Genomic DNA, 57,671 nt, shown 5'->3' on the forward strand with positions numbered 1-57,671 from the left:
TCGACATCTCCGACCGCCTGGAACAGCACTACCGCGATATGCAGGACCTCGAATTCACCATCGAGCGCGGCAAATTGTGGATGCTGCAGACGCGTTCCGGCAAACGCACCGCCAAGGCGGCGCTGAAGATCGCCGTCGAAATGGCGCGCGACAAGCTGATCACGACGGAGGAGGCGGTCGCCCGCATCGATCCGGCCTCGCTCGATCAGCTGTTGCATCCGACCATCGACCCCAAGGCCGCGCGCGATGTCATCGGCGTCGGCCTGCCGGCTTCTCCGGGCGCGGCGACCGGCGAGATTGTTTTCTCCTCGGGCGATGCCGAGGATCTGAAGACGCAAGGTCGCAAGGCAATCCTGGTGCGCATCGAAACCAGCCCCGAAGACATTCACGGCATGCATGCTTCGGAAGGCATCCTGACCACGCGCGGCGGCATGACCAGCCACGCCGCCGTGGTCGCGCGCGGCATGGGCAAGCCTTGCGTTTCGGGCGCCGGCTCGCTGCGTGTCGACTACAAGGCCGGCACGCTGATGTCTATGGGCCAGACCTTCCGCAAGGGCGACATCATCACCATCGATGGTAGCAACGGCCAGGTGCTGAAGGGCGCCGTGTCGATGCTGCAGCCGGAACTGTCGGGCGATTTCGCCGCCATCATGGAATGGGCCGATGCGGTGCGCCGCATGAAGGTGCGCACCAATGCCGAGACGCCGCTCGATGCGCGCATGGCGCGCTCCTTCGGCGCCGAAGGCATCGGCCTCTGCCGCACCGAGCACATGTTCTTCGACGGCGAGCGTATCGTCGCCATGCGCGAGATGATCCTGGCCGATACCGAGAAGGACCGCCGCACCGCGCTTGCCAAGCTGTTGCCGATGCAGCGCTCGGATTTCCTCGAACTGTTCGAGATCATGGCCGGCCTGCCGGTGACGATCCGGCTGCTCGATCCGCCGCTGCACGAATTCCTGCCCAAGACGGAAGCGGAGGTGGCGGAGGTCGCCGCCGCCATGAACGTCTCGCCCGACAAGCTCAGGCAGCGCACAGAAGCCCTGCACGAGTTCAACCCGATGCTCGGCCATCGCGGCTGCCGTCTCGCCGTCTCCTATCCCGAGATTGCCGAGATGCAGGCGCGCGCCATTTTCGAGGCAGCCGTCGAGGCCGGCAAGAAAGCCGGCGCGCTGGTCGTTCCCGAGATCATGGTGCCGCTGGTCGGCCTGGTGAAGGAGCTCGACTACGTCAAGGCGCGCATCGATGCGGTCGCCAAGGCTGTCATGGACGAGACCGGCGTCAAGATCGACTATCTCACCGGCACGATGATCGAGCTTCCGCGCGCGGCGATCCGCGCCCACGTCATCGCTGCTACAGCCGAGTTCTTCTCCTTCGGCACCAACGATCTCACCCAGACCACTTTCGGCATCTCGCGCGACGATGCGGCGTCCTTCCTCGAGACCTATCGGCAGAAAGGCATCATCGAGCAGGACCCGTTCGTCTCGCTCGACATCGAGGGCGTCGGCGAACTGGTGCGCATGGCTGCGCAAAAGGGCAGGGCGACACGGCCCGACATCAAGCTCGGCATATGCGGTGAACATGGCGGCGATCCGGCCTCGATCCGCTTCTGCGAAGAGGTCGGCCTCGACTATGTCTCGTGCTCTCCCTACCGCGTGCCGATCGCAAGATTGGCCGCAGCCCAAGCCGCGGTGCAGATTGCCAAAACAGCAGTGCCGCGCCCCAAAAAGAGCGCCGCGGCATCCTGATTTCGACACAGTCCTTTCGGTATCGATGAAACGGCCACCCCTGGGTGGCCGTTTGGCGCTAAGCTTACGATTTTGTAAGCAAATTCACGCTGATGTGCGCGCCCCAACACGCAATCCCGACATCGTTTCTTCCTAATTTCACGGCCCCCCAACCCGCCCGGTGCCGAGAAAAAGATGTTACAGATTTCGCCCAGACCCTTCCGCTCGATCCTGATTATCCAGACCAAGTTCATCGGCGATATTGTTCTGTCCTCCACGCTCGCCAAGAACCTGCAGCTCGAATATCCCGGTGTCAGGATCGTCTTTCTCTGCGAGGCGCGCCTCGCCAGTTTCGTCACCGCGCACGGCATCGCCGCCGAGGTCGTCAGCTTCCGCCGCGCCGCCATGCGCGGCACCCCGCTGGAGCGTGGGCGCGAGCTCTATTCTATGATCAGCAAGCTGCGCCAATTCCGTTTCGACCTGACCATCGACCTCACCGATTCAAAGACATCGCGGCTCATCGTCAGGTTCCTCAACGCCAGCACCCGCATCGGCTACAATCCTCCTGAAAGGCCGCTGCGCTGGCATGAGCGCCAGCCCGCCAATGTCTTTGCTGAGCCGTTCGGTTTTGGCGAACGTCACTATCTCTACCGCTACCTTTCGCCGCTCGAGCCGCTCGGCGTCGGCCTGCGCGTGCGGGTGCCGTCGATTCGGCCATTGCCGATGGAGACGGCGAGGGCCCAGGCATTGCTGGACAAACACCATTTGCGGCCAAACGGCTTTGTCGCGGTGCATGCCGGCGCCAGTTTTCACGGCCGGCGCTGGCAGCATGAACGCTTTGCCGCCGTGATCGACACGATTTCGCGCGAAACCGGACTGGATTTCGTACTCGTCGGCGGCCCTGACGAGCGCAAGCCGGCCGAGCAGATCCTCGCCAGTGCCGCGTCGATCATCAACCTCGTCGGCGCGCTGTCGCTGGAAACGCTGCTGGCGGTGTTGCAGCAGGCGCGGCTGTTTGTCGGCAATGAGAGCGGCCCCATGCACATGGCAGCAGCGGCCGGAACGCCGGTTGTCGGCCTTTTCGGCCTGACCAGCCCGGCCGTCTGGGGACCGGTCGGCGTGCCCAGCCTCGCCTTGCAGCCATCCATGCCGTGCAATTGCGTGGCGGGCAGCCTGTGCAATCCGCTCGATCCCAGCAAGGCCTGCTGCGTCTGGCGCCTCGAGGTCGAACCGGTCGTCGCGGCCGTGCGCGAAGTCCTCTCACGGACGCATGTGGAACTGGAACACGCCGTCTGACGGTGCGCGGCGGTCACATTGTCGGGATATCAGCTTTCTCACGGCCACGATCCCAATTTCCGCCTTGTTGCGGGTCCTGGGATGCGGCTATGACAGCGCCGATTCTCAGACAAGACAGGCATCCCTTGCAAAAGCTGTTTTGCGCCTTGGCGCTATCTATCCTGGCCGTGTCCTCGGCCCAGGCCGCGCCGCTTGTCGAGCCGACGCTGCATCTGAAGGCTGAGGATGGTGGCAGTGGCAATGTCGGCCGCGTCGCGCTTACGCTCGACGCCTGCGGCGGCCAGACCGATACGAGGATCCTGTCGGCGCTGGTGGAGAACCGGATTCCGGCGACGATCTTCGTCACCGGCATCTGGCTGAAGCGCAACGCCGCCGTCGTCGAGATCATGCGCGCGCATCCGGACCTGTTCGAACTGGAAAACCATGGCGGCCATCACATCCCGGCCGTCGACACGCCGCGCAAGATCTATGGCATCCGCAGCGCCGGCAGCCCGGAAGCGGTGCGGGCCGAAGTCGAATCGGGCGCCGCCGCTCTCGCTGGCACCGGCGAGCCGGCGCCGAAATGGTTTCGCGGCGCGACCGCCGAATACAGTCCGTCGGCCATCGCCATGATCCGCAGGCTCGGCTTCAAGATCGCCGGCTTTTCGATCAACGGCGATGGCGGCTCGTTGCTTGGTGCAAAAGAAACCGCCCGGCGCATCGCCGCCGCCAAGGATGGCGATGTCATCATCGCCCACATCAACCAGCCGACCCACGCCGCCGGCGAGGGCGTCGTGCAAGGTCTGCTCGCGCTGAAGGCCAAGGGGCTGATGTTCGTGCGGCTGGATGACGCCGACGGTGTCGGCAACGACGGGACGACTGATTAGGATTGGGCGGCGGCAGGCAGTTTCATCGCCTTTGGACTAACGTCGCCGACGTTTGAGATTAGCCGAGGCCTCTAAACGTCGTCATCCCAGGATGAAACAGGAGCGAAGCTCCGTCGCGAAGACCCTGGGATGACGAAGCGAGCAACGGCGGCTTGAGTCGCTTGCTCAGGCCGGTGCTGCTTCGATAATGACCCTGTTGGGATAAAACGCGCCGTGGTCGCGAATCTCAGCCATTTCGTCGAAGGGCTGCTCATAGCCCCACATCGCGTCCTTGCCGGTCTCACCGGCCGGCAGCACGCTCCAGTAGCTGGCGTCGCCCTTGTAGGGGCAGTGGGTCGACAGGGTGGTTTTGCCGAGCTGGGTGAAGTCGATGTCTTCGAAGGGGATGTAGAATGCCTGGGGGTAGGGCGGTTCGGACAGAAGCTTCGCCCGCGTCGATGAGGCGATCACCGTATCGCCGGCACGCACGACCACGGTACCGCGATAGGGTTCGACGGTGATGACCTTGCCGGGATTGCTCTGAAAGCCGGGGGCGGGGTTGGCGATCTGGTCCATGCGGGGTTCTCCTTCTTCGATTGGGAGCACAGTCCGATTGAGAGCGTGCGGGATTGCTTCCCATGTCTCTAAAATGTGTCTGGAGAACCCGTTGCGCAAGCCTTTGCCAGTAGGCCAGAGCTGGCCTTCCGATCACTAAAAACGATCCCGCGTGGAATGCTCAGGCTGCGGTCTTGAACACGTCCATGAGGCCGGCATAGGCCGCGGCAATACCGGCTACCGGGTTGGTGCTTCTTGACGTCGTCTCGACCTTCAGTGGGCCGCCGCCTGTCGGCAAGGTGAGCAGCAGGAACTGGCGATTGCCGCCGTCGCCGATCGATGCGGCGGCGACATGCTGGCCTTCGCCTTCGTTCTGGACGCACATTTTGAATAGCAGCGTGCCGCCGACCGCCTCAAGGGCGCCGCCGACCACCTCGACAAATTCGTCTTCGGAAACCTTTTTGGCCTCCGGCACGAGATCGGCCAGACTTGCGGCAAGCGTGTCTTCAAGCTCTTTGTCGTCGAGTTGAATATCGTCCAACTGCACGTCTTCGGCCCCGCTGTCAGCCAGCTGCCTGTCGTCGATCTGCCTGTCGTCGATCTGCCTGTCGTCGATCTGCCTGTCGTCGATCTGCTTGTCGTCGAGCTGCGTGTCCATGCGAACCTCTTTCAGTCGCCAATCCGCACCCCTACCCCGTTAACGAACCTTAACGTCGACGATGGCCGGATTGTGGCGGTTTTCCCCGCCTTTCGATCACTGCTTGCTTCAGCCGTTAACGGTTGGAGACGTCATGGCTGGACAATCCGTCCGTTCGTCCCACAATGGAACAAAAGACGGGAAAAACGAGGAAGCAATGGGAGGAACCAGATGCTCGGACTGATGCAGCAATGGCCGCTGCTCTGCCACAAGCTGATCGACAATGCCGAGCGGCAGCACGGGACGCGCGAGATCGTCTCGCGCTCGATCGAAGGTCCTGTCGTTCGCACCACCTATGCTGAAGTTCATCGCCGCGCGCTCAAGGTCGCTCAACGGTTGGAGCGCGATGGCTTTGTGCTCGGCGACCGCATCGCGACCCTGGCCTGGAACACGGCGCGCCACATAGAGGCCTGGTACGGCATCATGGGCATCGGCGCCATCTACCATACGCTTAACCCGCGTTTGTTCCCCGAGCAGATCGTCTGGATCATGAACAATGCGCAGGATAGAGGGATCTTCGTCGACCTGACCTTCATGCCGCTGCTGGAAAAGATCGCCGGCGCGGTCAAATCGCTGAAAAAGGTGATCGTCCTGACCGACAAGGCGCATCTGCCTGAAACGACGCTGCCGAATGTGGTTGCCTATGAGGACTGGTTGAACGAGGCCGATGGCGACTTCGCCTGGAAGGTTTTCGGCGAAAACACCGCAGCCGGCATGTGCTACACCTCCGGCACGACGGGCGATCCCAAAGGCGTGCTCTACAGCCACCGCTCGAATGTGCTGCATGCCATGATCGCCGCCATGCCCGACGCCATGGGCCTCTCCGCGCGGGACACGATCCTCCCCGTCGTGCCGATGTTTCATGCCAATGCCTGGGGCCTTGGCCAGAGCGCGCCGATGATCGGCGCCAAGCTGGTCATGCCCGGTTGCAAGATGGACGGCGCCTCGATCTACGAGCTGCTCGACACCGAGAAAGTGACCTTCAGCGCCGCCGTGCCGACCGTCTGGATGATGCTGCTGCAGCATCTCGAAGAGACCGGCAAGAAGCTTCCCCATCTCAGCAAAGTCGTCATCGGCGGCTCGTCCTGTCCGCGCGCCATCACCAGGAAATTCCAGGACAATTACGGCGTCGAAGTCATCCATGCCTGGGGCATGACCGAAATGTCGCCGCTCGGCACGCTGTGCACCATGAAGCCGCAATATCAAGCGCTCGAGGGCGAGGCCCGGCTCGATATCCAGGGCAAGCAGGGCTACCCGCCCTTCGGCGTCGAGATGAAGGTGACGAACGATGACGACAAGGAACTGCCCTGGGACGGCAAGACCTTCGGCCGGCTGAAGGTGCGCGGTCCAGCCGTCGCCAGCGCCTATTATGGCGGCGTCGGCGCCGAGCAGTTCGACAAGGACGGCTGGTTCGACACTGGCGATGTCGCCCATATCGATTCCGGCGGCTACATGCAGATCACCGATCGCGCCAAGGACGTCATCAAGTCGGGCGGCGAGTGGATATCGACCATCGACCTGGAGAACCTCGCCGTCGGCCATCCCGATGTCGCCGAGGCCGCGGCGATCGGCGTCCATCATTCGAAATGGGGCGAACGGCCCTTGCTGGTCGTGGTCGCCAAACCCGGCAAGGAGCCGAGCAAGGCGGACATACTGGCGTTCATGGACGGCAAGGTGGCGAAATGGTGGATGCCCGACGACGTCGCTTTCATCAGCGAAATCCCGCACACCGCCACCGGCAAGATCCAGAAGATCACCTTGCGCAAGCAGTTCAGCGACTACCGCCTGCCGACGGATTGACCGGGACCGTGCGTTTCCTTGACCTTCAAGCTACCGGCGGCAAAAACGTTAGGGCAGGGGATGTTCAATTTGAGCATCCTTTGCTCTAAGCGTCTGTGCGGGTTGGGGCGGTGCTGAAGACAATGGAAATTGACGAGCGGCAGACATCGAAGGCGGCCGGCTGGTCGCGGCGCACGGGCGCTTTTGCCCTGGTCCTGCTGCTGACCGTGCTGGCCGGCCATCATTTCGAACTGGTCGAAACGCCGGCCTTCCTGTGGGTGCTGGCGATCGTCGCCTTGCTTGCCGCGTTCGCTTTGCTGTTTGCCGGCCTCGCTTTGTCCCGGCTGTGGCATTTCGGTGACCGTGGCGGCCGCGACCTCTCGATCGGCGCCCTGCTGGCGCTGCTGGTGCTGACGCCCTACGGCTTTGCCACCTATTTGGCGGCGACCACGCCGCCCCTGAGGGACATCACGACGGACCTCGACAATCCGCCAGTGCTCGACACCAGCGACCGCACCAAGGACATGAACGTGCTCGCGCTGCCAACGCCGGGCGAAGCGCGCCTGCAGGCCGACGCCTATCCGCTGGTCACCGGGCATAGCTACAATCTGCCTTTCGAAACCGTCGTCGACGCCGTTGAAACCGTGCTCGACCGCCGCGATTGGCAACTTACTGCGCCATATCCGGTGACGGACGGTCAGGACGAGGTGACGATATCGGCCGTTGCCCGGAGCTTCGTGGTCGGCCTGCCCGCCGACGTCGCCATCCGGGTCAGCAATGACGGCGACACGATCGTCGTCGACATGCGCTCGGCCTCCCGCTACGGCCGCTACGACCTCGGCGACAATGCGGCGCGCATCGTCGGGTTCCTCGCCGAACTCGACCAGGAGGTTGCAGGGCAGGTGGGTGCCGCGCCGGCTGAATAGTTCTCTACCCCACCGGCACAAAAACGCCGTCGATGGCCGGGTCACCCTGGGTAGCAACCAGGCCGCGCGCCACCAGGTCCTCGAGATGGGCAAGCACCGACAGGCCGGCGGCGCCATGCAGGCGCGGGTCGGTGTCCCGGTAGATAGCCTTGACCATGTCCGGGATCGTCCGGTCGCTGTCGCGGATCCGCTCGAGGATCGCCCGTTCGCGCATCTTGCGATGGGTCTTGAGGCCGCGCATGAAGCTGCGCGGCGCGGTCACCGGGCCGCCATGGCCGGGCAGCAGCAGGCGATCGCCGCGCGCGATCAGCCTGTCGAGCGAGGCCATGTAGTCGGCCATCGCTCCGTCCGGCGGCGCCACGATCGATGTCGCCCACGCCATCACATGGTCGGCTGAAAACAGGATGCCAGTGCCTTCGAGCGCAAATGCCGCGTGATTGGCGGTGTGGCCCGGCGTCAGCACCGTCCGGATCGTCCAGTCATCGCCCTCGACCAGCGCATTGTCGGGCAACGCGATCTCCGGGACGAAAACCGTGTCGGCGCTGGCGTCGAGCGGGTTGATCTCGCCGATCCGCAGCGGCCTTGCCGGGCGGTGCGGGCCTTCGGCCAGTACAATAGCGCCGGTGTGCGCTTTCAGCCGGGCGGCCAGCGGAGAATGGTCGCGATGCGTGTGGCTGACGAAGACATGGCTGACCGGCCGGTTTGCGATCACCTTGAGCAGCGTCTGGAAATGCGCCTCGTCATCGGGGCCGGGATCGATCACCGCCAGCGTATCGCGCCCGACGATGTAGCTGTTGGTGCCGTGAAAGGTGAACGGGCTGGGGTTTTTGGCGGTGACGCGCAAGACGTCCGGCGCAACGGTGACGCCCTCGCCATAGGCCGGATCGAAGCTGGTGTCGAATTTGAGCGCCATGGCGGTGTCGTTGAATCTCTGTTCAGGAAGACGGCAAAACTGATTGCCGCATAACACGGAAGCCAATATAGAAAAACGCAAGGCCGCGATCTGCGGCAATCCGGATTGGGGAAGACCATGGCACTTGCAACGACGATGCGCCCGCTTGTTTCTCTCGCTTTGCCCCAGGAGGGCGCGCAGCGCCTGGCAACCCAGCTTTTGCTGGCGATCGCCGGAACGCTGCTTTTGACCCTGTCGGCCAAGACGAAAGTCGTGCTCGGGCCGGTCGACATCTCGATGCAGACGCTGGCCGTCCTGCTGATCGCCACCGCATTTGGCCTGCGGCTTGGCGTCGCTACCCTGCTTCTCTACATGGCCGAAGGCGCCATGGGCTTCCCGGTCTTCCAGAGCACGCCTGAAAAGGGCATCGGCATCGCCTACATGATCGGCGGCACCGGCGGTTATCTCGCCGGCTTCGTCGTCATGGCAGCCATTGTCGGCTGGGCCGCCGACCGCGGCTGGGACCGCCACCCGATCAAGCTGTTCAACGCCATGCTGGTCGCCGAAATCGTCATGATGGCCATGGGCTTTGCCTGGCTGGCCACCCTCATCGGCGTGGAAAAGGCGTGGCAGTTCGGCGTTTTGCCGTTCGTCCTCGGGGATTTGATCAAGGTTGCGCTCGCCGCCAGCCTGGTGCCGGCGGTATGGTCGCTGCTGCCCAAGCAGCCCTGAAACGGAGGCTTTTTCCACCGAATTTTACGTGAATAAAAGAGTGTAAAACCGGGGGTACGACTTTTTGCGGCAACAGCGTCCGGTCGCCTATGCAAGATCAAGATTTCACTGAAATCAGACTTTATGGCGAGGTCATCATCAGCCGCGAGAGAGATATCGCGCCAGAGTTTTCCGACTACGACATCGACGCCCCCTTGCGACTGGATACTGCTGCCAACCTCGCTTTTCCGGATGGAACGATGGGCGTCAAAGGGTTCCGAAAGGAGCGCGATCGGGGTCGCCTTACCACAGAAATGATCGCCAACAAGGAATATACGCCTTGGCCGCGATCGAGCGCATGAGAGAGGTATGTCGCGTCCAAGCAAGGGAACCCGTCTCGCATGGCCGGAATTGCGGCGCAGATGGTCAGCGACTTCACCGGCGCAGAGACGATCGATCCAGATTTGCTGGATTGGATCGTGCGGAACTAGGCGCACTCAGCGCCACGGGAACAGCGTTTCGGTTCGGTTCCTGAGCGAAAGGGGGATACGCAGACCATCGCCATCGGCAATTTGAAGATGATTGAGCTGAAGACGCGATGGCGACCATTGCAGCAGCCAGCGCCTAAACCAGGCGTTGGCCCAGACTTCGAAGCCATAGTGGATAGCCAGCCCCCAGGCGGTCGCAAACGAGAGCATCAACAAAAGCCCAAGGTGGGGCTCTATCACCTCGTACCAACGCCAGTACCAAATCGGCCATTTGAAAAAGCTCCCCTGCACGACAAGATGCGCAAGGTAGATCGCGTAGCTAGCTGCACCCAGCATCTGAAATGGTCGCCCTCGCATGAAGACCCGACCTTCGACCTCTGCGGCGGCAAGCCCAAACACGAGGAAGAAGGCCCCGGCTCCCCACATGGAAAAAATGACGTTTCGCGACTCACCGACGAAGGCTGTCGTCGAAAGGATTAGTATCGCCAGGGCAAAAACGAGATACGCCAGCCATAGCCGCGTCACGGCGCAGTTCTGGATGGTCGATGCGATGATTAAGCCGCCACAGAACTCCAAGATAACCGGAGATCCGGAAAAGCCAAGGACCGCCGCATCGGTCGATAAGTTCACGTAAACCATCAGCACGAAGACAGAGATCAGAATGGCCGCGCCCCTTACCCTGGTGCCAACTATGCCGGAAACCACCACGACCGCGAATGCTATGTAAAAGAACATTTCGTATTCAAGAGTCCAGCCGACCCCCAGCGCAGGTAGCTGGCCTGTGATAGGCCTCTCGAGGAACAGTAGTGAGCGGCCCAATTGCGGCCATGTCCACACTTGGGAGGCCCAACAAACATAGGCGAGGGTCATCACCCAATAGAGCGGGAGGATTCGGGATACCCGTTTGGCCATGAAATCATAGACACCGGCAGCGCCAATCTCGAACCGCTGTAAGCCTATGACAAAGCCGGAAACCACAAAGAATATGGGCACGCCAACGGCGCCAAAGACTCCCACATTTCCGTAGGAGAAAAGCCAGGGGAGATCGCCGCCGACCAGTTTGTGGATTGAACCATAGACGCCGTAGTAGTGATGCACGACGACGAGCAGTGCCGCGATCCCGCGCAGCCCTTGAATAGATAGAAATACTTTCGGCACAACTCCTCCCGAGAGCTTCCGTCTTTTCAGAAGTTTTTCGCATCCTTTGTGGGCAACAGCAATCGAGAGACAACTCCTATGCACTGTTTCGTGCAAGCGCGTCCGCCAGCACGCGCGGCGCGCTTCACTCGCAACTCGCGCTGTTTAGAGGTCCGGTCATCTTTAAACCCCACGTCGGACATTCACGCACGAACATCGTCAGCAGAAACGAGACAGACCAATCCCTTCGACCATTCATGGCAAGGCAAGCGCCCTCGTCAGTTCGACAACACTTGAGCAGAACAGTGCTGTGCTCGCCGCGACCTTCTCTACCGCGCGCTGTGACAGTCGCCAACAAGATGACTACGAGTTCTGGTTCCGGGTTTTCGAGGGTCACGTACTGCGACCGGAATGTGATTGAACGGAAGGCACCTAGCCCGCTATCTTTTGATGAGGGCGTAGCAAATCTGTTTCGCGATTGACCGATTCGGACGAACGGGGATGATCCTAGACGCTGCCCGAGCCGGAAGATTGACAAGCCATTGCTTGAAACCTAAGCACGGGCAACTTGTTGTCAGGGCGGGGGCCTCGGTTTTCAAGGAGAGCTTGTTGAAAGGAATTATCCTTGCAGGAGGCAGCGGCACCCGTCTCTATCCGCTAACATTAGCGGTCTCTAAGCAAATCCTGCCGATATACGACAAGCCTATGATCTATTATCCGCTGAGTGTGCTGATGCTCGCGGGTATCAGACAGATTTTGATCATCTCAACTCCACGTGACTTACCCACTTTCCGGGAATTGCTTGGCGACGGCTCGGAGTTCGGCCTTGAGCTCTCATATGCCGAACAGCCGCGGCCCAACGGGCTTGCCGAGGCCTTCATCATCGGCCGCGACTTCATCGGCAAGGACAATGTGTCGATGATCCTCGGCGACAACATCTATTTCGGCGAGGGCCTGTTGCAGCTCTGCCGCGCTGCCGCGCAGCGCGAAAGCGGCGCGTCGGTGTTCGCCTACCATGTCGAGGATCCGCAGCGCTATGGCGTGGTGTCGTTCGACAAGCTCACCGGCACCGCTTTGACGATCGAGGAAAAGCCGGAGAAGCCGAAGTCCAACTGGGCGGTCACCGGGCTCTATTTCTACGACAACGATGTCGTCGACATCGCTTCGACGATCAAGCCCTCGGCGCGCGGCGAGCTCGAGATCACGGCGGTCAACAACGTCTATCTCGAGCGCGGGAAATTGCACGTGCATCAGCTTGGCCGCGGCTATGCCTGGCTCGACACCGGCACGCATGACAGCCTGCATGAGGCCTCGTCCTTCGTGCGCACCATCGAGCACCGCCAGGGCATCAAGGTTGCCTGTCCTGAAGAAATCGCTTTCGAGCAGGGCTGGCTGACCGCCGACAAGGTGCTTGAGCGCGCCACGCGCCTGGGCAAGAACGAATACGCCGCCTATCTGCGCCGGCGTGTCACCGAGCTGACGGAGAACTAGAGTGGACTTCAGGCAGCTTGGTCTTGATGGCGTGCTCGAGATCGTGCCGAAGCGGCACGGCGATGCGCGCGGCTATTTCATCGAGACCTGGAATGCCGAGCGCTTTTTTGAAGCCGGCATCGACCTGCGTTTCGTCCAGGACAATCACTCCTATTCGGCGGCGGCAGGTGTCGTGCGGGGGCTTCACTATCAACTGCCTCCACGCGCGCAGGACAAGTTGCTGCGTGTGATCCGAGGCAAGATTCTCGACGTGGCGGTCGACATCCGCCGCAGCTCGAAAACCTTCGGAAAATGGGTCGCGCTCGAAATATCGGCCGAGAGAGGCAACCAGATCCTGGTGCCGAAGGGTTTCGCGCACGGTTTCGTCACGCTCGTGCCGGACACCGAGGTTCTGTATAAGGTCACCGACACCTATTCGCCGGCGCATGATCGATCGATCCGTTTCGACGATCCTGATATCGGCATCGATTGGCCGTCGCCGGCCGGCGCCTTCGAGCTCTCGGCCAAGGACCTCAAGGCGTCGGCGCTTGCTGAGGCCGAGGTGTTCGCATGACGCGCGACGATGTGAGGAGAGCGCCATGAATTTTCTGGTGACAGGCGGTGCCGGCTTCATCGGCTCGGCCGTGTGCCGGCATTTGTGCGCCAATCCGGCCTACCATGTGACCAATCTCGACAAGCTCACCTATGCCGGCAATCTGGCCTCGCTGCGCACCATCGAGAATGCGCACAACTACAAATTTGCGCAGGCCGACATCTGTGACGAGCGGGCGGTTCTCGACATCCTCCACCGCGACGAGATCGACGTCGTCATGAACCTCGCCGCCGAAAGCCATGTCGACCGCTCGATCGACGGACCGGGCGCCTTCATCGAGACCAACATCGTCGGCGCCTACCGGGTGCTGAATTCGGCGCTCGAATATTGGCGTGGCCTTGGCGACGACAGGAAAGCCCGCTTCCGCTTCCACCATGTGTCGACCGACGAGGTGTTCGGCGATCTGCCTTTCGACGGCGGCATGTTCGTCGAGGAAACGCCTTACGCGCCGTCCTCGCCCTATTCTGCCTCCAAGGCGGCGTCGGACCATCTGGTGCGGGCCTGGCACGAGACCTACGGCCTGCCAGTCGTGCTCTCCAATTGCTCGAACAATTACGGGCCCTATCACTTCCCCGAAAAGCTGATCCCGCTGGTCATCCTCAACGCGCTCGACGAAAAGCCGCTGCCGGTCTACGGCGCCGGCGCCAATGTGCGCGACTGGCTGTTCGTCGAGGACCATGCGCGCGCGCTGGAGCTTGTCGCGACCAAGGGAATGCCGGGCGAAAGCTACAATGTCGGCGGCAATTCGGAGCGGACGAATTTGAGCGTCGTCGAGACGATCTGCGACCTGCTTGACATCAGGCGGCCTCGAAAAGGCGGCAAAAGCCATCGTGATCTGATCAATTTCGTCACCGACCGCCCCGGCCACGACCGCCGCTACGCGATCGACGCATCCAAAATCAGCCGTGACCTCGGCTGGACGCCTGCCGAGAGTTTCGACAGCGGCCTGGCAAGGACGGTCGACTGGTTCCTCGACAACAAATGGTGGTGGGGCCCGATCCGCGAACAGCGCTATGCCGGCGAGCGGCTGGGCCAGGTCCAAGACAGGAAGGGCGCGGCGTGAGGCTTGTCGTCACCGGACGCGAGGGCCAGGTCGCCACCAGTTTGCTGGAGGCGGGGCAAGGGCTGGCGGGCGTGGAGGTGGTCGCCGTGGGACGGCCGCAGCTCGATCTGGCGCGGCCCGACACGGTGTTCGAGGCGCTTGCGGCGGCGAGGCCCGATGTCATAGTCTCGGCCGCCGCTTACACCGTGGTGGACCAGGCCGAGGACGAGCCCGAACTGGCTTTTGCGGTGAACGCCGCGGGCGCCGGCAAGGTGGCCGAAGCGGCAGCGCGGCTTGGTGTCCCGGTCATTCATCTTTCGACCGACTATGTCTTCGACGGCACCAAGACCGGTGCTTATGATGAGGCGGACGCGACCGCGCCGCTCGGCGTCTACGGCGCGTCCAAGCTTGCGGGCGAACAGGCGGTGGCTGCAGCCAGCCCGCGCCACGTGATACTGCGCACCGGTTGGGTTTACAGCCCGTTCGGCAAGAATTTCGTCAAGACCATGCTCAGGCTGGCTAGCGACCGTGACGAGATCGCGGTGGTGGGCGACCAGTGGGGAAACCCGACTTCCGCGCTCGATATCGCCGACGCTATCCTCCGTGCAGCAGCGATCCTGCGTGGCCACACAGGCTTTGCGTCCTTCGGCATCTACCATCTGGCGGGAACCGGCGAGACTAACTGGAGTGGCTTTGCCCGCCACATCCTGGACACAAGCCGGGCGTTGGGTGGCCCGCGTGCGCAGGTGCGCGACATCGCGACCAGCGACTATCCTACCAAGGCGGGGCGCCCCGCCAATTCGCGGCTTTCGAGCGCGAAATTCGCAGCCACGTTCGGATGGACGGCGCCGGAGTGGCAATTATCCACAAATGCCTTGGTCGGCCGCCTTTTGGCGGGGGAGACAACGAGCGCGATCGAGGGGCATCGCCATGGACCTGTTGCCGGACCGCCTCGAAGCGATTTGGCGCCAATCAAGGACAGCCTCCAACGATGAATGAGCCAGCAACTTCGCGGAAAGGCAGCGATCCGAAAGCGGATACGGAGCCGACGAATATCCGCGGCCGGTCACTTCGCCGACTCTACGACAAACATGACGGCAAGGTGTCTGACAAGTGGTCGATTTACTTGAGTGAGTATGATCGATTTTTTTCGAGATATCGAAACAAACCGGTTCGGATCCTCGAAATTGGAATCCAGAACGGCGGCTCGCTTGAGATATGGGGAAAGTATTTTACAAAAGCGGAAATTATTCTGGGCTGTGATATCAACCAGAACTGCGGTCTCCTGCGTTTCGACGACGGGAAAATCGACGTTGTCATAGGTGATGCTAACGCCGAAGACGTTAAGCGCAGTATTGTCGATCGATCCGAGGCTTTCGACATCATCATAGACGACGGTTCGCACAGATCTTCCGACGTCATACGGACATTCACAGGCTATTTTCCTCATCTTTCAGATGGTGGGATATTCGTTGTCGAAGATCTGCATACCAGCTACTGGCAGGACTTCGAAGGTGGCCTCTATGATCCGCTTTCCTCGATGTCGTTCTTCAAGCGATTGCTTGATTTGATCAATCACGAGCACTGGGGACTGGACCATAGTCGAACGGATGCACTCGCGGCATTCGCGAATCGGTACGGGGTCGTATTCGATGATCCTTCGCTTGCGTCGATTCATTCCGTAGAGTTCCTGAACTCTCTTTGTATCGTAACCAAACGGCCGTCCCAGGAGAACGTCCTCGGGCGCCGCTACGTAGCAGGAGAGGTCGCGGCGGTTGAACAGAGCATCCTTCGTCTTGATGGCACGGCGCTGAACGCTGCCAGCCAGGCTGGAAATCCCTGGTCGTTGCGGTCGATGACGATGGAAGAGGAGATCACGAGCAAACGGGAACTGGGCGACCATCGCGAAGCGCAAATGCAGGCGCTCCTCGAGGAGGTCGCCAAGGCGCGCAGAGAGATCGAGAGCCGCTCCGACGAGATCGCAGGCGCAAGAGCCCAGCTCGCTGAAAGGTTAGAAGAGATCAACGCCTTGCAAGCGGAACTGTCGACGGCGCATGCGGCCGCCAGCACGCTCCTTGCCGATCGCGACAATGCTCGCTTCGAGGAAGTCCGGTTGCACGGTGTTCTCGATGCAGTCTACGCCAGCACCTCATGGCGACTGACCAGGCCATTGCGCGGAATTGCGAGCCGCGTCCGCGCGATCGGCAAGGCACCTATGACCGCTCGCCGCGTCTTGGCTCGCGGCGCGTACATTTGCTGGCACAAACTGCCGCTGTCTGTCGACGTTAAACGGAAGTTGAAAAGCGCGGTGTTTTCGACCTTTCCTTCGCTGTTTGGCGTTACGAATGCCTATCGCGCCTGGCGAAGCCTGGAGGCGCCCGACGCACCGATGGGCTACGTCGGGACGGCCTTGTACCGGCCGGCCAGTTCTGGCCCGGCCGTTGCACCCGAACCCGTCTACGTGCCGCGTCTCGAAGCTCCGCCGCTGCACCAAAAGCCGGTGCGCGTCATTGCGTTCTACCTGCCGCAGTTCCACCCGACGCCCGAAAACGATGAATGGTGGGGGCAAGGCTTCACCGAATGGACCAATGTCAGGCCCGCCCAACCGCAATTTTTCGGCCACCACCAGCCGCATGAACCGGATGCCCTCGGCTACTATGATCTGCGCGACACCGCCGTGCAGTACCGCCAGATCAACCTGGCAAAGCTCTATGGCGTGGAAGGCTTCTGCTTCTATTTTTATTGGTTCGGCGGCAAGAGGCTGTTGGAAAAGCCGCTCGAAAACTGGCTCGGGGACAAGAGCCTCGACATGCCGTTCTGCCTTTGCTGGGCCAACGAAAACTGGTCGCGCCGCTGGGACGGGCTGGACCAAGAGATCCTGATCGCCCAGGATCACTCTCCCCAGGATGATCTCGCTTTCATCGCCGAGGTCGCGCCTTATCTTCGCGACCCTCGTTACATCCGGATCGACGGCAAGCCGCTTCTGCTTGTCTATCGCCCAAGCCTGCTTCCGGCGGCAGCCGAGACGGCGCAACGCTGGCGGACATGGTGCCGGGAGAACGGCATAGGCGAGATTTTCCTCGCTTACACCCAGTCCTTCGAAGCCGTGTCTCCTGACCGTTACGGGTTCGATGCCGCTGTGGAATTTCCGCCAAACAATTCGGCGCCGCCAAATGTCACGCACACCGTTGCGCCGCTGCACGACGATTTTGCCACCACTGTCTATGACTGGTCTGTTTTTCCGCAGCGCAGCGAGAACTATCCACCCCGCAAATACAAGCTCTTCCGCTCGGTTTGTCCCGGCTGGGACAACACGGCGCGCCGCAAGCGCGGCGGCACCGTGTTCATCAACAACACCCCCGCGCTCTACCGAGGGTGGCTGGGCAACGCCATCGAGGACACGCTGGCCCATGTCAAGGAGCCATCCGAGCGGCTGGTCTTCGTCAACGCCTGGAACGAATGGGCGGAAGGCGCTCATCTGGAGCCCGATACCGTAAACGGCTACGCCTACCTGCAAGCGACCCGCGACGCTCTGGAGGCGGCGAGCGGGAAATGCAAACCCCGGATCGCAATCGTTTCCCACGACGCCCATCCGCATGGCGCACAATTGCTGGCGCTCAATTTGGCCAAGGGGTTCACACAGCTTGGTTTCGCGCCGGATCTCGTCGTGCTGGGTGATGGGCCGCTGCTCGGCCGTTTCGCCGACACAGCGACAGTGCATAGGATCAATGTGCCAGAGGGAGATGCCGCCGATGTGTTGTGTCGCCTGACCGCGATCAGGAACGCAGGCGCGGAAGTGGCGGTCGTGAACACCACCGTATCCGGCATGCTCGTCCCGCTGCTGAAACAGGCGGGGTTCCGCACGGTGTGCCTCGTCCACGAGCTGCCCGGGATATTAAAGTCCTACGGCCTTGCTGATGCCGCCGAGGCGATTGCCGAGGGCGCCGATACAGTCGTTTTCCCAGCAGAGATCGTGAAAGCCGGATTTGAAGAATTTGTTGGCCGGCCGGTCAGCCAGTCAGTCGTCAGACCGCAAGGCCTCTATTTGCGCATGCCGTACCACGCAGGGGACCGTCAACGGGTCCGCGAGGCGGTCCGCGCCAAATTGCAACTATCGACAAACACCAGCATCATCTTGTGCGCGGGCTACGCCGATCATCGGAAGGGCCTCGATCTTTTCGTTGACGTTTGCCTCACTCTGATGAGGTCCAATCCGGATGTGGTTGCGGTCTGGGTCGGCCACGTCGATCGCGCCTTTCACGCCAAACAGATGCAACGCGTGAGGGAAGCAGGGCTCGAGGATCGCTTCGTCTTTGTGGGCTTGGTAGAGAACCCGCAGGAATATTATTTCGCGGCGGATATTTACGCCCTGACTTCGCGTGAAGATCCGTTCCCGTCGGTGGTACTTGAGGCGCTTGATGCCACGGTCCCGGTCGTTGCCTTCGAAGGCGCAGGCGGCTTCCAGGACTTGCTGAAGCGTGATTGCGGAAGTCTTGTGCCTGCATTCGACACTGACGCCATGGCCAAGGCCATCAACGGTCTACTCGATGATCCGGACAATGCTCGAAATCTGGCAGGCGTGGGCCGTGATATTGTCCGCCAGGAATTCAGCTTCAGCCACTACCTGCACGACTTGCTGATTTACGCAGAAAGGCCATCGCCGCGGGTGTCGGTCATCGTGCCGAACTACAATTACGCCCGATATCTGGGTGCGCGCCTGAGCTCGATCGCCGATCAGACGATGCGGCCCTATGAGTTGATCGTGCTTGACGATGCTTCGACGGACGAAAGCGTCGAGGTCATCCAGCAATTTCTGGCCGATTGCGACATTTCGTGCAGGTTGGTCGTGAATGCGCAGAATTCGGGCTCGGTCTTCCGTCAATGGATGCGTGGGGTCGAAATGGCGCGGGGCGATTACGTTTGGATCGCCGAAGCCGACGACCTCGCCGATCCCGGCTTTCTGGCCGAGCTTATGCCAGCCTTCGAGCGCGACGAAGTCGTAATGAGCTACTGCCAGTCGCGCCAGATAGACGGCGCCGGCCGCGTCTTGTCCGAACACTATCTCGACTATGTGGCCGATATTGACCGGTCTCGCTGGACGAAACCCTATGTCGTGGATGGCCGCCAGGAGATCGCCGAGGCACTTTACCTCAAGAACACCATTCCAAACGTCAGCGGCGTTCTGTTTCGAAGGGAGGCGCTGCGCGAGGCTCTCAGCCAGCACCTTGATGAAATCGCTTCCTACAGGAATGCCGGCGACTGGGTCGCGTATCTGCGATTGCTGGAGAAGGGCGATATCGCGTTCCATCCGCACGCGCTCAACGCGCATCGCCGGCATCAATCAAGCGTGACCATCGGGAGTTTCAACGCCAGCCATCTGCAAGAGATCGCGCGCGTGCAATCCGAAACGATTGCCCGCTTCCATCTGGGAGCGGCAGCGCAAGAATCAGCAAGCGCATATGCCCAACGACTCTACGAGCAATTTGGCCTCGCGACAGGCGACAAGCCACGGTTCGAGTGGCATCAGGTTTCTGGGGAAACTCGGGCCAAGGCCGAAGAAACAAACAGCGCCGATATGATCAATTCTGAATCGAAGAGAAAGCTCGGCGAGTCAGTGGCGATCGTCGGCGCCGCTTGGGTCGAAAGCCCATACTATGACGATGCCGAGCCCTGGACCCATCTGTTTTGGGACGAGGACAAGAACTTTCGGCGTCTCTTCAACAAACTGGACCTGACGTCAGTTCTCGAATTGTCGTGCGGACATGGTCGGCACGCCGAACGAGTTGCTCAGATGACGGATCGCCTGACGCTGATGGACATTCACGAGGCCAACCTGGATTTCTGCCGAGACAGGCTGCGGGCGTATCCGTTTGTCCGATATCTCAAGGGGGACGGGGCCACCTTTGAGCCGGTGGAACAAGGAAGTGTGACCGCTATCTATTGTTATGACTCCATGGTGCATTTCAGCCCGGATATCGTTGAGAGCTATCTCAGGGATGCAGCACGAATACTGCGGCCCGGCGGAATGGGGCTTTTTCACCACTCTAACTATCCAGCGCCAATGAACCGGCACTACGGTCGGAATCCACTGGCGCGAAACCACATGACCAGGAAACTGTTCGAGACCTACGCCAAAAGTGCGGGGCTTGTCGTTCGCGAAAGCAATATCATTCACTGGGGCGGCGTGGACGAACTGGATTGCGTTACGCTCGTGGAGCGGCCGGACTAGACACCGTGAATGTCCAAATAGAATTTTTGAAACCTCACTCAGAAGAGCTGAAATTTATCGCCGCTGACGAGGTTCGCACCTCTAGATTAGAACGTGCGTGGCTTTCTCAGTATGTATACCTCCGTCATAGGGCCAAGGACCGCAATGCTATTGGACTGCATTCTCCGCACTTCAACGTCGAATCCGGTGTGTCGCTGGATCAGCAGGGGAAAATCGTAGCCATACCGCCAAGTGACCAATGATCCGCTCGGATCTTGCGGGTTGCCATGGTATTCGGGTTCGCCCACAATCCGGATGCCATCCTTCGATCGGAAGGCTACTTGTTCTGAGGCCGCCCATTCCGGGTATGTCGGTGTTGTGAAAATGCACACGCCACCGAAATCCAGAGTTCGGAAAATCTCCCTGAGGGCGGCAAATGGGTGGAATAGGTGCTCCATTACATCAAGATGGATGACTAGGTCGAAAGTTCGGTCAGGAAAGGTTTGAGCCTCCAGGTCCTCATTCCTGATGTGCTCAACCATCAAACCGAAAGGTTTGCTCGGATAATAGCCTGAAAACACCTTTTGCTTTGAATTGTACCAAAGCCATAGCGAAAGGCCGCGCCCTCCCGGCGCCGATTCGTGCACGCGCAGCGTCTTGAAAGCTTCTCTTGGGAAGAGCGAGAATACGACATCAGCTGCGGCCCGCTCGCGCGTCACGCAATCGTTCAGCGGGCAATTGACGGCGACAAGGGAGTCTCGGCAGCTGTAATAGTCGTCTGGGGATGTGAACGTCTTCCGCTCGGTGCAGATCGGGCAAGTCGCCTGAAACTCTATCGCCATTGATGTCCTCCGCTCAGCCTCAAACTTAGCCGAACTCTGTAGCCGTCACAAACCTACAGCCGCATTTCCTTCACGTGCGTCGGTCGGAAAGGCAAATCCATGCATCGAATTTCGCGCCGGAGCCATAGTGGACCAAGTTTGGAACTGATATGGCCAAACGCGGTCGGTTTACCCACGTATCGACTAGTCTAATCAATGGGGTAACGCAGCGGGTGCGGTGCAGTCGAGGCCTTGACCGCCGAGGCCGTTGAGAAGGCGTCCCCTAGCTCGAGTGCTTTGTGTCAAAAACGTTCTGCAGGGTGACGCGGTCAAAGTTAACGCCAAGGAAGTCAAATAGTGGCCTAAGGCGATCAGGGTCATAGCGGTAGTCATCATAATGGACGTGAAAAATGTCTCGCGTCGACGATTCTGCTATGTCGCGAAGCAACTGATCGGCTTTAGTCAAATCCTCCTTTGAAACATCATGACCTGCCTTTTTGTTGCTGGCGATAGTGGCCTCCAGACCCCGCGTGTTGATAAGAAAGGCACAGCGAGGAAAGAAGCGCCGCATGAATTCCAGCTCGAACGCCAGTTCACCAGCAGTCAAGTGATAGCGAATTTCCTTGAAGCCTGTGACGCGAATATCTGGCGGCGGCTTCAAGATATTCCGAATGAAACTGGCGGCAAGATCGTGCCCGAATCGATCAAGATCCATGCCGGCGGCGCCAAACCATGGACTGGTGGGCTTTTCGCTATCGGCTGAGAACAGGTCCTGCGCAATCTTCACCGCCTCCCAGGACTTGATAAGACCGTGAAGAGCGCCCGCATTTTCACCTCTGATAAGCACACCCGGGATGGTGTTCACTATCCCCTGAAGCAGAGTTGAGCCTGATCGCCCATAGGTCACGATAAAGAGAAAATCAAAATTCATTAGCACCTCATAAGGAGCCATTAGCGCCGGCACCGGAACCGAGTACCGCTCGCCATTGCCGAAATCGTCCCCACACGGCGAATGGCAGCCGATCAAATCATAGTAGAAGCGATTACCGGAGAATCTCGGTCCGGCAGACAATTAATCCACTATCTCTCTCTCGTGCAGGTGGTTGATAAACCGCGATTTATCGTCACCTTAGCCCGCCGCTAACCGGAAGGCTGCATCAGCACCGACACTTGGAATGGATCGAGTATGGATCGGTCATGTCCTACAAGTGTCCAGCCATTCCCCCTCAAAAAATCGATTTCGCAAGAGATGTCACCATACGTTTCGCCTTCGACACCACCATGAGGAAGATAGGCAAATCCGTTAAGGCGGTGATTCGACTCCATCTCCGCAGCGACGGAGGTCTTTCGAATCCCATCGATGAACGGCCAGAATTCGATGGGCCGAATGGTGGCGACGAGCAGTCCGCCGGGCTTGATGTGGTTTCGAAGCGCCGCAAGGCAGGTTTTGGCGGTTGCCGGCGCGAGATGAGTGAAGACCGAGAAGGCGAAAATCAAATCGAATCGTTGATCATTGACGGGTAGACCAGAAGGCATCCGCTCCGATTGAGCGAACTTGCCATGCATCCTCGCCTCTCGACATAGGTCCAGAGATTTATCCCACGCGTCAACACCCCATATATGCGACGGGTCGCTATAGTAGTACATCATGCGCAAGATACGCCCGTAGCCACATCCGAAATCGAGGATGTCAGACCCTGCCAGCGGCTTTTTCACATGCCGAGTGTAGTTGTTTTCAAGTTGACGGGCAAAAGATGCTGTCTGCCGATACAGGTCGAGACCAGATGCTCCGGTCCAAGTCTTCTGCACGTCGTCGCTGGCCATTGCTGGCAGGAGACGCGACAAACCAGGATAGTGCTTGTTCGGCAAGGAAATCATAAAGAGGCCGAAGTCGTCCAGGCTCATTCGGCGTAGAAAAACGAGTGCCTCTTCAACCGTGCATCCGTTGGCCGCCGAGCTTTCCGCCGCATTCAAGTGTGGGACGGCAGTGGAAAACATGCGGCCTCGCGCTGTTCGTGAGGTCTCTCCGTTTGCGTGACCGTGTAGCACGCGTCGAATTGCAGTCAGCCAATCAACGACCAAAGGAATCACCGCTGAAAACTGAATCGAAGGGTCCCCGATCCACCGTTTCAAGAGCTGGCGACGTACGGGTCAAACCTGGACTAGTCGGGCGCATGTCAAGTCCGCAGCGACAAGTGCCAAACCACACTACAGGACTTTCGCGAGCAGGACCAATTGCGGCGCCCTTCAACGCTTGGCCATCCTTGTGAGGGCTTGCTGATGTGCGTAGCTAGGCGTCTGGCCGAGCCTTATCAGTGCGATGTCGTCCTTGATTTCTACACTGCCGGGAGCGGGCCACACCGGCATGGTTGAAAGACGGACGATTGTTTGGTCGACTTGATCCAGGGTCGGGCCTGTCAAATTAGAATAGCCCAGAAGTTCCATATAGGAAGCGATACGCCAAGGATTGCCACCGTCCCATTCGAAGAAGGAATAACCGACTGTCGAGCCTGGCGGCCTGGGATAGGTTGTCACAAATGGCTGGGCACCGAACACGCTTAAGGCGTAGCTGCGTTTTGCGTCGAAACCGGGCGTGGCCGACAACCTCTCGTAGAGGGCTCCCGCCAGAAGAGTATCGTGCTTGTCGACCAGATAGCTGGACGCCAGACGATAGTTCTGGATGACCTGGATCTGGAAGAGCGCCACCGCCAGAAAAATAGCCGAGGCGACACGAATCCTGTAATTCCCGCTCGTAACCGCCACATAAGAAAACAGCCACACCGCGATCGGAACCCCAACGAGACTTCTGACAGGCATGCTGCCCGCCGCGAGCAAATGAAGACCGAAGGGAACAAGCAACGAAACGAAGGCGGGTGCCGTCAACATCAGTCTTGTGCGGGGCGATTCCTCGAAAAGTACCCAGCCGCCCAGGATCAGCAAGAGAGGAATTGCCCACAACGCAACGCCATAGGTGCCCCGGTCCAGAGCGTAAGCCCCGCTCATCGCCTCCAATACGCGTCCAATGACCACAATCGGATGTTCAAACAGAAAACCCGGCTGGGAAAGCGAATCGAAATAGGCGTTACTGCCGGAGACGAACAATCTAAAAACGGCGTTGCCGGTGACGTAGAACAATATGGCGCCGGTCAGCAGAACACCGATCCGAAACAGGACTTTAGGCAGCGATTTTCCCGTGCCAGCCCTTGTCTGTAGAATTGAAATCGCGATGCCCAATACCAGAATTGCCGGCGCGAAACTCTGATAGATCGAGATCGCGAAGCCGCCTGCGGCTACTGCACCCAGGAAGGATGGGCTGAGTACAGAAACGTCACTCCTGACGATCAGCCAAAGCGCGAGCGCGGTGGCGAACAGACCAATCCCGACAGCGGCGATGTTCGAATAAAACTCGACGATGAAGAACCAGGTCGGGAAACCGCAGAAGATTGCAAAACATGCATACTCCGCGATGGAAAGCTCGCGCTTGTCGATGGCGTCCATGACGAGGAGATAGGCGGCTACGCAACCGGCACCAAAGACGGCCGGTGTCAGCAGCGGCATCACTGGGTGGGGGATGAGAAATCTCTCGATCAGATACGCGCCCCATCGCCCCTGAATGATCCAGATTGACGCATCAGTTCTGAACGCGGCGAGTTCTTCGTCGACGGAGAGCGAAAAGGAAGCCAGCTCAGAGAAATACATCGCGACAAAAATCGCGAAGAGATTGATTGCCTGCCGGATTGTGTTTGGGCGCGTCAGCATGATCTGCGGAGTATCCATCGAGAAATCAAGAAGTTGAGGATGGTCGTCGTGGCGAGGGTTACGAAGAATGCTACCGCCGTGTTTTGCAAGATTCTTTCGAGGACCTGAAGACTAACCAATCCGACTACGAACACGATTGCGATCGAGGCGCCGATTGCCAGTCTGTCAGCGAAGCCCGTACGGCCTCCGGGAAAGACACGATCTGGATAGAATACCATCGCAAAAACGAGGCCTGCCAGCCAGGCAAGCCCGTAGGAGAAACTTGAAGGGAACACTGTTAGGCCGGCGAAATATATGAGCGTGGTCAGCGCGGTGTTTAGGCCGCCGGCGACAAGAAAGCGGATAGCGTCTGCGCCCACACGATCAGCGGCCATCCTGCCCGACCGCATTGAGGAAATCTGAATAGTCCCGGATGTAATCGTCTGCATCATATTGGTGCGAGGCCATCACCAGCAGGGCCGTTTCTGGCTGAAATTTGTACTGAATCCCCCAAATTCCTGGCGGCAAATAGAGGCCGATCGAAGGTTCGGTCAATGACACCTCTTTCCTGTCACGTCCGTCATCCACGACGACCGAAAGGCGACCATGGGTTGCAATAAGGAACTGATGGCACTCGCGATGCGCATGCTCGCCTCTGACCTTGTCTGACGGCACGCCGTAGACCAGGAATGAGCGGACCGGCTTGAAGGGCAGATTCAAACCGAACTCTAGTGGAGCGAGCTCGCCGCGCAGGTCGCCAAAATGCGGTAGCCGCCAGAGTTCGCACCCGCCAATGCCAAGCGGCATTTTCTCGCCAGCTGTGCCGGGAAAGGTTTGGGTCACGATCGGCTCCACTCGCGGGCCGGTCTGGTAGCCGATGATCGTGGCGGGATTCCCGACGACAACGGCATTGGCAGGGACGTTCTTGGTCACCACGGCGCCGGCGCCGACCATCGCCTGACGACCGATGGTTATGCCTGGGAGAATCGTCGCGTTGGCGCCGATTGATGCGCCATCCTCGACGGTCGTCAGCAGAAACGTTTCGGGATATTCCTTCGAACGAGGGAATCGATCATTGGTGAAAGTCGCATTCGGGCCGACGAATATGCGATTGCCCAGGCGAAGGCCGTCCCACAATTGAACACCGCACTTTATGGTCACCTCATCGCCGATGATCACGTCGTTCTCGATGAAAACATGATCGCAAATGTTGCAATTCGAGCCGATCACGGCGCCGGGAAGGACGTGGGCGAACGCCCAGATCCGTGTTCCACCGCCGACATGCGAACTTTCGCAAATGCCGCGCTCATGCACGAAAAATGGCTTGTCGGTCATTTGGCTGTTCCGTCAACGACGCGGCTGATGATTCTGAGAGGGCGTGACTTGGTGTTTTCAACTGCCCGCCAGAGATAGCAGCCAAGAATGCCCTGAACCAGGAGACTGGCCGAACCGAAGCCCGTGATCAGCAACACCAGCGTCGTGTAACCGGCGGGATCGATATTGCCAAGCAAGCGGGCAATCACGGTAACGGTGGCAAATATCAGGCTCAAGACGCAGCCCGCGAAGCCCACCCAGAGTGTGAGCATGATCGGAAAGTCAGAGAACGAAAAGACGCTGTCCATCATGTATCGGAACCGCCGTGCCATGCCCCAGGAGCTTGTTCCGTGCTCTCGTTCGCGCCGGCGATAGGGCACGAATTGCCGCCTGAAGCCCACCCAGAACAGCTGCACGACAAGCGAGCTGTTCGGCTCTTCGATCGACAGGATCGCTTCCAGCACCGGGCGATTGCAAGCGAAGATATCCACCCCGCCGCTCGGCATGCTGGGCAGGACCAGCCTGCGGTAGGCGGCCCAGAAAGCCCTCGAGAGAAATTTAGTCAGAGGCGGATCGCTACGTCCAGCTCGCTGCCCAAACACCACGTCCGCCTCATCCTTCTCCAGTTTCGAAAAGAATTCGAGGATCAGTTCCGGCGGCTCCTGCAGGTCGGCCGCCATGGCCGCAACGTGATTGCCCGATGCGTGTTCGAGGCCGGTGCGGATGGCGGTAAAAGAACCAAAATTCCGGCTATGGAAGATGATCTTGTAATCGTAGCCCGTGCTCTTCATTTCCTTGATCAGCAGAGGGCCGGATTCGTCAGGCGACCCGTCGACAACGAAGACGAACTCGATGTCGCCCTGATATCTGCAATGGAAATCGGCGACCGCCTGCAGAAGGGAAGGGATGTTCGCCTGATTTCGATAGATCGGGAAAACGATCGAGCGCGTTGTCACATTGCCTCCCATTCGCGGAGGGCCAGGCACACCTGCTCTATTTCGTCACTCGTCATGTCGGGATAGCAGGGGACGGAACAGAGGCGGCCGACGCTGTCCCTTGAAATGGCGAGATTTTCCATTCCTTTCATCGGCAGGTCCGCCCAGCCGACCTGGTCGCAATCCAGCACGGGATAGTGAATGTCGGTATCGACGCGGTGTTCTTTCATGTACGCTCTGAATGCATCTCGATCGTCGCAGAGCACGACGGCGAGGTGCGCGACAGCGCCGTCGCCACCCTCCAGGAATTGCAATCGATGCCCGGCGACCGATTTGTATCGGTCGAGAATGGCACGTCGCTGCCTGTTGCGGATATCCACATCGCCCAGCAAAACGTCCAGTATCGCCGCTTGAACCTCATCCATACGAGAGTTGCGGCCGTTGGGCACGCCGACATGATATTTTGAACTCCAGCCATATTGTTGCAGCTGCCGCACGTGTGCGGCGGCTGCCCCGTCGGAGGTGAGAACGGCGCCGCCGTCACCCATGGCCCCGAGATTCTTGGTTGGATAGAAGCTGAAAGTGGAGATATCGCCCAGCGAACCCGCAACGTCGCTTCCGATCCTTGCCCCGTGCGCCTGCGCGCAATCCTCCACGATTGGAATGTGCGAGAGACCAGCCTCGGCAAGTCCCGCCCTGATGGCCCGGACATCGACGACGCCGCCATAAAGGTGGGTAACGACGATTGCAGCAGTGTCTGCGTTGGCCGCTTTCAGCACCGACTGAAGGTGTACGAGCTGGCTGGTCGGTTCGATGTCGACGTAGTGCGGAATGAGGTCGTTGTGCCAGCAGGCACAGCTGGCATAGCCCCCGGCATTGGCCGGAAGGACAACTTCGCGCCCGCGCGCGCCGCCGCGCTTGAGGACCGCGGCCAATGCAAATTCGAGTGCGTCAGTACCGTTGGCCACGAGGACGCATTCCGAAACACCAATAAATCTGGAAAAATTTGCCGCAAATCGTTTGCCGACCGCGCCATCGAGCCACCATCCCGAACGCAACGTGCTCGCTACTTCACGCTCGATTTCGACTTGATAGCGCTGATACAGGCGCTTCAGGTCGTTCATCGGGACGGAGTCTTGTGTTGTCATGGTCAACTCAACTGCTCAAGCATGCTTCATTTAAGAATGTTCGCACGGCGGAACGTTTGGCAAGCTCAGTTGCCGCAGGCATGGTAAATCCAGAAGTCCGCTTGCGAGCGTGAAGGGGCGCCGAAAGAAGAGGCACAACTATTGGGATTCTGACGCCGCTGCAACCGGCTTCGCATCGGTAGCGCAGGATGCGCGCCATGTTCAACAGGGCCCACGAACAGCCCCGTCTTGGCGCAAGAAAGGCAGGCCAGCGTGATGGCCGTCGAGAGTGTCTAACGCCTGTCTGTCGTTGCAGCTCTCTTTACCGGCTCTGTCGTGAGCGATTCTATCCGCCCGCTCCTGAGCGTCAATTTCTTCGTACACACACTTTGGATAAGAGCCTCGCTGTGGCTCGCGAGGACGATGATGCCGGCCTTTTCCGCCAGTTCGTCCATGCGCCTTTTGGCCTTGTCCTGAAAAGCGGCGTCGCCGGCGCCGATCCACTCGTCCATCAACAGAATCTCGGGATCAAGCGCGGTCGCTGCCGAAAAGGCCAGTCGCGCGGCCATGCCCTGGCTGTAGGCCTTGAACGGCAAATCGATGAAGTCCCCCAATTCGCTGAAGGCAATGATGTCCTCCATTTTCTCTTCGATCTCGGCTTCCGTCCATCCGCTGATCAATCCACGCAGGACGATATTTCTGCGCCCGGTTGCCTCGCGGCGAAAGCCTATGTTGATGTTGAAAAGAGCGTCGACTTTGCCTTCTATCGCGACGCTTCCCCCGGATGGCTCGTAGATCCCGTAGAGCACCTTGAGAAGGGTGGTCTTGCCGGCTCCGTTCGGGCCAACCAAGCCTAACCGGTCGCCCGCCTTGAGTTCGAAACTGACGCCGTCGAGCGCCTGCACAAACTGCTTTCTACCCGAGCCTTCGATTCTGCCGCCAGGCCCGTCCACGCGCCGGTCCGGCGCGGAAAGCGTCAGCTTCTCGTGCAGCTTGTAAACAAGGCTAACGTTGTCCAGCTTGATAGAAACCATCGAAAACTCAGATGATGAAGACGACTTGCTTGCGATAACGACCAAGCAGTAGCAATGCAATCATCCATGTAGCCAATGACACGATGATCGTTACCGTGAAAGCATGGGTGGGAAACTCTCCAGTCATGATCGGCAAACGGACGATCTCCAGAAAATAGGTGAACGGATTCCATTCGTAGGCGTATGTTTGGACGGGGTCTTGACCGTTGTACACCCAGAAAACAGGCGTGAAGAACATGCCGACCCGTAGCAAATTACCAACAATGAACTGGCTGTCGGGAAAGAAAGCTCCAAGAAACGCGAAGACGGTGATAAGAGCAGGCGTGGCGAACAAGATCAGGAGCAATCCTGCCAGTGACCACAGCCATGGAGTGCCGATCGGGGAGCCGCTCAAGACGAGAATGAACACGCAACCCGCGATCGCATAGCCTGCTCTGATGACAGACTGCAATGCCAATCGCATCACATACACGAACAAAGGCAGCGTCGTGCCTTCGATGAAGCTCTCTTCGCGTTGAAAGAGCGCCACGCTCGTGGACATTACTTCCATCAGATAGAACCATACCAGAAGGCCTATCGCGACATACGCGGAATAACCGGCGGCATCCTTGCCGACAGGCTGGAACACGAAAACGAACGTGCCCACGAAAGCGACGTAGTTGACCAGAAGCCAAAGCGGGCCGAGCGTCGTGCGCCTGTGCTGATCGCCGATGTCCTCATGGGCAAGGGCGATCCAGACCCTGTGCAACTTCATAGCCTTGCTGATGTCGTCGACGGCGCCGTTAAATACTGCAATCATCGCTGATGGTATCGCATTTTCTGTTTCTGGGCTTCATGGCTTTCCCATGGCTGTAATGGAGCCGCCAAGGATCTCTTCACACTGATTGCGACACACATATGGCAACGCGCTGCGTCGTAGTGAAGCTGCCATCGATTCGCAAAGCGAACATTCGGGATATGCAGTACGATCTCCCGTTCATTGCCAACCAGGCGGAGTTCGCCGCCGATCCAAAGTACATCACGATGTCGGGTCCGCGGTCGCTCATCCGACGAGAGTCGCAGACTGCGGGGGCAAATCGAGGAACTGGTTGATGACACATGCTTGAGGCCCACCGTTGCAGAAAGCCAGGCGCTGGTCAGCGCGCTGCGCGTCCCTATCAGGCATTCGCAATCCGTTTGACCTGCCGGACGGCAGGGGAAAAGTGCCACTCGGTCTGTCCAATGTCGAGGCTGAGGACTGGCAGACCTGCCGGTTTCCGAGGATGACGAAGGGCCCAGGGCCTACACCGAGATCGTTCGCGAATAGGGCTAAGGGTTGTTCGCGTGCAATAATGGATGACAGGCGCGATGCTGTTCGCCTCATGCGGCCGGCGTTTCCTGGTTGCCGCTCCACAAGTGTGCAGGGCTCGACGGCATCCACACCAGCAGCGGCGGTTATACCTGACATGTCGGGCGCACGGGGGGCTGGGGGTACGGGCGGAAAGGTTGCTTGTAACCTGTGCTGACTTTTCCGGCTTGGCGCTCCATCGTACACAGTGGGATGGATCGGAGCGGTACGTGCGGCGTTTCAATAATTTCGTCCATAGACACCCCGGCAAGTTGCTTCATCGTCGGCTCCAACAGCGCTCATCGCGACTTTAACTTGCGAAGCGACGTTTGATGCGATCGACCACCGCTCGTACTGGGGCGGATGCGCGCCAGGTCGTGCTGGACGTCATGGCGGCGACACGGGCTTCCGCGTCGCGGCTCGCCTTTTGCATGCGCTCAATCTCCTTGACCAGCTGCGAATTGTCCGAGCGCAGGCCCTCCAATTCGGCATGGATTTTGGGCGAGTGCACCTTGGCTATGTGAGACCATAGCTGCCGTTGCGATAGGTCCAGGAAAGTCTTGCGGTCCAATGCGTGAGGCTGGAGCCGATCCCGGACTGCAGACGCGAGCCTGCCGAGGCCAAGTACGGCCACGGTGTCAGGAAGGAATACCGTCTCGTGCGTGATGCCGAGATGGTCGAGAAAGCGCTCCGCATTGAGAATCGCGTCCGCGATCAGGTTGGCGTCGTGGAAGGCAACGACACAGTCCTGCTCCATGAGCGGCAAAACGCCGACAAAGTCCGAAAAACAGGCCGTGTCCGTGTGCTCTCCGTCGATCAGAGCGAGCGTAGCCCTGGGATCGACCGCCTCGGGACTTACGTCGGAGACGTCGCTGTCAATCGTGGTAAGTTTGGCCATTGCGGCGGGAGGAATCCAATCCGACAGCACGGCGATCATTCGGGCCGCTGAGTTTTCAGGGTAGTGAAAAACCTGTGAACGTTCGTCAGGCTGCGCCGTGGGCCGCGCATCAACCGATATTGCTGCCTCGCAGGCCGGATCAATCAGGTGCGGGAAGAGGCTTCCGCCGATATGCGAGCCGACCTCAAGGTACACATAGTGGCCGAATACCGATCGAGCGAAGTTCTGGACACGAAGGAAACTCTTGCGGTCACTGAGGGTGCTCTCGGTCTTGACCTGGAAAACGGCAATATCCAGCGTCTCGATCATGCCCATCGCTTGTTCGGCGGTTGGCATTGGGGTGGCTCCTTGGGCAATTGGTTGCGACTTGCTTGCGCGGCACTTTGGAAAGGCCGTCGCGAATTGATGGTCGTTCCGTTGCACTTTGGCCGGATATCCGCAACAGCTTATTTCGATATGGAATCGTGATGTACTGAAAGGTCGATTGTGAACCGCCTCTATACAGATCTCCTGATCAAGATCATTGCCAATACCATCTACGGCTCCGGTTCGCAGGTGATTGATCCGACGAAAGTCGGAGAGGCGACGCCCTTCAATCGCGAGGATCGCCTCCTGGGTCGCGATTGGCCGGCGATTGCTCATTCTATGGCGGGTGTGAAACGTTTGGCGAATGTGCGTGACCTCGTCCAGCGAGCCATTGATGAGAACGTGCCTGGGGATTTCATTGAGACTGGCGTCTGGCGTGGTGGCTGCTGCATCCTCATGAGGGGAGTGCTGGCCGCCAATGAGGTCAAGGACAGGAAGGTTTACGTAGCCGACTCATTCGACGGTTTGCCACCGCCAGACGCCGAGAATTTTCCAGCTGACCGGGGAGGCAGGCTGCACGAATATCGCCAGTTGGCGATTGATCAGGCACAGGTTGAATCCAACTTTGCCGCCTACGACCTTTTGGATGACCAGGTGATCTTCGTCAAAGGCCTGTTCGGTGAGACCTTGCCCAGCCTGAGGGCCGGTCCATTCGCCCTGATCCGGCTGGACGGCGATATGTATGAGTCGACGACGGACAGCCTTGAAGCGCTTTATCCGAGGCTGTCGCCCGGCGGTTTCGCGATCATAGATGACCTTGCGGTTCCGCCATGCCGGCAGGCAGTCGAGGATTACCGCGCTCGTAACCGCATCAAAGCGGAAATCCATGAGATAGACTGGACCGGCGGTTGGTGGCAGAAGCCTATTGCCGGCAACTGACCCACGGAAGCGCTATGAAACAGAACTACGTGTCCGTCGTTGTTGTCGCTTACGACATCGCCCGAGAACTGCCCCGAACCTTGCTTTCGCTCGCATCGCGCTATCAGCAACGCGTGACGACGGACGACTACGAGGTCATTGTCGTCGACAACGGATCATCACCTGCGGTTGGTGGGAGCCTGGTCGCGGAATATGGGCCGAACTTTCGCCTGCTGCGCATCGATGACGCGTCACCCTCGCCTGCGGCTGCCGTCAACCTCGGGATAAAGGAGGCGAGGGGAGACAAGATCGGCGTGATGATCGACGGCGCACGGATGGCGACGCCCGGGTTGGTGCATTTCGCTCGCATCGGGTTGGACATGGCTCCGACAGCAGTCGTGGCCGCGCCTGGCTGGTATCTTGGAAGCGACATCCAGGGGAACGCGTCCGGGAATGGCTATACCCGGGCCATCGAGGATTCGCTTTTGCGATCGATCAGATGGCCAGAAGATGGGTATCGATTGTTCGAGATCGGGACGATGGATGAGTCGTCGGTCGATCCGTGGTTCTCGCCGATAGCCGAAGCGAATGTCCTCTTCATGAGCCGGAAGGGCTGGCAGGCGATCGGCGGCATGGATGAGCGCTTCAGCTGTCCGGGGGGCGGCCTGGTCAACCTCGATACGCTCGAACGTGCGATGACGCTGTCGCAAGCACAGCTCATCCTCACTCTGGGAGAGGCTACATTTCACCAACTGCATGGCGGGGTGTCCACCAACGCAAGCGTCGACCAGCAGCGCAAGAACTGGATCGTCTGGAAGGCTGAAAGGGATGCGTTGAGGGGGGCAGGCGAGTTTACCCTTCACACCCCCTCGGCATTCGTGGGTTCGCTGCCTTCATCGCTTCTGCCGCACCTTGCCCGGGCGACAATTGCAAACCCATTCAGGGTCGCTCCAGCCACCGCCGCAGGCTTCAGGGCGCATTTGAGGCCGCCAGAAGAACGCGTGCCGGCGAACCAGACAGCGGCGACGCTGGTCGAGTTGGCCAAGGGTCAGTTTCAGTCGGGGCACTATCAGACGGCGGCAGACATCCTTCGCATGGCAAGCACGCATGCACCCGCCGAGCTTGCTGCGTCGCGACTTCTTTCTTCTGCCGGCATTCTTGCCCGACACGATCCAGTTCGAAACGCCGCCTATTTTACTGGGATCGGTGATGCGTACTTTGCCATCGGCGACAACGAAAGGGCTGAAGTCCAATACCGCAAAGCATTGGACCTCAACCCGGATACTGTGGGGGCCCATGTCGGCCTGGCCAGCACACGGATGGCCGGGCCTTTCTATTACGACTGGCTGGAGCGTCTTTACTCGGAGCTGGAACCCACTGTCGTGGTAGAGATAGGCGTCTGTGACGGCGTATCGCTCTCCAAGATCAAGCCTCCGGCTCTTGCAATCGGGATCGATCCCAATCCACGCGCCACGATGGCACTCAGCGCAGAAACGCACATTTTTCCAGAGACGAGTGACACCTTTTTTGATCGCGGCGGAGCGGATGCATTGCTAGCCGGCCGCCCGTTGGGTGTAGGGTTCATTGACGGTCTTCACACGTTCGACCAGGCATTGCGCGATTTTGCGAACCTCGAACACTACTGCGACCCTGGCTCGGTTTTGCTCGTGCACGACACTGTTCCCCTGGACGACACGACGCAAAAGGTTCCGCCGACAACGCAATTCCACACCGGCGATGTCTGGAAAATGGTTCCGGCGCTCAAGGCGCTTCGCCCTGATCTCGACGTGTTTACCATTGCAACGCCTTGGACCGGGCTCACCGTGGTATCCGGCTTTGGCAAGCTTAGATACGATCCTTCGTGGATTGTCCAAGCGGGAGAACGCTTTGCAAACATGGAATACACCGAGATCGCGGCAAATCTTGGGGAAGCGCTTTGCCTGGTTGCAAACGAATGGGAGCCGGTGTTTGCGCGGCTCAGGACCAACCTCGTCCATAAAAGGAGGAGACAGCCACAATCAGAGCAACTGGCGGTGGCAAAGTCCGACGCCAAGGAGGCTACGATGGGCGGGTTCTTGCATCAGTACTTTTTGAACAACAGCGGCAAAGAGATCTACAAATGGCTGCACTATTTCGACGTTTACGAACGTCACTTCGAAAGGTTCAGAAATCGAAGGCCGGTCGTCGTTGAAGTCGGCGTCTATAAGGGAGGATCACTCGAGATGTGGCGAGCCTATTTCGGCGAGGGCGCGCGAATTGTTGGAATCGATATCGATCCTGCATGCAAGGCGCACGAGTCCGGAGGCGTGGAGGTCTTCGTTGGAAGCCAGGATGACGCTCAACTCCTCGATCGGATCGTCGAGAAGTATGGTTCCATCGACATCGTCATCGATGACGGCAGTCACATGATGGATCATGTCATCGCGACATTTGAGCATCTCTACCATCATGTGCAGCCGAACGGCGTTTACTTGGTCGAGGACACGCATACGAGCTATTGGGAGGACTATGGTGGCGGGCTCCGCAGGCCCGGGTCGTTCATGGAATTTGCCAAGGGAAAGCTCGACGAAATCAACGCTCATCACGCGCGCGGCGCAATGCCGGCGAACGCCTTCACCCATGCAACAGACTCGATCTGTGTCTATGACAGTATTGTCGTCTTTGAAAAACGGCCGCAGGGCAAACGTCAGTCTCTCATGACAGGACAGGGGTAGGTCGAGTTCCGGCCATGCTGGTGTTCCCTCGGTTCTCACGTCGCCACGCCAATTTATCGATTCTGGCTTCGCGTTTTCGAGGGTCACTTCCCGAGAGCGCAAGGTTAGAACTTCTCATAACACCGCCGAAGCCGCCAGTCCTCTGCTGATCGCCCAGATGAAGCGTTCGCGCGCGACCAAATTCAATCTCTCCTGCGAGCCCAAAGAAGGATTTTTCGGATGAACAGAGGGATCATGCGGTTGTAGAATCGCTTTATCTCGGTCACAAAATTTGCCAGGACTGAAACTTCTTTGTCAATTGCGCGCAGCATGGTTTGGCTGGTTTCAGCGATGGCAGCGCGCGAATTGGATTCGCCGAGCATGATCTGGCGACTTTTGGCAATTTCAAGTTCGATCGACCCGACCTGCTCGCCCAGTTTCGTTAAAGAGGCGGCATTACCCTTCAGAATTTCGGTATTTGATTGCAACATCATCAGAAGCGCAGTTGGCTCTGGCGAATCTGGGCCATCCATGCAGCTCCTTTACAATGTGAAACCATCGCCTGCGCTGATGCTAGATACCAATCTCTTCAATCCAAGAGGCGGTCGCGAGGAATCGCGCGTCAAAGTTCGGTGCCTCGTCGGTTTGCATGGCCTGACTATAGATTCGAAGATGTTCCTCTACGAAATGCGCATCTCCCGCCACCCTTCGAAAATACGCAGAAACCGCTGCGGCATGGCCTGCATCGAATCTGGAGATCGCATCCATTAGATTCTCGACTGTCATGGGTTTGGCCAAAACACCGACGCCAAGATTCATTCGGCGCCACGCCTGCATGTTTGCGGTGTTGAGCAACCCCGCAAAGCCGCGTGCGTCGCAGACGACAACGGCACATCCCACTGCCGCCGCCTCGATTGCCATGCGGGCGGTCGCAAACACGATATCATAGCCAAGCAAATCCTGTTCGAGCTGATGCGAAAATCGGCCTGTGGCAGGCCCCAGTCCATCTAGCTCGATGCCATTTTTGGCGCAGGCCTGACGAACCGCCGCTTGGTGATCGAAGTTCTTCGTCAACAACAGCCCTCTTGCGGGCCGCGCAGGCAGTTGCGGGCGTTGTTTGAAGCGATTGAGATCAACCGCATTGTAGACGAGGCTTAGTTGGTCAGCGGGAATCCCCCTCGAAAGGCACTTAAGCCTACACGCTTCGTCTACGGCTATCCAATGGCGTATTTGAGGATGAAGAATAGGTGCTTCGACCTCATAGAAGGTACTTGTGGCATGAAAATACGGCAGGCACGTCCGGAAACCTGTCAGACAGCGTGTCAGGTGTTGGGCATGGACTACATCGGGCTTTTCGACGATTTCGGCAATCCGGTCTACAACATGATGCCCCCGCTGGCGCATTCTAAATGCCATATCGCCAAGAGTTGGGGCCAGCAGCATGGTATGATGCCCGCCACTGCGGAGCCCGTCAGCAAGCAATTCAACAACCGCTTCTGACCCGCTATTGCGGGATAGGGACAGATTGGTGATAAGAACCCGCAACGGCGTTCCTTGCTTGTTTCGCAACGTGCCTGCAAACGAGCGACAGGCACAAGAGCTATTGGAAGCGTCTTAGTTTGAAGCCGTTTTCCAAACAAGCTCTGCAAAATCTCGGAGGGAGCCATTGATTGTCTGAAAAGCTGGAAAATGTCTTGGTTCTCGCCCATCCGGGACATGAACTCAGGGTTTACCATTGGCTCGAGTGCGCACAACCCAGAGTCTACCTTCTGACAGACGGATCGGGCGGTCGCCAAACGGCGCGTACGCAGTACTCGCTCCACCTTGTGAAAGCTGCGGGCGCGACGCCGGGCGCAGTATTCGGCGATATTCCCGATGCCGTCTGGTACGAAGCTCTGCTGGCTGGAGAAACTGACTTCTTTGTTGATGTGCTGACGAAAATCGCCACCGATTTGGCAGGCGCGAAAAACGTTCAATTCGTGTCGGACGCGGTCGATGGCTACAACCCGATACATGACCTAGCCTATGCCTATGGACAGGCTCTCGCCGGAGCGCTGAAAAGGACAGCGAAAGTGGCACAGCACCTTTGCTCCGCAGCGGTTCCAAACGTGGCGGGACCTATTGGACTGGAAATGCAACTCGACCACGCTGCCCGAGCGAGAAAAATGGCCGCCGTCGAGAGCTATTCCCCGCTCGCCGATGAGGCCCATAGAATAGTCGAACGGGACCCCCAATGTTTCGACAGGGAACGTCTCATTTCCCAGCATTTTGATTGGGAGGGCTCATGGGCACCAGAATGGGAAGTGATTGGCAAAGAGCGGGTCGCCGCTGGCATCTACCGCAGATGCATTACTTATAAGGACAATGTACAGCCTATTGCCAAGCGCCTGAAGTTTGAAGGTACTCGCATCTTGCACGCGGGATGATCTAGCCGGAAGCAGCGCCTTAACCACACGCACATCCAAAAAACCGCTGGCGATGCCCTCAACTCCGCGCTATGCGATACAGGGCGGCGGGCGGAGGATTTGGCACATTAAGACACGTGGTCGGTGACGGATGACAGTCAATCTGGCGCCACTTTATGCATAAGTCCTTGCGCCTGGAGTTCAGTACTACCCAATGACATCCTATGTAGAGGTCGTGTCCGGACTTCGGCCGAAGATGCGGCGCGCCATTATAATGATCCAGGACCTGGTCATGGTCCTGGTCGCGGTGGCGCTGAGTCTGGGGCTTTCGCAGTCGAGACTTTCATTCGACGCGCTCTCCACGGCCGGCCTGGCGTGCTGGGCAAGTATTGTTTTTCTCAGCCATATGCTGTTTCGCTATTGCGGCCTCTACAACACCGTGTGGCGTTTCGCCTCCACGCCGGACTTCTTCAACATCCTGAAGAGCTGCGCCATCCTGACCGTCACGCTCTATGTCGTCTCGCTGGCGGTTCGATCGTTTCAGCCGGTGACCGGCCTCAACGAGCGCCAGTTCATCGTCTTTTTCCTCGTCTCCTTCACCATCATATCGGCGCCTCGGCTCTATTACCGCTTCCTGCGCGACGGGGCGAGCTGGCGAATCCTGAGCCGCAACGCAAACAATGGGGCGATCAAACAAGCGCTGTTCGTCGGCAGGCTTGGCGAAGCAGACGTCATCATCCGCTTCACACGCACGGCCGAGCCGGCCGAATATTCCATCGCCGGCATCATGGCCATCGAGAACGGCGCGCCGTTGGGCACGCAGATACAGGGCGTTCCGGTGGTGGCCGTGCGGCCCCGCCTGGTTGAGGTCCTCGAAGAATATGCAAGAGGCACCAAAAGCCTCGACATGCTGATTTTCGGCAATGGCACCGAACGCGAGATCGAGGAATATTCGGAACTGGTCCGTGTCGCCCGTCACAGCGGTATCGCCGTCGTCCAATTCTCCGGCGTTTCGGAGCTCGGCCAAGGCGGAAAGCTGGTACTCGACGCTGTCGAGATGGAAACCATCCTGCGCCGCTCCACAGTTGCTTCGGATATTGAGCGGATCGGCGGCTTTATCGGTGGCAAGCGCGTCCTGGTCACCGGCGGCGCCGGCTCAATCGGTCGCATCCTGGTCAAGCGGTCGCTGGAACTTGGCGCCGAGGCGGTTCTGGTCGCCGATATCTCGGAGTTCGGTATTTTCCAGCTCGACCAGCAGGTTGACGAAAAGGACCATGTCCGGCTCAAGAGCCGCATCGTCGATGTCACAGACCGGCGCCAGATCACCCGCGTCGTCAGCGATTTCAAGCCCGACATCATCTTCCATGCCGCCGCGCTCAAACATGTGCCGCTGCTCGAGGAAAATTGGGAATCGGCGATCCAGACCAACATTTTGGGCACCCTCGTCTGCGCCGAGGTTGCCGCCAAATGCGGGGTGCCGCAGTTCCTGTTGATTTCCAGCGATAAGGCGGTCGATCCGACCTCGGTGCTCGGTATGACGAAACGCGCCGCCGAGCAGATCGTCTCTTCGCTGCACGAAACGCACGCCACCGGGCCCAGCGGCCGTCGCTCCGGCACCAAGTTCATCGCCGTGCGGTTCGGCAACGTCTTCGGCTCCAATGGCTCGGTCGCCACCATCTTCCAGGCGCAGATCGAGGCCGGCGGTCCGGTCACCATCACCGATCGCCGCATGACCCGCTACTTCATGACGGTGGCCGAAGCCGTCGACCTCGTCATCATGTCGGCGGCCGACGCCGAGCGGCGCCAGGGCAAGGACGACTACGCCATCTACATGCTCGACATGGGCAAGCCGGTGCCGATCCTCGAAGTCGCTGAAACCATGATCCGCATGGCCGGCAAAAGCCCCTACACCGACATTCCGATCCGTTTCACCGGGATCAGGCCGGGCGAGAAGCTTCACGAGGTGCTGCATGGCGGCAATGAGGAGATCGTCGCGCTGGATATCCCCAAGATCTTCGGCCTCAGGACCGATGTCGTGGGATGGCCCAAGGTCCAGGCGGCGCTGACATTGCTGCAGGCGGCCATGCGCGATCAGGACAAGGCCTCGGCGCTCGCCGTCATGGCCGGCCTCTATCAGGCGGAAGAGCCTCCAAGTGACGCACGCCGGGAAACCGTTGCGAAAACAGTCGGGCAAGCTGGTTAGAGCAATTCCAGGAAAAGTGTGGAGCGGTTTTCCGTCCGGGATTGCGTCAAAACAAAGAGCCTGTCCTGATCGACCGGGATTGGCTATTGAAACCGATCCGATGGCCGTTGCCAGGCGTTTGCAGATGATTTTGAACCAGTGAGCAGACAAGATCAGCGCGTGGCCGTGCTGCTGGGCACGAAAGATGGCGCGGCTTTCCTTGACGAGCAGCTCGCGTCGCTGGCTGCGCAATCGCATCCTGTTGTCGACCTCTGGGTTTCCGACGACGGTTCGACAGACGGCACTTCGGCCATTATCGGCGCCTGGCAGAGCCGCTGGTCCAAGGGCCGGTTGACCCTGTCGAATGGTCCTCGCCAAGGCTTTGCCGCCAATTTCCGCGCGATGATCATCGATCCGCGCATCGAGGCCGACTACTACGCCTTCTGCGACCAGGACGACATCTGGGAGCCGGACAGGCTGGAGAGCGCCATTGCCTGGATGCAAGGGCACGACGCCGGAACGCCGCTGCTGTTTTGCTCCAGAACCGCGACCATGTCCGAAACCGGAGCAGCGCAAGGGTATTCGCCGCTGTTCCAGCATCCACCCGCATTTCGCAATGCGCTTGTGCAAAGCATTGCCGGCGGCAACACGATGATGATCAATCGCGCCGCGCGAAAGTTGCTGGCAAAGGCATCGGCAAGGACCGAGTTCGTCAGCCATGACTGGTGGACCTATCTGATCGTCACGGCTGCCGGCGGCATTGTCCGCTATGACCCGCGACCGCTGGTGCGCTACCGCCAGCATGAGGCAAACCTGGTCGGCGCCAACGTGTCGTGGAAGGCGAGGCTGTCGCGGCTGGGGCGCCTGTTCAGGGGCGAGTTCGCCGTCTGGACCGATCACAATCTGAGCGGCCTGGCGGTCAATCGCGACATCCTCTCGAGGGATGCCGCCGCCTGTCTCGGCCTGTTCATCAGGGCACGAAAGGGCGGTATCCTGCGACGCCTGCACCTTCTCAGGAAAAGCGGCGTCTACCGGCAGACGCTGGCTGGGACGCTTGGGCTCTATCTGGCCTTCATCTGGCGGCGGATCTAGAGCATGCAGACACGGCCATGAGGGAACCCAAGCGAGCTTTCGACCTGGCGGTGGCGGCGCTGCTGCTGCCACTGGCCTCGCCTTTCGTCCTGCTTGCCATGCTGGCAATCAGGACGACGTCGCCTGGACCGGCACTCTTCTCTCAAACCCGTGTCGGCCAGCACGGGGTGCCGTTTGCCTGCCACAAGCTGCGCACGATGGTTGTGGGAACGCCGTCTCTGCCCTCGCATCAGGCGCCGGCAATTTCCGTCACTGCCGTCGGCAAGGTGCTGCGGAAATTCAAGATCGACGAGCTGCCGCAGCTCTGGAACGTGCTCAAGGGCGAGATGAGCCTGGTTGGGCCGCGTCCATGCCTGCCCACGCAAACCGAATTGATCGAACGCCGCAGGCAATTGGGTGTGCTTGCCGCACTTCCGGGCATTACCGGGCTGGCACAGATGAAAGGCATCGACATGTCGGATCCGAAACTCTGCGCCGAAACGGATGCCGAATATCTCAGGGGAGCCTCGATCGGACTCGACGTCAAAATCCTGCTTGGCACAATCTACCGGACCTGACGGGCCTGTCGTGCAAGTTCCTCAATCCGGCCGAGCGTGTCGGTTTCCGGCATCCAGCCTTCCGAGATCAGCAGTGACGGGTCGCAAATCTGTGTCGCCATGGAAGCGTCGTACGCTGCTTTTCTGCCAAGCAGTGTGGCGAACAGCCTGAATGGCCAGGCCGGCACAGGAACGAGCCGGGTCGGAACGTCGTATCCGTGCCTGAATGCAGTCAAGATTTCGAACATCGCAACGGGGGAAGCATCGCCCAGGACATAGGTCGGGCGCGGTGGCGTGGGACGAGTCAAAAGATGCGCCACGGCGCCAGCCACCGCGTCGCGCGATATCAGCGAACGAACTGCGGTGAAAGCGCCTAAGGGCAATGGTAAGGCAATGGCGGCAGCCCGCATCATTCCACGCAGGTTTCCCTTCATGCCTTCGCCATAGACCGGCGGCAGGCGCAGCGCCGTGGCATCGGAGGGCCTGGACGCATAGGCTTCCAGTGTCTTGATCTCGCCTTCGCGTTTCGAGCGCCCGTAGGCGCATTGCGGGGCAGGGGGCGTCGCCTCGCTGATCGTTCCGCTGAAACCGGGACCGGCTACTGCCCGGATCGACGACAGATAGATGAAGCGCCCGCTTGTCCGCGAGGCGGCCGCGCGCGCCAGCTGCGCGGTCAGTGTCGCGTTGGCTGCCATGAAGTCGGCTTCGCTCGCCTTGCGGTCATTGTTGAGCGCCGCACAGTGGACGACATGGGTGATATCTCGCATCAGCGCCTGGTATGCCTGGGCCGGTGCGTCGAAGTCCGGCAACAAAACCGCATCGCTCACGGGATCGAGCCGTTCCGGGTGGCGCGATGCCATGCGCACCCCGAACCCGGCTTCGCGCAGCTGGTTGACGACCTGCCTGCCGATGAAACCCGTCGCGCCTGTGACCAGCACTTTCACGGCCGGCTTGCCTGGGGCGCCGGGGCCGGTGCCTGTTGTTCCGGCAGCATTTGTTGCCGGCCCGATGCAAGATATGTCCCGGACACCAGGAACACCATCAGTGTGGCATCGAGGATGTCGTGGCCGACCAGGATGCCGGTCAGGCCGCCGATGAGGTAGGTGATCGCAGTGACGACAATCATCGTGGCGCCGAACCGCTCGATCGCGTCCGTGCTGGTGCGCAGCACGATGGCCGCGTTTCTCGCGGCAACGAAGAACACAGCCGCGAGCGTTACGGCTCCAAGCAGCCCGGCCTCCACCAATGCAGTCAGGAAGCCATTGTGAAAATGGCTGAAGCCCGTGGACGGCATGTGGAACTGATTGTGGAATCCATCCTTTATCAGCTCACGGCTTGCAGCAATGCCGTGACCGAAAATCGGCATGTCGTGGAAGGCGCTCAGCCCAATCTGCCAAAGTGCTGCGCGCAAGCCGAGCGCGGTCGTGTGGTCGCCCTTCGTGGCGAGCGCATCCCAGTCGCTGAACAGGAAGGCCGCGCGCTCGGAAATGATGGGGAGACCAATGACCGCGATGACGATGCCGATCGCGCCCGCAATCAGCAAAAGCCGAATGGCGTTTCTGTTGTTGAGCTTGCGACGGTTGATCAGCAGGACCGCGATGCCGGCCACCAGCATCGCCAGCCAGATGATCCGCGATCCCGAATAGACAATGGCGACCGCGCCGGCCAGTGTCGCGCAGGCCAGCAACGCCCTGTTCTTTTCGACACCCGATAAGGCGCCTGCCAGGCACATCATCATGCTGAGGCAGGCGACGGTCGCGAACACGATCGGATTGCCGGCGCCGCCTTCGGCCCGTATGCCCAGCCCGTGATATTGCACGACCGCCAGCAGCAGGGCGCCAAAACAGGCGGCGGCGCTCGCCAGCACGACGATGCGCGTCAGCGTGGTTTTCTCGGTAATGCTCCAGGTCGCGTATGAGACAGGGAAAAACAGGAAGGTGATCAGCCCTGCCAGATGCGGCGCATCCCTGGCGATCGAATTGTTGACGATGGAGGCGAGCACGCTGGCTGCGCAATAGGCATAGATGGCCACCGTCATCGCGGTCATCGGCCGGTCGATGTTGAAACGCCGTCTTTTCAGCGCAAGCAGAAGCACCGACCACAGGCCGCCGCCATTGAACAAAAAGCTGACCGCCGATCCCAGTACCGGCGGGAAAAAGAAACACAAAATGGAGAAGGTGACGTTGATCCGTGACGGCGAAACGTGCTGCTTGATGGCGGAGATCGGGGTCAATGCTCTGGTTCACAATGCGCTGGGTCGCGTGGCGACGGACAATGTTTGGCGGCGGCATTTGCGGCATGCCGCCCGGCGCAGGTTCAGGAGCCGGTATAGCGGCTGGGTGCGGTTTTCGAAAGTGCGACGAGGTCGGGCCGGCGTTTCTTTCGGTCCAGGCAAGATTTTTCCCGGCCTTTGAATGCTATCGCTCCGTCGGGCAGGAATTTTCGGATTCTAGGCTTTTCATGGAAAATTCGTTGCCGATCGGTGTGGCCGCCGGCCTTTCCAGCGTTGTTATATCAGGTGGCGATCTGCTAGAACGCCGGCACGAACCGATAGTGTCCAGCAGTGAAGCTTGAACCGGGCGGCTGAAAAGGACGCCCGATCCATCTGATGCAAGGTCTGGATTGCACGAGAGAACGCTCACAGTCCATGAACATCGCGCTTACGCACCTGCAGCGGCTCGAGGCCGAGTCCATCCACATCTTCCGTGAGGTTGCCGCCTCCTTCTCCAAGCCGGTGATGCTCTATTCCGTCGGCAAGGATTCCTCCGTGCTGATGCATCTGGCGATGAAGGCCTTCTATCCGGCCAAGCCGCCTTTCCCCTTCCTGCATGTCGACACCACCTGGAAGTTCCGCGAGATGATCGCCTTTCGCGACCAGATGGCGCAGAAGCTCGGCTTCGACCTGCTGGTCCACGTCAATGAAGACGGCGTGCGCGACGGTATCAACCCCTTTGACCATGGCTCGAACACCCACACCCATGTCATGAAGACGGTGGCGTTGCGCCAGGCGCTCGACAAATACGGCTTTGACGCTGCCTTCGGCGGGGCTCGGCGCGACGAGGAGAAGTCGCGCGCCAAGGAGCGCATCTTTTCCTTCCGCAACGCCCAGCATGTCTGGGACCCGAAGAACCAGCGGCCGGAGATGTGGAAGATCTTCAACACCCGCATCGCGCCGGGCGAATCGATCCGCGTGTTTCCGCTGTCGAACTGGACCGAGCTCGATATCTGGCAGTACATTCTGCAGGAAAACATCCCGATCGTGCCGCTCTATTTCGCCAAGGAGCGGCCGGTGGTCGAACGCGACGGCATGCTGATCATGAAGGATGACGATCGCATGCAATTGCGCCCCGGTGAGACGATGGAGAACCGTCTGGTGCGTTTCCGCACGCTCGGCTGTTATCCGCTGACCGGCGCCATCGAATCCGACGCCGACACGCTCGAAGCCATCGTCGGCGAGATGCTGACGGCGCGCACCTCCGAGCGCCAGGGCCGCCTCATCGACCGCGATGAAGCCGGCTCGATGGAAAAGAAGAAGCGCGAGGGATATTTCTGAGCATGCGCCATATCCTGGCCAAGAGCCTCGCTCCCACCGACGGCGTGCGCGAATACATGGCGGCGCAGGAAAAGAAGTCGCTGCTGCGCTTCCTCACCTGCGGCTCGGTCGACGACGGCAAGTCGACGCTGATCGGCCGTCTTCTGTCCGACACAAAGCAGATCTTCGAGGACCAGCTCGCCGCACTCGAGCGCGATTCCCGCAAGCACGGCACCACCGGCGACGACATCGACTTCGCGCTTCTGGTCGACGGCCTCGAGGCCGAGCGCGAGCAAGGCATCACCATCGACGTCGCCTACCGCTTCTTCGCCACGCCCAAGCGCAAGTTCATCGTCGCCGACACGCCCGGCCACGAACAGTACACCCGCAACATGGCGACCGGCGCATCGACTGCCGATCTCGCCATCGTGCTGATCGATGCGCGCCAGGGTGTGCTGCGCCAGACCCGGCGCCACTCGATCATCGCTTCGCTGCTCGGCATCCGCCATATCGTGCTTGCCGTCAACAAGATCGACCTCGTCGATTTCGACCAGGCGGTGTTCGACCGTATCGTCGAGGATTACCGGCAGTTCTCGCACGAGCTCGGCTTCCAGACGATCGTGCCGATCCCGATGTCGGCCCGCTATGGCGACAATGTCACCAGCCGCTCCGCCAAGACGGCGTGGTATTCCGGCCCGTCGCTGATCGAGCATCTCGAAACCGTATCGGTCGACGAGGCCGCGGTCGAACTGCCGTTCCGGTTTCCGGTGCAGTATGTCAACCGGCCCAATCTCGACTTCCGCGGCTTTGCCGGCACCATCGCGTCCGGCTCCGTCGCGCAGGGCGACGAGGTGGTGGTCGCCAAATCCGGCAAGGCCTCGCGGGTCAAGCGCATCGTCGCGCAAGGCGGCGATCTTGCCCAGGCGGTGGCCGGCCAGGCCATCACCCTTGTGCTCGATGACGAGGTCGAGGTCTCCAGAGGCAACATGCTGGTGTCGCCGGCGGCACGGCCGCAGGTCGCCGACCAGTTCGCCGCCAACATCGTCTGGTTCGACGAGGCAGCGCTGCTGCCGGGACGCTCCTATATACTGCGCACCGAGACCGACCAGACCAGCGCCACCGTCACCGACCTGAAATACCGCGTCAACGTCAACGACTTCGCTCGCGAGGCGGCGAAGTCGCTCGAGATGAACGAAGTCGGCATCTGCAATATCTCGACCCGGGCGCCGATCGCCTTCGACACCTTCGCCGACAACCGCGATACCGGCGCCTTCATCCTGATCGACCGCATCACCAATGCCACGGTCGGCGCCGGCATGATCCTGCATTCCTTGCGCCGCGCCGAAAACATCCATTGGCAGTCGCTCGATGTCGGCAAGCGCGGCCGCTCCGACCTCAAGAGCCAGCGCCCCGCCGTATTCTGGTTCACCGGTCTTTCCGGCTCGGGCAAGTCGACCATCGCCAATCTGCTTGAGAAGAAGCTGTTCGCTTCGGGGCGTCACACCTACATTCTCGACGGCGACAATGTCCGCCACGGCCTCAACCGCGATCTCGGCTTCACCGACGCCGATCGGGTCGAAAACATCCGCCGTGTCGCCGAAGTGGCAAAGCTGATGGCCGATGCCGGGCTGATCGTCATCGTCTCCTTCATTTCCCCCTTCAGCGCCGAGCGGCGCATGGCCAGGGAGTTGATGGCCGACGGCGAGTTCGTCGAAGTGTTCGTCGATACGCCGTTCGAGGAATGCGCCCGACGCGACCCGAAAGGCCTTTACGCACGGGCGCTGAATGGCGAGATCAAGAACTTCACCGGCGTCGATTCCCCGTATGAAGCTCCCGAAAATCCCGAAATCCATCTCAAGACACTCGGCAAGACGGCCGAGGAGATGGTAGAGGCTCTGGAACACTGGCTGAATGAGCGCGACATTGCCGAAGACCAATATGACAGCGGCGGCGGCATCTGACGACGAAGTGATGCTCGACGTGTTCGAGCGCCTGGCGCTCGAAGCCGGACGCGAGGTGATGCGGGTCTTCAAGGCCGGCTGCGCGGTCGACAGCAAGTCGGACTCCTCGCCGGTCACGGAAGCCGACCGCGAGAGCGAGACGATCATCCTCGCCGGCCTGCGTGCGGCCTATCCCGATATTCCCTGCGTGGCCGAGGAAGAGGTCGCCGAAGGCATTGTGCCGCCCGATCTGGATGGCGCCTTCTTCCTGATCGATCCGCTCGATGGAACGAAGGAATTCGTCAACCGCCGGACCGATTTCACCGTCAACATCGCGCTTGTCCGGCACGGCGTGCCGGAGATCGGCGTCGTCTTCGCACCGTGCAGCGGGCGGTTCTTCTCTGGACGGCCGGGCTGGGCCGAAGCAATCGAGGTCGATGGCGACTTCCGTATCGTCGGCCGCCGGCGGATTTCGGTTAGGAGGGCGGTCACGCCGCTGGCGGTCGTTGCCAGCCGCTCGCACAACACCCCGGAGACCGAAGCCTTCATCAAGGATCTCGGCGCCGCCGAGATCGTCTCGGTCGGCTCATCGCTGAAATTCTGCCTGCTCGCCGCAGCCGAAGCCGACATCTATCCGCGCTTCGGCCGCACCATGGAATGGGACACGGCGGCCGGCGACGCCGTACTGCGCGCCGCCGGCGGCATGACGCGCACGCTGGACGGCGAGCCGCTCACCTATGGCAAGCGCAAACAGAGCGACGACGAGGATTTCGCCAACCCGCATTTTATTGCGAGCGGGAAGGCGGCGGACGCGGCGTAACTTACGCCGCCGCTACATGCGCCGAGTTCGAGCCAATGTAGTTGCGGATCGTCTCGATGATGCGGTCCTGGTCGGCTTCGCTGAGATAGGGATGCATCGGCAGGCACAGGATGCGCTTCGGCAGTTCCTCCGAAACCGCAAGCCCGGTCGGCGTGCGTGGATAGTCGCGATAGGCGACCTGCTCGTGCAGCGGCTTCACATAATAGATCACCGAAGGGATGCCCTTTTCGCCGAGATGCGCCCTCAACCCGTCGCGCTTCGGCGTCTCGACGGCGTATTGCGCCCAGGCCGAGCGGCCACCGCCCAGATTGCGTGACGTCTTGACGATGTCGCCGAGACCTTCGGCGTAGCGCTTGGCCACCACCTGGCGGGCGACCATCTCGTCTTCGAGGATGGCGAGTTTCTCGATCAGGATCGCCGCCTGGATCGTGTCGAGGCGTGAATTGATGCCGACGCGGACATTGTCATACTGCGTCTCGCCCTTACCGTGGAACGCAAACGAGCGCAGCTGGTCGGCCAGCGCGTCGTCATTGGTGAACATCGCGCCGCCATCGCCGTAGCAGCCCAGCGGCTTGGCCGGATAAAAGCTGGTCGAGCCGACATGGCCGAAGGCGCCGCACATTGTGCCGTCGGCCGAACCGCCGATCGACTGCGCCGCATCCTCGATCACCAGCAGCCCTTCGCGCTTGGCAATCGCCATGATCGCGTCGTAGTCGGCGGCAAGCCCGAACAGATCGACGGGAATGATCGCCTTCGGCTTCAGCCGGCCTTCCTTCTGGATCATGGCGATCGCCGCCTCGAGGCTGGCGATGTCGATGTTGTAGGTTTCGGCGTCGACATCGACGAACACCGGTTCGGCCTTGGCAAGCGCCACCACTTCCGCCGTCGCGGCAAAGGTGAAGCTCGGCACGAACACCGCGTCGCCGGGGCCGATACCGGCGGCAAACAGCGGCAACAGCAGCGCGTCGGTGCCGTTGGCGCAGGCCACGACATGCTTGGTGCCGATATAGGCTGCGAGCTTGTTTTCGAATTCGGTGACTTGCGGCCCGAGGATATAGCGGCCTTCCTCGACGACATTGTCGATCGCGGCCTTCAGCCGGTCGCGGATACGTTCGCGCTGCGCGCCAAGATCGATGAATTGCATGTCGGCCTCAAAACGGTGTGGTGCGGGCCGCCCCAACGACACGCACAGAAACAACAACTTAACCGGGCCGCTGGTACCAGAGTTGGGCCGGTCTAGAAAGCCGGACCGGCCGCGGGACGGGTTGTCTAGGTGTCGCAGCCTGTTACTTCAGGCTTTCCCTGCATTGCCGCAAGATGCCGGAAATCCGGGCTTCGCCGCCTATTAATCCGGCTGATTCAGTCCGTCTTTCGGGCTCGCGGAAACATAAAGTGATCGGCTGCTTGCAGCGGCTGGCGGCGGACTAAGCGTGGATCAGGCGATTTCGTGCCGCCAGGGCGGGTTGGCGCCGGCCCGCGACACGGTCACCGCCGCCGCTTTGGCGCCGAGGGCCAGCGCCTGACGGATGGCGTCCTCCGAAAGGCCGCCGATCCCGACCTTGGTGAGCAGGCCTTGCTCGTGCAGCGAGGCCAGAATGCCGGCATTGAAAGTGTCGCCGGCGCCGACCGTGTCGACCACCTCCACCTTATGCGGCATCACCGTGACCTTGTGATCCCTGCTGTAGCCGACTGCGCCTTCGCTGCCATGGGTGACGACGATCAGCTTGGGGCCCCGATCGAGCCAATTGCGGATGACGTCGTCATGCGAGCCGGCCTCGCCGAACCAGTGCAGATCCTCATCCGATAGCTTCACGATGTCGGCCATCGCCATCATCGAGCGGATGCGCCGGAGGTGCTTGGCTTTGTCGGGGATGAAGTTCGGCCGGATGTTGGGGTCGAGCATCATGACGCGGCGTTGGTGCTCGCGTTTCATGAATTCTTCGTAGGCAGCACCCGCCGGATCCGAAATCAGGCTGATAGCGCCAAACAGCATGGCTTCGATCTCGGCGCCGAGTTTCGGCAGATCCTCTGTCGTCAGCATGCGCCCGGCGGTGTTTTCGTCGTAGAAAGTGTAGGTCGCCTGGCCGTTGGTGAGCCGCACGAAGGCGAGCGTGGTCGGGCGAGGGGAGGTGTGCGCATAGGTGGAGCTGACCTTGCTTGCGCCGAGCGCCTCGCGGAACTGGCCGCCGAACAGATCCGACGACAGGCCGGAAAAGAAACCGGCGGGCGCGCCGAGGCGGCCAAGCGCGATCGCCGTGTTGAACACCGCGCCGCCGACATAGGGCGCAAAGGCCGGCTCGCCTTGTGTCGTGGTGCGCGGCAGCATGTCGATCAGGGCTTCGCCGCAGCAGAGGATCATGATTTCTTGTTCTCCGGCGGATAGATCACGCCCTTGCGGATGATGATGTTGGCGTAGAGCCGGGGTTCGCTGGTCCCGACGATCGCATATGCCGACCGGACGCGTGCATAGAAGTCGGCGCCCGCCAGCGCAACCACCTTGCGGCCCGGCGCGCGCCTGGTGCAGATCGTTTCGATTTCATGGTGGACCGGATCGGCGACCGAGGGATCGCCTTTGACCGAGGCACGAAACAGCGCTTCCGGCACGAAATCATCCACCGGCAGAACGCTCAAAATGGCGTCAAGCACCGGTATGAGGTGAAGACCGTCGGCGCGGATCAGCCGGTTTGCCTGTTCTTCCGCCGGATAGTTGCCGTCGACAAGCGCGATCTCGTCGCCATGGCCCATGGCGCGCAATGTCGCCAGAAGCTCCGGACCGAGCAGCGACGGAATACCGATCAGCATTCAGGTGCTCCGGGAAATGGTGGTCGAACCGATGAGGAAGCGTTCGGACAGCGGCAGGCTGGCGCCGCCCAGCGCCCGGGCATGGATGCCGACGGTGCCTTCGCGCACCACCGGAAGCTTCAGGCCCTCGCCGTCAATGGTGTCGATCGCCTGCCTGACGGCATCGACGAGCCGGCGGCGTACGGCGAGCGGCATCCAGCCATCGATCACCGCGGCCTCGAAATCGATCACCGAGGACGCCGCGACAATCGCGTAGGCAAGCGCCTGCGAGGCGGTGGCAATCCAGTCGTCCAGATCGGCGCCGATCTCGCCCCATTCCTGCGGCGAGGTCCAGAGATAGGAGCCGTCAATGCCGCGTGCGTTAAGCGCCTTTTCCAGCATGGCGATCGAGGCGACGTCGATGAGCTGCGTCGGCTTGCCGTCTGGTCCCGGCACCGGCATCGAACCCAGCGCCCCGGCATTGCCTGTCGGTCCGCCAAAAAGCCGGCCATTGAGCACGATGCCGCCGCCGGCAAAGGCGCCGATGTAGAAATAGACGAAGTCGCGCGCGCCGCCGGTCTGGCCGAACACCAGTTCGGCGCCGCAGGCCGACGTCGCGTCGTTCTGCAAATAGACCGGGAATTCGCATTGCGACTGGATGTCGGCGCGGATGTCGCGGTGGCGCCATTCGTCCATGATATCGCGCGGCGCACCTGCCGTGTCGGCCCAGTTCCACAGTTCGAACGGCATGGCGATGCCGAGCCCGGCAATGCGCTTGTCCTGCGCAGGTGTCAGTTCGGCGCGCATCGTCTTCATGCCTTCGGTGACGAACTCAACCGTCTCGCGCGGCGCCGGATAGCGGTAGGAGTGCTGCAGCATGGAACGCACAGTTCCGAGGAAATCGATCAGCACCAGTTCGGCGCTGCGGCGGCCGATCTTGAGGCCGATGAAGAAGGCGCCTTCGGGGTTCAGCGCCATCGGGATGGAGGGCTGGCCGATCTTGCCGCGCAACGGCGCCTGGCGCAGCAGCAGGCTGTCTTCCTCCAGTTCGCGCATGATGACCGAGACGGTCTGCGCTGAAAGCCCGGTCATGCGCGCAATGTCTGATTTGGCCAGGCTGCCATGCTGGCGAACCAGCGACAGCACCAGCCGCTCATTGTGGTCGCGCATGCCGCTCTGGTTGGTGCCACGGTGGAGACGGCTGGCGGCCGCCTCGGGCGAACCGTGCCTTGCAATGCCGGTCTCCACCCTTGTTCCTTCCCTTGGTTTATTCTTACTGCTTTTGCGGCAGAATGAGTGAACCACGCAAAGCTGTCAATAATAAATAAGAGTGATTTAATTATTGACAGGCGGCTCCCGCTGGTGTCATTTGAGGGCGCGTCCACACTGGGAGAACTTCAGTGGATGCGCTCGAGATGCCGGTTGGCGGCATCCGCATGGTTCCATGGGAGGAAGATCGTGACCAAAGCATTATTGAAGTCCACCGTGTTCGCCGCGGCGGGCCTCGGCCTGATGGCGTTTGCTTCGACAGCATCGGCCGCCGGCGTCGGCGCCTGCCTGATCACCAAGACCGACACCAACCCCTTCTTCGTCAAGATGAAGGAGGGCGCGACCGCCAAGGCCAAGGAACTTGGCGTCGACCTCAAGACCTATGCCGGCAAGATCGACGGCGACAGCGAGAGCCAGGTGGCGGCGATCGAAAGCTGCATCGCCGACGGCGCCAAGGGCATCCTGATCACCGCGTCCGACACCAAGGGCATCGTGCCGACGGTGAAGAAGGCGCGTGACGCCGGCCTGCTGGTGATCGCGCTCGATACCCCGCTGGACCCGATCGATGCCGCCGACGCGACCTTCGCGACGGACAATCTGGAAGCCGGCAAGCTGATCGGCGCCTGGGCAGCCGCGACCCTCGGCGACAAGGCCAAGGACGCCAAGATCGGCTTCCTCGACCTGACCCCCTCACAGCCGACCGTGGATGTGCTGCGCGACCAGGGCTTCATGATGGGCTTCGGCATCGACGTGAAGGATCCCAACAAGATCGGCGATGAGGACGATGCCCGCATCGTCGGCCACGACGTCACCAACGGCAATGAAGAAGGCGGCCGCAAGGCGATGGAAAACCTTCTGCAGAAGGACAACTCCATCACCGTCATCCACACCATCAACGAGCCCGCCGCTGTCGGCGCCTACCAGGCGCTCAAGGCGGTCGGTCTCGAAAGCCAGGTGCTGATCGTCTCGGTCGATGGCGGCTGCCCCGGCGTGAAGTCGGTGACCGAAGGCGTCATTGGCGCCACCTCGCAGCAATACCCGCTGCAGATGGCGGCACTCGGCATCGAGGCGATCGCCGCCTTCGCCAAGGACGGCGCCAAGCCGAAGCCGACCGAAGGCAAGAACTTCTTCGACACCGGCGTCAACCTCGTCACCGACAAGCCGGCCAATGGCGTGAAGTCGATCGACACCAAGGAAGGCCTCGCCAAGTGCTGGGGCTGATGGCTGCCTGACAGCCAGCGACAAGCTGACGGCCGGGGGCTTGATCCCCGGCCGCTTCGGGTGGACGATGCGTCACGCGAATAATCCCGGCAGCAGACCGGACAGGCGCGAGCGGGTATCGGCATGGAGCTGAAGCCCAGGGGAGGAAACATGGCTCAAGCACAGGAATTCGAGAAGGTTCTCTCGAGCAGCGACACAAGCGTTGCCGCCTTTGACGAGCACAAATCGGCCGTCAAGCGCATCCAGCATTTCCTGCACTCCACGCCGGCGGCGGTGCCGCTGATTGTGCTGGTCCTGTCGATCGTAATTTTCGGCATCGCCATTGGCGGGCGTTTCTTCTCATCCTATACGCTGACGCTGATCCTGCAGCAGATCGCCATCGTCGGCATCCTCGGTGCCGCGCAGACACTGGTCATCCTGACCGCCGGCATCGACCTGTCGATCGGCGTGATCATGGTGATTTCGGCCGTGATCATGGGCAATTGCGCGGTCAGCTACGGCATGCCGGCCGTGCTCGCAGTGCCCATCGGGCTTGCCGCCGGCGCAGCCTGCGGCCTGCTCAACGGTTTGCTGGTCGCCTACATGAAGCTGCCGCCGTTCATCGTCACGCTCGGCACCTGGAACATCGTCATGGCGACCAACTTCATCTATTCGGCCAACGAGACGATCCGCGATACCGACGTCGACGCCCAGGCGCCGCTGCTGCATCTCTTTGCCCTGAGTTTCAAGATCGGCACGGCGGTGCTGACACTGGGCGTCATCGCCACGGTCGTGCTCGTTTTGATCCTCTGGTACGTGCTCAATCACACCGCCTGGGGCCGCCACGTCTACGCCGTTGGTGATGATCAGGAGGCGGCGAAGCTGTCTGGCATCCAGACCAAGAAGGTGTTGATGACGGTCTACACCCTTGCCGGGTTGATCGCAGCTTTCGCTGCCTGGGTTTCCATCGGCCGCAACGGCTCGATCTCACCGTCAGCCGCCGTCACCGACTACAACCTTCAGGCGATAACTGCGACGGTGATCGGCGGCATTTCACTGTTCGGCGGGCGCGGCTCAATTCTGGGCACGCTTTTCGGCGCGATGATCGTCGGTGTCGTCTCGATGGGCCTCAACATGCTGGGCGCCGATCCGCAATGGAAGGTGCTGCTCACCGGTGTGCTGATCATCGGCGCCGTGGCGATCGACCAATGGATCAGAAAGGTTTCGGCATGACCGTGGAACCCATCCTCACCGCGCGTGGCCTGATCAAGCGCTATGGCCGCGTCACCGCCCTCGATAATGCCGACTTCGACCTCTACCCAGGCGAAATCCTGGCCGTCATCGGAGACAATGGCGCCGGCAAATCATCGCTGATCAAGGCGATTTCCGGCGCCGCCGTGCCCGACGAAGGCGAGATCCGTCTTGAAGGCAAAGCTGTCGCTTTCAAATCGCCCATGGAGGCGCGCGAGGCGGGCATCGAGACGGTCTACCAAAACCTGGCTTTGTCGCCGGCTCTGTCGATCGCCGACAACATGTTCCTCGGCCGCGAGATCCGCAAACCCGGCTTCCTCGGCGACTGGCTTCGTATGCTCGACCGGCCCGCAATGGAAAAGCGCGCCCGCGACAAGCTGACCGAGCTTGGGCTGATGACCATCCAGAACATCAGCCAGGCGGTGGAAACGCTGTCGGGTGGCCAGCGTCAGGGCGTGGCGGTGGCGCGCGCCGCCGCTTTCGGCAGCCGTGTGGTGATCATGGATGAGCCGACCGCGGCACTCGGCGTCAAGGAGAGCCGCCGCGTGCTGGAACTGATCCTCGACGTCAAGAAGCGAGGCCTGCCGATCGTGCTGATCTCGCACAACATGCCGCATGTCTTCGAGGTTGCCGACCGCATCCATATCCATCGGCTGGGTCGCCGCCTCTGCGTCATCGATCCCAAGCAATATACCATGTCCGACGCCGTCGCCTTCATGACGGGAGCGAAGGTTCCGCCGGAGGCTGCACTCGCTGCCTGATCCGCTCGACGGATAAATTGCCGCAGGGGAACTGGCGGCATGCTGGTCTAAATCGATTGAACGTATGTTGCGATGCACTAGGATAGGCTGGGACTGAGAGCGAAAGCCGGTATGATCGCAGCACGATCACGAGAGGCAGTATGACGCGAACAATGACAGCCAAAGCCCCCGATCTCGAAATACCCGATCCCAAGACGCTGGCCGACGAAGTCTTGCTGGCTCTCAAATACCGGGTCGGCAAAGGCACCTCCGTTGCCACGCAATATGATTGGCTGACAGCCTCGATCAAGGTCGTGCGCGACCGCATCGTCGATCACTGGATGCAGGCGACGCAGGAGGCCTACGCCCAGCAGGAAAAGCGCGTCTATTACCTGTCGCTCGAATTCCTCATCGGCCGGCTGATGCGCGATGCCTTCTCCAATCTAGGCCTGATGGACAATATGCGAGAAGCGCTCAAGTCGCTGGGCGTCGACCTCGACCTCATCGCCGGGCTCGAACCGGATGCGGCGCTCGGCAATGGCGGTCTCGGCCGGCTCGCCGCCTGCTTCATGGAAAGCATGGCGACCGTCGACATTCCCGCGCATGGCTACGGCATCCGCTACGCCAACGGTATGTTCCGCCAGGAGATCCATGACGGCTGGCAGGTCGAACTGCCCGAAACCTGGCTCGACCACGGCAACCCGTGGGAGTTCGAGCGCCGCGAACGCGCCTTCGAAGTCGGCTTCGGCGGCTCGGTGGAATCGATCACCTCCAAGGATGGCCGGCTCGAACGTCACGTCTGGAAGCCAACCGAGCATGTCCAGGCCGTCGCCTACGACACGCCGGTCGTCGGCTGGCGCGCCAACCGCGTCAACACGCTGCGGCTTTGGTCCGGCATGCCGATCGATCCGATCCTGCTCGACAAGTTCAACGCCGGCGACCACATCGGCGCGCTGGCCGAAAGCAACAAGGCCGATGCCTTGTCGCGTGTGCTTTACCCCGCTGATTCCCACAAGGCCGGCCAGGAACTGCGGCTGCGGCAGGAATATTTCTTCTCCACCGCGTCGCTGCAGGACATCGTCCAGCGCCATCTCAGCCAGTATGGCGATCTCGCCTCGCTGCCCGACAAGGCGGCGATCCATCTCAACGACACCCATCCGGCGATCGCCGTGCCGGAGCTGATGCGCCTGCTGATGGACGTCCACGGCATGGATTTCGACCAGGCCTGGGACATCACCAAGCGCACCTTCGGCTACACCAACCACACGCTGCTGCCAGAGGCGCTGGAAAGCTGGCCGGTGCCGCTGTTCGAGCGGCTTTTGCCGCGCCACATGCAGATCGTCTACGCCATCAATGCGCAGGTGCTGCTTGAGGCGCGCGCCACCAACCAGTTCTCAAACGAGCAGATCAGCCGCATCTCGCTGATCCAGGAAAATGGCGACCGCCGCGTGCGCATGGGTAACCTGGCCTTTGTCGGCTCGCACTCGATCAATGGCGTGTCGGCGTTGCACACCGAGCTGATGAAGGAGACGGTGTTTGCCGATCTCCACAAGCTCTATCCCGATCGCATCAACAACAAGACCAACGGCATCACGCCACGGCGCTGGCTGATCCAGTGCAATCCAGGCCTCACCGCGCTCACCCGCGCGGCGATCGGGGACCGTTTCCTCGACGACATCGACGCCATCAAGGGGCTCGAAGCCTTTGTCGGCGACTCCGCCTTCCGCGACAAGTTCGCCGCCGTCAAGCGCTCCAACAAGGTCAAGCTCGCCAATCTGGTCGCCGACCGGCTCGGCATCAAGCTCGACCCGTCGGCGCTGTTCGACATCCAGGTCAAGCGCATCCACGAATACAAGCGCCAGCTGCTCAACATCCTGGAAGCTATCGCGCTCTACGACCAGATCCGCTCGCATCCCGAGCTGGACTGGATGCCACGCGTCAAATTTTTCGGCGGCAAAGCGGCGCCCAGCTACCACAATGCCAAGCTGATCATCAAACTGGCCAACGACGTCGCCAAGGTCATCAACAGCGACCCGTCGGTGCGCGGGCTGCTGAAAGTGGTGTTCGTGCCGAACTACAATGTCAGCCTGGCCGAGGTGATGATGCCGGCCGCCGACCTGTCCGAGCAGATTTCGACTGCCGGCATGGAGGCGTCGGGCACCGGCAACATGAAGTTCGCGCTGAACGGCGCCTTGACCATCGGCACGCTCGACGGCGCCAATGTCGAGATCAAGGAATGCGTCGGCGACGACAACATCTTCATCTTCGGCCTGAGCACGGCGGAAGTCGCCGAGCGGCGCAGCAATGGCTACAACCCGCGCGCCGTGATCGAGGGCTCCCCTGAATTGGCGCAGGCTGTTGCCGCAGTATCGTCGGGCGTGTTCTCGCCCGACCAGCCGGATCGCTACCGCGAGCTGGTCGACGGTCTC

At 60.4% G+C, this 57,671-nt stretch carries 48 protein-coding genes (2 of these 48 cut by a window edge); 26 read left to right on the plus strand and 22 right to left on the minus strand.

What is annotated here, in order from left to right:
• The 3 genes from ppdK to NKJ76_RS17210 all read left to right on the plus strand — a co-directional run.
• Positions 1–1,745, plus strand: partial view of a pyruvate, phosphate dikinase gene (ppdK, locus tag NKJ76_RS17200; RefSeq protein ID WP_023684609.1) — the 3' portion only. It extends 961 nt beyond the left edge of the window; the window shows 1,745 of its 2,706 coding nt (coding positions 962–2,706); the start codon falls outside the window, past its left edge; it ends in the stop codon at positions 1,743–1,745.
• Positions 1,746–1,919: 174 nt separating this feature from the next.
• Positions 1,920–3,020 carry a glycosyltransferase family 9 protein gene (locus NKJ76_RS17205; protein WP_023805754.1) on the plus strand — a complete coding sequence of 367 codons (1,101 nt, stop codon included), beginning with the start codon at positions 1,920–1,922 and terminating at the stop codon, positions 3,018–3,020.
• Positions 3,021–3,109: 89 nt separating this feature from the next.
• Positions 3,110–3,886 (plus strand): polysaccharide deacetylase family protein, encoded by a 777-nt coding sequence (locus NKJ76_RS17210; protein WP_050590348.1) that lies wholly within the window; start codon positions 3,110–3,112, stop codon positions 3,884–3,886.
• 165 nt (positions 3,887–4,051) lie between these two features.
• Here NKJ76_RS17210 and NKJ76_RS17215 read toward each other — a convergent pair whose 3' ends face one another.
• Positions 4,052–4,441 (minus strand): DUF427 domain-containing protein, encoded by a 390-nt coding sequence (locus tag NKJ76_RS17215; RefSeq protein WP_352537949.1) that lies wholly within the window; start codon positions 4,439–4,441, stop codon positions 4,052–4,054.
• 160 nt (positions 4,442–4,601) lie between these two features.
• Entirely contained in the window at positions 4,602–4,961 is a 360-nt protein-coding gene (locus tag NKJ76_RS17220; protein WP_023670697.1) for a hypothetical protein, read from the minus strand.
• A gap of 327 nt (positions 4,962–5,288) precedes the next feature.
• On the opposite strand from NKJ76_RS17220, the gene NKJ76_RS17225 reads away from it, so the two are divergent.
• Together NKJ76_RS17225 and NKJ76_RS17230 are read left to right on the plus strand one after the other, a co-directional pair.
• On the plus strand, positions 5,289–6,917 hold the full coding sequence (locus NKJ76_RS17225) for a fatty-acid--CoA ligase (protein ID WP_352537950.1): 1,629 nt from the start codon (positions 5,289–5,291) through the stop codon (positions 6,915–6,917).
• Positions 6,918–7,039: 122 nt separating this feature from the next.
• Positions 7,040–7,822, plus strand: a complete 783-nt coding sequence (locus tag NKJ76_RS17230) for a DUF1499 domain-containing protein (RefSeq protein WP_352537951.1) — start codon at positions 7,040–7,042, stop codon at positions 7,820–7,822.
• Between the two features lie 4 nt (positions 7,823–7,826).
• Here NKJ76_RS17230 and NKJ76_RS17235 read toward each other — a convergent pair whose 3' ends face one another.
• Entirely contained in the window at positions 7,827–8,735 is a 909-nt protein-coding gene (locus NKJ76_RS17235; protein ID WP_352537952.1) for an MBL fold metallo-hydrolase, read from the minus strand.
• A gap of 117 nt (positions 8,736–8,852) precedes the next feature.
• Between NKJ76_RS17235 and NKJ76_RS17240 the strand changes: the two genes are divergently transcribed.
• Positions 8,853–9,446, plus strand: coding sequence for a biotin transporter BioY (locus tag NKJ76_RS17240; protein ID WP_023705510.1), 594 nt, complete (start codon positions 8,853–8,855; stop codon positions 9,444–9,446).
• 89 nt (positions 9,447–9,535) lie between these two features.
• Positions 9,536–9,787 carry a hypothetical protein gene (locus NKJ76_RS17245; protein WP_352537953.1) on the plus strand — a complete coding sequence of 84 codons (252 nt, stop codon included), beginning with the start codon at positions 9,536–9,538 and terminating at the stop codon, positions 9,785–9,787.
• A 135-nt stretch (positions 9,788–9,922) separates the two neighbouring features.
• Here NKJ76_RS17245 and NKJ76_RS17250 read toward each other — a convergent pair whose 3' ends face one another.
• Positions 9,923–11,071, minus strand: coding sequence for an acyltransferase family protein (locus NKJ76_RS17250; protein ID WP_023705507.1), 1,149 nt, complete (start codon positions 11,069–11,071; stop codon positions 9,923–9,925).
• A gap of 588 nt (positions 11,072–11,659) precedes the next feature.
• On the opposite strand from NKJ76_RS17250, the gene rfbA reads away from it, so the two are divergent.
• From rfbA to NKJ76_RS17275, 5 genes are read left to right on the plus strand one after another with little or no spacing between them, the layout of a single operon-like run.
• On the plus strand, positions 11,660–12,541 hold the full coding sequence (gene rfbA, locus NKJ76_RS17255; RefSeq protein ID WP_023705506.1) for a glucose-1-phosphate thymidylyltransferase RfbA: 882 nt from the start codon (positions 11,660–11,662) through the stop codon (positions 12,539–12,541).
• Position 12,542: 1 nt separating this feature from the next.
• The gene (gene rfbC / locus NKJ76_RS17260) at positions 12,543–13,094 is read left to right on the plus strand and encodes a dTDP-4-dehydrorhamnose 3,5-epimerase (protein ID WP_023705505.1); all 552 of its coding nucleotides are present in this window, start codon (positions 12,543–12,545) and stop codon (positions 13,092–13,094) included.
• 25 nt (positions 13,095–13,119) lie between these two features.
• Complete coding sequence (rfbB, locus tag NKJ76_RS17265; protein WP_023705504.1) at positions 13,120–14,196, plus strand: dTDP-glucose 4,6-dehydratase; 1,077 nt, start codon at positions 13,120–13,122, stop codon at positions 14,194–14,196.
• On the plus strand, positions 14,193–15,170 hold the full coding sequence (gene rfbD, locus NKJ76_RS17270; RefSeq protein WP_023705503.1) for a dTDP-4-dehydrorhamnose reductase: 978 nt from the start codon (positions 14,193–14,195) through the stop codon (positions 15,168–15,170). Before rfbB ends, rfbD begins: the two co-directional genes overlap by 4 nt.
• A complete protein-coding gene (locus NKJ76_RS17275; RefSeq protein WP_352537954.1) occupies positions 15,167–20,404 on the plus strand; it encodes a glycoside hydrolase family 99-like domain-containing protein in 5,238 nt (1,745 codons plus the stop codon). Before rfbD ends, NKJ76_RS17275 begins: the two co-directional genes overlap by 4 nt.
• Positions 20,405–20,490: 86 nt before the next feature.
• Here the strand turns inward: NKJ76_RS17275 and NKJ76_RS17280 are convergent, their stop codons facing one another.
• The 10 genes from NKJ76_RS17280 to NKJ76_RS17325 form a co-directional block, all read right to left on the minus strand.
• On the minus strand, positions 20,491–21,225 hold the full coding sequence (locus NKJ76_RS17280; RefSeq protein ID WP_352537955.1) for a class I SAM-dependent methyltransferase: 735 nt from the start codon (positions 21,223–21,225) through the stop codon (positions 20,491–20,493).
• Between the two features lie 262 nt (positions 21,226–21,487).
• The gene (locus NKJ76_RS17285; protein WP_156932393.1) at positions 21,488–22,276 is read right to left on the minus strand and encodes a sulfotransferase; all 789 of its coding nucleotides are present in this window, start codon (positions 22,274–22,276) and stop codon (positions 21,488–21,490) included.
• 68 nt (positions 22,277–22,344) lie between these two features.
• The gene (locus NKJ76_RS17290; protein WP_352537956.1) at positions 22,345–23,202 is read right to left on the minus strand and encodes a class I SAM-dependent methyltransferase; all 858 of its coding nucleotides are present in this window, start codon (positions 23,200–23,202) and stop codon (positions 22,345–22,347) included.
• A 249-nt stretch (positions 23,203–23,451) separates the two neighbouring features.
• Positions 23,452–24,981, minus strand: coding sequence for a glucosyltransferase domain-containing protein (locus NKJ76_RS17295; RefSeq protein WP_352537957.1), 1,530 nt, complete (start codon positions 24,979–24,981; stop codon positions 23,452–23,454).
• 345 nt (positions 24,982–25,326) lie between these two features.
• Positions 25,327–26,277 carry a WxcM-like domain-containing protein gene (locus NKJ76_RS17300; RefSeq protein ID WP_352537958.1) on the minus strand — a complete coding sequence of 317 codons (951 nt, stop codon included), beginning with the start codon at positions 26,275–26,277 and terminating at the stop codon, positions 25,327–25,329.
• Positions 26,274–27,212 (minus strand): glycosyltransferase family 2 protein, encoded by a 939-nt coding sequence (locus tag NKJ76_RS17305; RefSeq protein ID WP_198020342.1) that lies wholly within the window; start codon positions 27,210–27,212, stop codon positions 26,274–26,276. Before NKJ76_RS17305 ends, NKJ76_RS17300 begins: the two co-directional genes overlap by 4 nt.
• The gene (locus NKJ76_RS17310) at positions 27,209–28,315 is read right to left on the minus strand and encodes a DegT/DnrJ/EryC1/StrS family aminotransferase (RefSeq protein WP_023705492.1); all 1,107 of its coding nucleotides are present in this window, start codon (positions 28,313–28,315) and stop codon (positions 27,209–27,211) included. Before NKJ76_RS17310 ends, NKJ76_RS17305 begins: the two co-directional genes overlap by 4 nt.
• 296 nt (positions 28,316–28,611) lie before the next feature.
• Positions 28,612–29,352 carry an ABC transporter ATP-binding protein gene (locus tag NKJ76_RS17315; protein ID WP_352537959.1) on the minus strand — a complete coding sequence of 247 codons (741 nt, stop codon included), beginning with the start codon at positions 29,350–29,352 and terminating at the stop codon, positions 28,612–28,614.
• A gap of 7 nt (positions 29,353–29,359) precedes the next feature.
• Complete coding sequence (locus tag NKJ76_RS17320; protein WP_023705490.1) at positions 29,360–30,151, minus strand: ABC transporter permease; 792 nt, start codon at positions 30,149–30,151, stop codon at positions 29,360–29,362.
• An 838-nt stretch (positions 30,152–30,989) separates the two neighbouring features.
• Positions 30,990–31,913, minus strand: a complete 924-nt coding sequence (locus NKJ76_RS17325; protein ID WP_023705488.1) for a class I SAM-dependent methyltransferase — start codon at positions 31,911–31,913, stop codon at positions 30,990–30,992.
• 150 nt (positions 31,914–32,063) lie between these two features.
• Between NKJ76_RS17325 and NKJ76_RS17330 the strand changes: the two genes are divergently transcribed.
• Both NKJ76_RS17330 and NKJ76_RS17335 read left to right on the plus strand, forming a co-directional pair.
• A complete protein-coding gene (locus NKJ76_RS17330) occupies positions 32,064–32,822 on the plus strand; it encodes a TylF/MycF/NovP-related O-methyltransferase (RefSeq protein WP_023708419.1) in 759 nt (252 codons plus the stop codon).
• Between the two features lie 14 nt (positions 32,823–32,836).
• Positions 32,837–35,515 (plus strand): class I SAM-dependent methyltransferase, encoded by a 2,679-nt coding sequence (locus NKJ76_RS17335; protein ID WP_084013503.1) that lies wholly within the window; start codon positions 32,837–32,839, stop codon positions 35,513–35,515.
• A 182-nt stretch (positions 35,516–35,697) separates the two neighbouring features.
• Here NKJ76_RS17335 and NKJ76_RS17340 read toward each other — a convergent pair whose 3' ends face one another.
• Together NKJ76_RS17340 and NKJ76_RS17345 are read right to left on the minus strand one after the other, a co-directional pair.
• Positions 35,698–36,027, minus strand: coding sequence for a hypothetical protein (locus tag NKJ76_RS17340; protein ID WP_245261128.1), 330 nt, complete (start codon positions 36,025–36,027; stop codon positions 35,698–35,700).
• A 40-nt stretch (positions 36,028–36,067) separates the two neighbouring features.
• Complete coding sequence (locus NKJ76_RS17345) at positions 36,068–36,568, minus strand: hypothetical protein (protein WP_352537960.1); 501 nt, start codon at positions 36,566–36,568, stop codon at positions 36,068–36,070.
• A gap of 261 nt (positions 36,569–36,829) precedes the next feature.
• On the opposite strand from NKJ76_RS17345, the gene NKJ76_RS17350 reads away from it, so the two are divergent.
• The 5 genes from NKJ76_RS17350 to NKJ76_RS17370 all read left to right on the plus strand — a co-directional run bounded on the left by NKJ76_RS17350 (position 36,830) and on the right by NKJ76_RS17370 (position 41,730).
• On the plus strand, positions 36,830–36,994 hold the full coding sequence (locus tag NKJ76_RS17350; RefSeq protein WP_023705484.1) for a hypothetical protein: 165 nt from the start codon (positions 36,830–36,832) through the stop codon (positions 36,992–36,994).
• Between the two features lie 170 nt (positions 36,995–37,164).
• Complete coding sequence (locus NKJ76_RS17355; protein WP_352537961.1) at positions 37,165–37,920, plus strand: hypothetical protein; 756 nt, start codon at positions 37,165–37,167, stop codon at positions 37,918–37,920.
• Between the two features lie 193 nt (positions 37,921–38,113).
• Positions 38,114–40,102: a UDP-N-acetylglucosamine 4,6-dehydratase gene (locus NKJ76_RS17360; RefSeq protein ID WP_352537962.1), complete on the plus strand. Its 1,989-nt coding sequence runs from the start codon at positions 38,114–38,116 to the stop codon at positions 40,100–40,102.
• A 138-nt stretch (positions 40,103–40,240) separates the two neighbouring features.
• Positions 40,241–41,173, plus strand: a complete 933-nt coding sequence (locus NKJ76_RS17365; protein ID WP_023692749.1) for a glycosyltransferase family 2 protein — start codon at positions 40,241–40,243, stop codon at positions 41,171–41,173.
• Positions 41,174–41,190: 17 nt separating this feature from the next.
• Entirely contained in the window at positions 41,191–41,730 is a 540-nt protein-coding gene (locus NKJ76_RS17370) for a sugar transferase (RefSeq protein WP_023670714.1), read from the plus strand.
• Here the strand turns inward: NKJ76_RS17370 and NKJ76_RS17375 are convergent.
• Positions 41,718–42,653: an NAD-dependent epimerase/dehydratase family protein gene (locus tag NKJ76_RS17375; RefSeq protein WP_352537963.1), complete on the minus strand. Its 936-nt coding sequence runs from the start codon at positions 42,651–42,653 to the stop codon at positions 41,718–41,720. The two genes, NKJ76_RS17370 and NKJ76_RS17375, sit on opposite strands and share 13 nt — an antisense overlap.
• Positions 42,650–43,942 (minus strand): O-antigen ligase family protein, encoded by a 1,293-nt coding sequence (locus NKJ76_RS17380; RefSeq protein WP_031355661.1) that lies wholly within the window; start codon positions 43,940–43,942, stop codon positions 42,650–42,652. The genes NKJ76_RS17375 and NKJ76_RS17380 overlap by 4 nt, the downstream gene beginning before the upstream one ends.
• 414 nt (positions 43,943–44,356) lie before the next feature.
• Between NKJ76_RS17380 and cysD the strand changes: the two genes are divergently transcribed.
• Genes cysD through cysQ form a run of 3 tightly spaced genes read left to right on the plus strand, consistent with a single transcriptional unit; the run spans position 44,357 to position 48,001 of the window.
• Positions 44,357–45,262, plus strand: coding sequence for a sulfate adenylyltransferase subunit CysD (cysD, locus tag NKJ76_RS17385; RefSeq protein ID WP_023670717.1), 906 nt, complete (start codon positions 44,357–44,359; stop codon positions 45,260–45,262).
• Positions 45,263–45,264: 2 nt separating this feature from the next.
• A complete protein-coding gene (cysN, locus tag NKJ76_RS17390) occupies positions 45,265–47,202 on the plus strand; it encodes a sulfate adenylyltransferase subunit CysN (RefSeq protein WP_352537964.1) in 1,938 nt (645 codons plus the stop codon).
• A 10-nt stretch (positions 47,203–47,212) separates the two neighbouring features.
• Positions 47,213–48,001 carry a 3'(2'),5'-bisphosphate nucleotidase CysQ gene (cysQ, locus tag NKJ76_RS17395; RefSeq protein WP_031196090.1) on the plus strand — a complete coding sequence of 263 codons (789 nt, stop codon included), beginning with the start codon at positions 47,213–47,215 and terminating at the stop codon, positions 47,999–48,001.
• A 1-nt stretch (position 48,002) separates the two neighbouring features.
• Here cysQ and NKJ76_RS17400 read toward each other — a convergent pair whose 3' ends face one another.
• From NKJ76_RS17400 to NKJ76_RS17415, 4 genes are all read right to left on the minus strand, one after another.
• Positions 48,003–49,145 (minus strand): DegT/DnrJ/EryC1/StrS family aminotransferase, encoded by a 1,143-nt coding sequence (locus tag NKJ76_RS17400; protein ID WP_352537965.1) that lies wholly within the window; start codon positions 49,143–49,145, stop codon positions 48,003–48,005.
• A gap of 291 nt (positions 49,146–49,436) precedes the next feature.
• On the minus strand, positions 49,437–50,360 hold the full coding sequence (locus NKJ76_RS17405) for a carbohydrate kinase family protein (protein ID WP_352537966.1): 924 nt from the start codon (positions 50,358–50,360) through the stop codon (positions 49,437–49,439).
• The gene (locus NKJ76_RS17410; protein ID WP_023684581.1) at positions 50,357–50,803 is read right to left on the minus strand and encodes an RbsD/FucU family protein; all 447 of its coding nucleotides are present in this window, start codon (positions 50,801–50,803) and stop codon (positions 50,357–50,359) included. Before NKJ76_RS17410 ends, NKJ76_RS17405 begins: the two co-directional genes overlap by 4 nt.
• Positions 50,804–52,030, minus strand: coding sequence for an ROK family transcriptional regulator (locus NKJ76_RS17415; protein WP_352537967.1), 1,227 nt, complete (start codon positions 52,028–52,030; stop codon positions 50,804–50,806).
• A 264-nt stretch (positions 52,031–52,294) separates the two neighbouring features.
• Here NKJ76_RS17415 and NKJ76_RS17420 point away from each other — a divergent pair, with 264 nt between their 5' ends.
• The 4 genes from NKJ76_RS17420 to NKJ76_RS17435 all read left to right on the plus strand — a co-directional run.
• The gene (locus tag NKJ76_RS17420) at positions 52,295–53,272 is read left to right on the plus strand and encodes a sugar ABC transporter substrate-binding protein (RefSeq protein WP_081725578.1); all 978 of its coding nucleotides are present in this window, start codon (positions 52,295–52,297) and stop codon (positions 53,270–53,272) included.
• Between the two features lie 150 nt (positions 53,273–53,422).
• Positions 53,423–54,484, plus strand: coding sequence for an ABC transporter permease (locus NKJ76_RS17425; protein ID WP_023670725.1), 1,062 nt, complete (start codon positions 53,423–53,425; stop codon positions 54,482–54,484).
• Positions 54,481–55,263 (plus strand): ATP-binding cassette domain-containing protein, encoded by a 783-nt coding sequence (locus NKJ76_RS17430; RefSeq protein ID WP_023670726.1) that lies wholly within the window; start codon positions 54,481–54,483, stop codon positions 55,261–55,263. The genes NKJ76_RS17425 and NKJ76_RS17430 overlap by 4 nt, the downstream gene beginning before the upstream one ends.
• Positions 55,264–55,403: 140 nt before the next feature.
• Positions 55,404–57,671, plus strand: partial view of a glycogen/starch/alpha-glucan phosphorylase gene (locus tag NKJ76_RS17435; RefSeq protein ID WP_352537968.1) — the 5' portion only. Its footprint extends 195 nt past the window's final position; the window shows 2,268 of its 2,463 coding nt (coding positions 1–2,268); its start codon is at positions 55,404–55,406; its stop codon lies beyond the right edge, outside the window.

The organism is Mesorhizobium sp. M0029, from assembly GCF_040323735.1.
GTDB lineage: Bacteria > Pseudomonadota > Alphaproteobacteria > Rhizobiales > Rhizobiaceae > Mesorhizobium.

Bases quoted from the DNA above. Each gene is read 5' to 3' on its own strand.
- NKJ76_RS17400 (WP_352537965.1), bottom strand. From the start codon at position 49,145: ATGCAATTCATCGATCTTGGCGCGCAGCGCGAACGTATCCGCGACCGG.
- NKJ76_RS17360 (WP_352537962.1), top strand. From the start codon at position 38,114: ATGACATCCTATGTAGAGGTCGTGTCCGGACTTCGGCCGAAGATGCGG.
- NKJ76_RS17240 (WP_023705510.1), top strand. From the start codon at position 8,853: ATGGCACTTGCAACGACGATGCGCCCGCTTGTTTCTCTCGCTTTGCCC.
- NKJ76_RS17290 (WP_352537956.1), bottom strand. From the start codon at position 23,202: ATGTTTTCCACTGCCGTCCCACACTTGAATGCGGCGGAAAGCTCGGCG.
- NKJ76_RS17315 (WP_352537959.1), bottom strand. From the start codon at position 29,352: ATGGTTTCTATCAAGCTGGACAACGTTAGCCTTGTTTACAAGCTGCAC.
- NKJ76_RS17245 (WP_352537953.1), top strand. From the start codon at position 9,536: ATGCAAGATCAAGATTTCACTGAAATCAGACTTTATGGCGAGGTCATC.
- NKJ76_RS17280 (WP_352537955.1), bottom strand. From the start codon at position 21,225: ATGGCGATAGAGTTTCAGGCGACTTGCCCGATCTGCACCGAGCGGAAG.
- NKJ76_RS17320 (WP_023705490.1), bottom strand. From the start codon at position 30,151: ATGATTGCAGTATTTAACGGCGCCGTCGACGACATCAGCAAGGCTATG.
- NKJ76_RS17425 (WP_023670725.1), top strand. From the start codon at position 53,423: ATGGCTCAAGCACAGGAATTCGAGAAGGTTCTCTCGAGCAGCGACACA.
- NKJ76_RS17215 (WP_352537949.1), bottom strand. From the start codon at position 4,441: ATGGACCAGATCGCCAACCCCGCCCCCGGCTTTCAGAGCAATCCCGGC.
- cysD (WP_023670717.1), top strand. From the start codon at position 44,357: ATGAACATCGCGCTTACGCACCTGCAGCGGCTCGAGGCCGAGTCCATC.
- NKJ76_RS17225 (WP_352537950.1), top strand. From the start codon at position 5,289: ATGCTCGGACTGATGCAGCAATGGCCGCTGCTCTGCCACAAGCTGATC.
- NKJ76_RS17295 (WP_352537957.1), bottom strand. From the start codon at position 24,981: ATGGATACTCCGCAGATCATGCTGACGCGCCCAAACACAATCCGGCAG.
- NKJ76_RS17410 (WP_023684581.1), bottom strand. From the start codon at position 50,803: ATGCTGATCGGTATTCCGTCGCTGCTCGGTCCGGAGCTTCTGGCGACA.
- NKJ76_RS17325 (WP_023705488.1), bottom strand. From the start codon at position 31,913: ATGCCAACCGCCGAACAAGCGATGGGCATGATCGAGACGCTGGATATT.
- NKJ76_RS17420 (WP_081725578.1), top strand. From the start codon at position 52,295: ATGGCGTTTGCTTCGACAGCATCGGCCGCCGGCGTCGGCGCCTGCCTG.
- NKJ76_RS17405 (WP_352537966.1), bottom strand. From the start codon at position 50,360: ATGATCCTCTGCTGCGGCGAAGCCCTGATCGACATGCTGCCGCGCACC.
- NKJ76_RS17300 (WP_352537958.1), bottom strand. From the start codon at position 26,277: ATGACCGACAAGCCATTTTTCGTGCATGAGCGCGGCATTTGCGAAAGT.
- NKJ76_RS17275 (WP_352537954.1), top strand. From the start codon at position 15,167: ATGAATGAGCCAGCAACTTCGCGGAAAGGCAGCGATCCGAAAGCGGAT.
- NKJ76_RS17430 (WP_023670726.1), top strand. From the start codon at position 54,481: ATGACCGTGGAACCCATCCTCACCGCGCGTGGCCTGATCAAGCGCTAT.
- NKJ76_RS17235 (WP_352537952.1), bottom strand. From the start codon at position 8,735: ATGGCGCTCAAATTCGACACCAGCTTCGATCCGGCCTATGGCGAGGGC.
- NKJ76_RS17230 (WP_352537951.1), top strand. From the start codon at position 7,040: ATGGAAATTGACGAGCGGCAGACATCGAAGGCGGCCGGCTGGTCGCGG.
- NKJ76_RS17335 (WP_084013503.1), top strand. From the start codon at position 32,837: ATGAAACAGAACTACGTGTCCGTCGTTGTTGTCGCTTACGACATCGCC.
- NKJ76_RS17205 (WP_023805754.1), top strand. From the start codon at position 1,920: ATGTTACAGATTTCGCCCAGACCCTTCCGCTCGATCCTGATTATCCAG.
- NKJ76_RS17310 (WP_023705492.1), bottom strand. From the start codon at position 28,315: ATGAACGACCTGAAGCGCCTGTATCAGCGCTATCAAGTCGAAATCGAG.
- rfbB (WP_023705504.1), top strand. From the start codon at position 13,120: ATGAATTTTCTGGTGACAGGCGGTGCCGGCTTCATCGGCTCGGCCGTG.
- cysN (WP_352537964.1), top strand. From the start codon at position 45,265: ATGCGCCATATCCTGGCCAAGAGCCTCGCTCCCACCGACGGCGTGCGC.
- NKJ76_RS17340 (WP_245261128.1), bottom strand. From the start codon at position 36,027: ATGGATGGCCCAGATTCGCCAGAGCCAACTGCGCTTCTGATGATGTTG.
- cysQ (WP_031196090.1), top strand. From the start codon at position 47,213: ATGCTCGACGTGTTCGAGCGCCTGGCGCTCGAAGCCGGACGCGAGGTG.
- NKJ76_RS17350 (WP_023705484.1), top strand. From the start codon at position 36,830: ATGGACTACATCGGGCTTTTCGACGATTTCGGCAATCCGGTCTACAAC.
- NKJ76_RS17210 (WP_050590348.1), top strand. From the start codon at position 3,110: ATGACAGCGCCGATTCTCAGACAAGACAGGCATCCCTTGCAAAAGCTG.
- NKJ76_RS17370 (WP_023670714.1), top strand. From the start codon at position 41,191: ATGAGGGAACCCAAGCGAGCTTTCGACCTGGCGGTGGCGGCGCTGCTG.